Below are 56158 nucleotides of genomic sequence, written 5' to 3' on the forward strand. Positions count from 1 at the left end.
GACCCCCATGAACCCGCCGATCATCAACGAGGCGCCGTCGGGAATCTTCGCGACGACCTCCTCGATGGCGGTAACCTTGGACATGTCACATCCCTTTCCTAAAGACTTCGAGCGCGTGAACACGTCACTTGATCTGCGGCTCCGGCCATCCAATGCCACCCGGCGTCATGCGGCGCAGACGATGGCCCCCGTGGACGAACCGCGAGATGGTGCAACCCTGGCGAAGCCGGGATATCCGGGATTATCGAAACGACGACCCGATGGCAGGGCACTGCCCTTCCAGCGAGCCGCTCCTGCGAGATAACGCATTCCCATGATGAGAACTGTGTAGAATTGCTCACGGCCACGCCGCCAGGCGCGGCCCCGGCCGCAGCGACACGGTGCGAATGTCGGTCGCGCGGCTCGCGCACGGCTTGACCTTCGCGCTCAAAGGTTTTTGCCTGCTGCGCGTAGGCGATGGAATGGTGGACGAGGGCCGCCCAGATTGTTTCCGCGATCTTCCCAAACGCGCGCCTTCTTTCCCGACGTTCGGCAGGGCATTGATATGCGGATAGTCGTGCAGATCGCCGCGCGGAGTAATCCCTAAAAGGGCACAAGCTCGGCGGGCAGCGTCGGATGATCGTCCACGGGGCAACCGACCAAGCGCCACCTCGGACTCCGCACCGCCATGCAGTTCCGCCTATCGTGCGAATGCCGCCCGACCAAGGCCCCCGCGATCGTCAAGCGCGGGATCGAGCGCCGAAAACCTCAACGCAGGGCGATTCGTGCCTGTCACCGTGGAGATAAACCTTACGGGGAAATCCGATCCGACCCCCACGAGCGATTAGTTGTTGGTCCATTTCGTTGGCGCTGCGTCGCGGCGGCCAAATGGCCCTAACTGGACTCAAAGAGACGGCATTCGACCGCTGCTATAGTGACCGGAATTCAAAACACTTTTAAGTGGCTCTGTGAGCAATTCGGCACAGTCAAGGGCTTTCTTAGAGCACATGCCTTCAATTTCGACGGGTGAAATTCCGTTCTATTCGATGGGTGAATGTTCGCGCTGTCTGTCCCAGAGGGCCCCACTTTGCCGAGCCGCCACAGGGCCCGACAGACCCTCTACCGATGGGGAGGAAGAGAACATGCCTGGTTACATGCTCCTGATCATGGGCGTCAATGCCACGGCCGGCGCGTTCATTCTGTTTCTTGTCGCACACCTCCTTGTTCGTGAGAACGGATCGGGCGACAAAGTGAGAAAGAAACAACAGCACTGGTAGCAGCTTGGTCGTTGGGGTCAGCGGGCGGATGGATCTGGAAGGCCACACAGCGATTCCGGCGCACTTTTTGGTGTGTCTGAATTTCGGCCGGTCTTGAGTGGCTGCGACGTTCCGCGTCGGTTCAAGCCGTCGCGGAAGGGATCCGGACCTTTCGAGACTTGTGCAGCATGAACTGAGAGAGAAGGCGCCGATCGCGGCGCCTCAAATCCGGGACAGCTATGACCACCGCGACGCCGTTCGAAATGCCCGCCGATATGCGAAAGATGATACCTTCGCATTCTGGAGGGAGTGGAAGCCCCCCATCTCGTGTTGGCGCCGGCAGGTCGCAGACGGCCATGAGGTCCGAGTGGGCGCCGCCCTTATTATGCCGCTGCAGATAACACGTCACGATCCTGACACTCCCCGCCGGACGAGATGCGACGGGCGATCGGGCGGCGGCCCCCGGCAGCATTGGTGCGGTGGGCGGAACACAGGTCCCGAACTGCGTCGCTTTGGGACCTATTTGGAACCTTTTGAATGCAGAAATCCTGTGTGGCGCCCACCCTCTACCAGGCTAACTTATTGTTTTTGCGTGGTGCCCCTGGCCGGACTCGAACCAGCACGGTCTTGCAACCACCTGATTTTGAGTCAGGCGCGTCTACCATTCCGCCACAGGGGCCCGGGCAGAATATAGGGGCCCGGCGGCGCCGAGGGAATCGGATTTTGCGGCGCGCGGGACGGAACCGCGGGGCGCCGGCGGACGGCCTCGGCGGCGGGGGGCCGGCTGAAGGAACGCCAGACACGCAATGCTGGCGCCCCGACGGGCCGTCGCGGCCCGACGCCGCCCGCGACCGCCGTCCCAGCCCGCGCTATCATCGGGCACGGTCGCCGTCCCGGCAGCCCACCCCGAGGCCGTCCCATGAAACCTGTCGCCAAGTCGGATTTTCCGGTGACGGATGTCCGCCGCTTCCTCGAGCCCGGGCCGATCGTGCTCGTCTCCTCAGCCTGGCAGGGCGAGACCAACATCATGACCATGGGCTGGCACATGGTTATGGGGTTCGAGCCCTCGCTGGTCGGCTGCTACATCTGGAGCGAGCACCACTCCCAGGCGCTGATCCGCAAGAGCAAGGCCTGCGTCATCAACGTGCCGACCGTCGATCTCGCCGACATCGTCGTCGACATCGGCAACTGCTCGGGCCGCGACGTCGACAAGTTCGAACGCTTCGGCCTGACGCCGCAGCCCGGCACCATGGTGTCGGCGCCGCTGATCGCCGAATGCTGGGCCTCGTTCGAATGCCGGCTCGCCGACGCGAGCCTGATCAAGAAATACAACCTGTTCGTCTTCGAGGTCGTCAAGGGCCATGCCGCCAAGGCCAAGCGCGCCCCGCGCACGCTGCACTATCGCGGCGACGGCGAGTTCATGATCGCCGGCGAGACGACGCGGCGCTGGCGCCGCCGGTTCCGGCCCGACATGCTGTGAGAACGAAAGCCGCGCGAGACCGCCCCGCCGTAATCGCGCTCAGCGCCGCTTCAGCGTGTAGATGACGTCGTCATACGCGAACAGCGCGGTGTTGCGATCGCGGAAGTGGTAGGTGAAATGGCCGCCGGCGCAGTCGACGTCGACGCTCGGTACGTCGGCGCGGTTGAGCCCGAACTCGCGGGCGATGCGATCCTGGCTGCCGTCGGGCAGCGAGCCGCGGAACAGCGCGTCGGTCGGGTAGGTTCCGGTCTGGTAGAGGGCACGCTTGCAGGCGAGGCCCTGGTGCTTGGAGACGATGGCGCCGTCCTCGAAGGTGATCTCGGTCTCGACCAGCTTGCGGCCCTGCTCGGTGAGGCCGTTGCGCTCCTTCGACCGCACCCACGGGCCCGGCACCGCCTCGGTGATGTGCCACTTGCCGATCAGCCCGTTCTCGGCCGCCCCGGCCGGGCCGATCGTCACCGGACCGACCGCGAACAATGCGACCGCCACCAGCGCCAGCCTCCCGTTTGCCGTCATGCGCCTCGGTTCCCCTTCTCGAACGCCCCGGCCCCGGAAAGAAAACGGAAGCACGGCAAAATTACGAACGGTCGCCGCCGCGCCCTCGGCGGGGCGCCCGGCCCCATCGGCGGGCGCCGCCCCGGAAGCCGGCGTTAACCGTTCCTTAAGACGATGCCTCGCCTTTGCCCAGAGTGGGTCGAACGCCTGCCCGGATCTTTTGGCAGAAAGACCGCGAACCACACGACGGCAACCGATGACACGCTCGATCACAGAACCCTGCGGCTTCACCATCCACCGCGAGCCCCGTATCCGGCGCCGGCGCACCGCCGTGCTGGCCCAACTGGTCGCGACCGTGGCGCTGGTTCTGTCGATCGCCATCCTGATCGCCGCCGTGACCCTGCAGATCGCCGAAGCGGCGCCCCTCGGGCCTCCCGCCGCATCGGGCGGCGGCCTGCCGATCGCCGGCGCGGTCAGCCTCGGGCTCGTCGTCCTCGGCGGCCTGACGGTGCTGATCACCGGCATCGGCGCCCAGGTGCGCCCGCGCGACTGAGGCGCTACAGATACGGCGGTAGCGCTGCGGCCAGGAGCGCCCTCCACGAGGTTCGCCATGCCCCTGTCGACGAGACCCGTCCGGTTCGGCTTTCTGGCGGCTGTGCTGTCGATGGCCTCGCTGTCGTTGGTGGCGACCGCGGCCGAAGCCGGCTGGTCGGCCCGCAAGGGCGGCGGTCTCGGCACGCTCGTCTCGACGACGACGCCGGCGGGCGACGAGTTCTTCCTGTTCTGCAGCAAGACGGGGCTCGGCCTCGGCCTGGTGGCGCGGGTCTCGACGCGGCCCGGCGGCCCGAGCGACCTCACCCAGTTGCCGGTCACGGTGGCGCTCGACGACAAGCCCGCCGTCGCCCTGACGGTCGAGGGATTCGACGGTGCCTGGGTCGGCACCGATGCGACGGCGACTGCGGTCGCCCGCGACATCCCGGCCGCCACCGCCGTGACGGTGACGATCGCGCCGAGCCATGCCGAGGGCTTCGAAGCCGCCCGCCAGGTCTTCGTGCCGGGCGGCGGCCTCGCCGCGGCCACCGCAAAGGCCGGCTTTCCGGCGCGCTGCCGGGTGAAGTGACGTCGACGCCGACCTCGCTCGGCAACGACCACCAGCCGATCCCGCCCGCCGGCCGCCCGATATCGAAACGGGCCCGGCACCGTTGGTCGGCGCCGGGCCCGCGACATGGACCGAGACAGCGATCCCGCGCCTACCGCTCCAGGACCGAACGCTCCGGATCGATCAGGAACGCCCAGATGATCGCCGCGGCGACCAGCACGCCGGAGGTGATGTAGAACGGGGCGATCCAGTAGCCGTTCTGGGCCAGCGCACCGAACACGATCGGGGACAGCGAGCCGCCGCCCTGCCCCACCATGTTCATGACCCCCGACACCGTCCCGCTGAACCCGCCCGAGATGTCCATGGCGACCGCCCAGGCCGGGGCGAGAACGAAGGTCAGGAAGAAGATCGAGAGCGCGAGGAACAGGACGACCACGGCCGGCTGATCGCTCAGGCCGGCCGGGATCATGAACACGGCCGCGCCCAGCATGGCCATGATGCAGACGGCGCGCCGCGACCATTTCAGGTTCTTGGTGCGCCGATAGACCGTGTCGGTCAGGACGCCGCCCATCAACGAGCCGATCGCCCCCGCCGCCAGCGGCAGCGACGCCATGACGCCCATCGCCTTGAGCGAGATATGATGATGCTCGATCAGATAGGTCGGCATCCAGTAGTAGAAGAAGTAGCTCGTGTAGTTGAAGGCGATGTAGGAGGCGGCGAGGCACCACATGTTCCGCGACGTGAGGATCTTCGCCCACGGCACCGCCGGGACAGCCGGGACCGCCGACGCCGCTGCGGTTTCAGGCGTCGCATCGTGGTGGATGTGAGCGAGCTCGGCCTCGTTCACGCGTCCGTGCCGCTCGGGCCTGTCGCGATACAGGAACCACCAGGCGACGGCCCACACGATGCCGAACACGCCGAAGATGTGGAAGATCGATCGCCAGCCGAAGGCGTCCATGATGGCGACGCCGACCAGCGGCACCACCGAGGTCGCGAGCAGCGCGGCGCTGTGGGTCGCGCCGTTGACGAAGCCGCGTTCCGACTTGGGGTACCAGTGCTGCATGCCGCGCGTCGCGGTGGGCCAGGCACCGGCCTCGCCCAGTCCGAACACGAACCGGATGGCCACCAGCGAGACGAATCCGACGGCGTGCGCCGTCGCCATGGTCATGATGGACCAGAACAGCACCATCAGGGTCAGCATCAGGCGCGGCCCGTAGCGGTCTCCCAGCCAGCCGCCCGGAATGTTGCCCAGCGCGTACGCCCAGGCGAAGGCGCTGAAGACCAATCCCATCTCGGTCTTGCTCAGCCCGAACTCCTTGATGATCGCCGGGGCCGCGATGGAGATGTTGGTGCGATCCATGAAGATGATCAGCGACATCAGGCAGATCAGAAAGCAGACGACCCAGCGATAGCGGCTCCGCTCGAGAGCGCCCGTGCCGGCGACGATGCCGGCTTTCGATTCGATCGTATCGGCCATGCCCATGACTGTGCCTCGTTCCGCACGTTTCGAGTCTCGGCCGCTCCGGCGACGCGGTGGCGAAGCCGGGGCGGCAAGACCGGTGACGCGACCTCGGCGGTCGCCTCACCAGGGATTTTTCTCCTTGTAGGCATCGGTCATTTCGTCGAAGCGGGCGTGGTGCTGCTCCCACGCCTCCTTCGAACCGGGCGCCCAGCTATGGTCGAACACGCTGTGGCCGGGGACCCGGACCTTGAACTGGTAGATCGCCCCGTCACCCTCGACGATCATCTCGTGCATGAGATAGGCGGGGATGTGATAGACGTCGCCCGGCTTCAGCACGCACCATTCGCCGCCTTCCTCGCGCATCCGGAAGGTTCCCTCGGTGACGATCAGGAACTGCTCCTCGGGATGATTGTGCATCCGGGCGCCGTTCTTTCCATCGCCGCGGTCGCCGCGATAATCGATCTTCTGCAGGAGGATCTGGTTTCCTGTGATGGTCCTGCCCCTCGCCGTCGAGTGGCTGGGCGTGATCATCGTCTCGGCGATCTTGTCCCATTCATAGTGCGGCATGTCGTTCGTCCTGAATCGGCACGGCCACGGATCGACCCGCGTGAAAACGACGGCGCCGACCCGGACCTGGTGAGGTCGTCGGGTTTCTGGTGGACAGCTTTCTGGCAGTGACGGCGCGGGGAGGTGCCGATCCATGGCTCGGCGGCTCGCCCGCTGCAACGATCCGCATCTCGAATCGAGGCGCGTGACCCAGCGGACGACGGCGACATGGACCGACCAGCACCGACATCGAGACGTCCGCAGAGTGCGACCGGGAGCTATATTGTCCAATCATATTGGAGGATACCGCCCATAAGGCGGGACAATGTCCGCTGTTTCCCCAAGTCCGCGGCTTCACGCGCGAGCGTCGTCGCGCCGGCCGCCGGTTGCGGAACCCGCCCGGTCCGGTGGCGGGCTCCACGACCGATCGGTGCCCGGCGCCGCCGCAACCCTGGCAAAGCGTCCGTGCGCATGTCCTTTCAGGCGTGCCTGCCCTAGGCTCGCGCCGTGCCGTTGCTGCGGGGGCAATCGTGGACTCGATCGATCTCAAGCAGATTCGCTGCTTCGTCGCGGCCTACGAGGAGGGCAGCTTCAGCAAAGCCGCGGCACGGGAGCACTGCACCCAGCCAGGCCTCAGCCTGCACATGCAGCGGCTCGAGGCGACGCTGTCGCAGCAGTTGTTTCACCGAACGGCGCGGGGCGTGACACCGACGGTCGCGGGCCGCCAGTTCTATGCCTCGTGCACCGAGGTGCTGGACTCCATCAAGTCGGCGAAGCAGCGCATGATGGATCTGTCCGGCAGCATTGCCGGCTCCATCCGGATCGGGCTGCCGCCCGCCCTGTTCAAGGGCGCGTTGTCCTGGATGCTGCCGGGCTACATGCAGACGCATCCTTACGTGAATGTCGCCTTGTTCGAGGGAATCGTCGGCGGCTCCTTTCCGCAGCGGGTGGTCACCGGGGACATCGAAGCCGCCGTCGTCACCACCATCCCGAGCCATCTCGGGCTGAAGACCAGCCACTTCTTCTCCGATCAGCTCGTGCTGGTCACCAACCCTGGTCGCGGGCCAGGCCAGAAACGCAAGCAGCGGTCGCCGGTTCCGGTGCTCGCCCGCGATCTCGCCAAACGCAAGCTCGTCCTGCCATCCAAGCAGCATACGCTGCGGCAGATCATGGACGGAGTCGTTCGCCTCGGCGAAGGAGGCTCCGGGCGGATCGTCGAGATCGACGGCGTGCTGGGAAAGCTCGATCTCGTCCGCCACACCGACTGGGCCACCATCCTGCCCAGCATTGCGGTGGCCGACGAAGCGAGGCAGCAGACCCTCTATGCCGATCCGATCTGCGAGCCGGACCTCTGGCTCGAATACTTCCTGATCTATCCGACGCACGCGGTGCTTTCGACGGCCTGCCGCGATTTCCTGCGACAACTGAAGGAGACCCTCGAGCACAACCGCCCGGCGCCGGCGCCGCGCACGGCGGCGCCCGACGGCTCCGCCGAGACGGTCGCTCCGAAACGCGCCGCGGCGGCGCGGCCGCAGCGGCGACGCACCACAGACCCTCACCACCGGTGAAAGACGAAGAACGCCCCCAGCGCCACGAAGGCGAAGCCGATCGCGTGGTTCCAGGCGAGCGGCTGGTTCAGATAGAGCCAGGAGAACGCCGCGAACACCAGGAGCGTGACCACCTCCTGGATGGTCTCGAGCTGCGCCGGCGCGTAGACGGTCGCGCCCCAGCGGTTGGCCGGCACGGCGAGGCAATACTCGACGAAGGCGAGGCCCCAACTGATCAGCACCACTTGCCAGAGCGTCACCTCCTTGAAGCGCAGGTGCCAGTACCAGGCCGTCGTCATGAATACGTTGGAGGCGACCAGCAGGACGACCGGAAGGACATGGGGCGAGGTGAAAAAGGACGGCATCGGCAGCCTCGGCTTCGAGATCGGAGACCCGGCGAATCGCCCGGGCGCCCCCATCTAACCCGGAACATTTCAGATCGCTCCGGCCCGACGGACGAGGCCGCTCACGGGCCCGTTCCGGCCGCAACCGGGTCGCAATTCCTGCCTAGAGAGTCGTGGTCGATTCGACCGATCGTCGCCGCTTCCGGAGCCGCCGCATGCGTCGCAATCCTCCGATCCTGATCTCCTCGGCCGCGGCGCTCGTCGCGGCGGTTCTCGGGCTGTCGCCCGCGATGGCGCAGCCCGCACCTGCCAAGCCTCAGCAACCGGCCAAAGCGACACAGCCGGCTCCGCCTCCCGGTCCCGGCCCGCAGGCCCCCCAGCCGGCGCCGCCGCGCCCCTACAAGGCGATCGCCGTGACGCCGGCGACGCCGCTCGCCGATCCGAGCTTCGAGGCGTTCCGCAAGCAGCTCGGCGAGATCGTCGGCCGCAAGGATCGCACCGCCCTCGCCGGACTGCTCGCCCAAAACTTCTTCTGGATGGCATCCCAGGGCGAGAAGGCCGACCGCAAGAAGAAGCCGATCGACAATTTCGCCACCGCGGTCGACCTCGATGCGGGCGATGGCTCCGGCTGGGAGGTGCTCGCCGCGGCGGCGGGCGAAGCAACCCTGCAGCCGCTGCCGCAGCGCAAGGGCGTGCTGTGCGCCCCGGCGCCGCCCGCCTTCGACGCCAAGGCCTTCGACCAGCTCCTCAAGGCGAGCCGCACCGACGTGCTCGAATGGGCCTACGCGACCAAGCCGAGCCTCGAGGTGCGCGCCGGCGCGGCGGCCGATGCGCCCGTCGCCGAGACGCTCGGCGCCATCCTGGTGCGGGTGATGCCCGAGCCGCCGCCCCCCGGCGCGCCCCAGGGCGGCCCGCCTTCGGGCGGTCCGCCGCCATCTGCCTCGCCGCCCGGACAGGCCGCCACCACACCGGTGCCGCCGGCCCCGCCCACCGTCCTGCGGATCGTGACGCCGGCCGGCAAGACCGGCTGGATCGCCGCCGACAGCGTGCAACCGCTGGTGTTCGAGCAGATCTGCTATGCCAAGGACGCCGGCGGCTGGAAGATCGCGGGCTATCTCGGCGGCGAATGAGCGGACGAAGCGTGCTCGCGGCGCAACGACCCGCCGCGAATAGCGGGCCTGCAGGGAAAATCGCGCTAACCCGAATTGCCAAGGCGGCCTGATCGCGGTGTCTCTTGAGCATCTCGTCTCGGAGACCGTCCGTGCGCGCACCCATGCTGCCTCGTCATCCGCGTGCCCGGGCTCCGGGCCCGCCTCCACGCTCCGCCTCGATGGCCGCCGTCTCGGCGGCCGCGCTCGTCGCTGCAGCCGGATGGGCGCCGACCGCTGCGTTCGCCCAATCGGCGGCACCGGCCAGCACCGTGACGCTCGACGAGCTGGTGGTCGAGGCGCCACGCGAGCGCGCACCGGCACGCCCCGGCGCCGGAACCGGCGCAAGCGGCCCGCCGGGACCGAGTGCGCCCGCCGCCCCCACCGAATCGACGGCCGAGGCGGAGGCGCGGCGCCGGCTGGCGGCGACACCGGGCGGCACCGCCGTGGTCGACCAGCGCCAGCTCGCCGGCCGGGCGGACGTGTCGATCGCCGACTCGCTCAACATCGTGCCGGGCGTGATCGCCACCAGCTTTTTGGGCGGCAACGACCAGCCGAAGATCCACATCCGCGGCTCCGGCCTGCAGTCGAACCCGACCGAGCGCGGCATCCTGATCCTGCAGGACGGCCTGCCGCTCAACCGCGCCGACGGCTCCTACATCGTCGGGCTGATCGATCCGCGCATGGCGGACTTCTTCGAGGTCTATCGCGGCTACACGGCGAACCGCCTCGGCGCCACCGTGCTGGGCGGCGCCATCAACTTCGTGTCGCCGACCGGCTCCGGCTCGCCCGGCGTCGAGACGAGTGTCGAGGGCGGCAGCTTCGGCTATGTGCGCACCCAGGTGCAGGGCGGCGCCCGCAAGGACAATCTCGACGCCTTCGTGCAGTACTCCTACGGCCAGCGCGACGGCTACCGTGCCTGGGACGGCTCGGACCGCATCATCTTCAACGCCAATGCGGGCGCCAAGATCAACGAGAACATCTCGACCCGCGTGTTCGTCGGCTATACGGATCTGGGCTTCGAGGTCCCCGGCCCGCTGTCCTGGGCCCGCATGAAGGCGTTCCCGACCCAGGCCGCGCCGGGGCCGATCGTCGTCAACGGGGTCGCCACCGAGGCGGGCCCGAACGCGGTGCGCGACAAGCCGCGGCGCGACACCGAGCAGGCCCGCCTCGGCTCGCGCACCACCGCGACCTTTGGGGCGAACGTGCTCGACCTCGCGGTCGGCTTCACCCACACCGATGACACCTTCCGGTTCCCGGTCGGGTCGGGCTACCGCATCACCGACGGCGGCGACTTCACCACCTCGCTGCGCTACGCTTACCGGCCGGACGCCGCCGCAGCCCTGCCGCTGTTCGAGACCACCGCCATGTACGTGGTCGGCAGCGCGGAGCGCACCTACGCCAACAATCTGCGCGGCTGGCGCACGACCAATTTCGGGTCCAACACGCTCGACGCCGACACGCTCTCGGTATGGTCTGGCTTCAACGTGCCGGTCGACGCCTTCACGATCTCGCCGGCGATCTCCTACATGCGGGCGACGCGCGACAATCTCGACACCTGGGGCAACGCATTGCGGCCGACCGTCAACGCCGTGACGGGAGCGACCGGGGCGGTCGCCGCGACCAACACCAGCTTTTCGCGCTCCTACGACGCCTGGAACCCGAGCCTCGCGCTGCTCTACACTTTCGCTCCCGGCAACGTCGCCTTCGCGGCGGTCAGCCGCACCTACGAGGCACCGACCTTCGACGATCTGATCGAGGCGTCGGGCGGCACGCCCAACACCAGCCCGACCGGCTTTTTGACGCCGAACCTGAAGGGCCAGAGCGCCGTGACGGCCGAGACCGGCTTCCGCGGCAGCCACGACCGCTTCACCTGGGACGTGGTGACCTACTATTCGTGGCTGACCAACGAGCTGATCAGGACCACCAACATCGCCGGCGCGCTCTCCACCACCAATGCGGACCGCACGACACATTTCGGCATCGAGCTCGGCGGCAGCGTCAGGATCGCGGACGACCTGACGGCGCGCCTCACCTGGACGTATCAGAACTTCCGCTTCGCGAACGACGCGCTCTACGGCGACAACCGCATCGCCGGCGCGCCGCAGCACTTCGTCAACGCGGCGCTGCGCTACACCGTGAACCCGAAGCTGTGGGTCGAGGGCGAGGTCCAGTGGGTGCCGGACGGCGTGCCGGTCGACAATGCCAATACGCTGTTCACCCAGGGCTTCGCCGTCGTGAACCTGCGCTCGCATTACAAATATGACGCGACATGGAGCGGCTTTGCCGAGGTGCGCAATCTGTTCAACGAGAACTACGCGGTGTCGTCGCTGACGATCGGCCGCGCGGTGCGCAGCGACCAGGCCGTGTTCCTGCCCGGCGACGGCCGCGGCCTCTACGCCGGCGTGAAAGCGAGGTTCTGAGACCGCCTCGCACCCGGGCGCCGCACGACACCGTCGCGCTGCGACGGGCCGTCAGGCCCGCCGGGCCACGGCCTTCGTGCGGTTGGCGCGGGCGGCGTGATGCCGGCAGAGCGCGGCGCTGCGCGAGGAGATCCGCTCGAGCCGCCGGTGGTTCTCGGGCGTGAAGGGATTTTCCCCCACCGCCTTGAAGAACCGCACCAGCGCTTGATGATACAGGATCTGTGCGTTGGCGAGCTCGTCGGTCGTCAACTCGGTCCAGTGCTTTTCGATGAAGGTCTTGTGCATGGGGGTGACGTCGAGAGGTGGAACGACGGAGAGAGGTCGAAGAGCGAGCGGATGCACGCGGCGAAGTCCCCGGGGCTGGCCCCTCGGACCTTCAAATCATTGCCGCCAAACAAATGAGAAGGCGTTACTCTTGCGCGATCTAATGATTTAAATTTCCGGTCGCGCCGGCGGGAAGTTGTTATCCATTCGGCGGCGGATCGGCGCTGCGGATAGCCCAGCGCGACAGGTATGGATCGTCCGATTAGCTCGGACGGTGCAGACGACGGCGCAGCACCCCGCCTTTCGTCGTAGCCTGAGCAACGCATGCCTTCGACAAAAGGCGAAGCCGCGCGTCGCCGCCCCTCGCGGCGCGCAGACCTGGGGCGCGAAAAGATCTACTCCGCCACCTCGAGCGCCGCGGCGGCCCGCTCCATCTTGACGTGGCGCGGCTGCGCGGCGACTCGCTTCAGCCAGGCGCGGATCGCCGGATAGCCGGCGAGATCGAAGTCCGCCCGCTCGGCGATGTGCGTGTAGGCGTAGAGCGCGATGTCGGCGATGGTGTAGCGGTCGGCGGCGAAGAAGCGGTTCTGTTCGAGATGCTCCTCCATGACGCCGAGCGTCGCATAGCCGGACTCCGTCCAGCTCTCGATCTCGTGCATCTTGAGGTCGCGGCCGCCGCGCACCAGCGTCAGCCAGAAATAGGCGGCGCCGATGCTGGGCTCCATGCTGTTCTGCTCGAAGAACATCCAGCGCAGCGCCTCGGCGCGCTCGAACCGATCCTCCGGCGCCAGCGGCGTGCCGCCGGCGATGTACCACAGGATCGCGTTCGACTCGGGCAGCCAGCGTCCGGCCGCCACCTCGAGCAGCGGCACCCGGCCGCTCGGATTCCTGGCGCGGAACTCGGGCGTGCGGTTCTCGCCCTTGAGCACGTCGATCTCGATCAGTCGATGGGGAATGCGAAGCTGCGCGAGCGCGAGCCGCACCTTGTAGCAATTCCCCGACCGCTGCATCGAATAGAGCGTGTACATGCGACTCCCTGACCGCATTCGTCTCGCGGGAGCGGCTGCTCCGTCGGATCCGTTGGCGTGAACGCGTCGTTATTTGCTGGCGATGAGCGACCGCATGGTCACTGTCAGGATTGCACGCCGGAAATGCGACTTCAATTAGGACACGACCGGAGTTTGGAGCGACTCTCGACGGCTTGATGCCGCAGGCCGACTCTGCGCGCGAGCGACTTTGATGCACCGCCGCATGATCGTGACCAGCAGGGCGAGCGCCGCGATCGTGCCGAGGGGAAGAAGCCCGTGCTCGGCGACCACGCGGGTGAAAAGCGGCATCACGAAGACGACAGCGAAGAGAGTTTTTTCGCTCTGGTCAAATCCATGCCGCATTGCGTCGGTCACCAGGAACGCCATCGCAGGTGCGAGAAGCATCAGATCGTAATCGTGACTGTGCGGTGCAACCACCAGGGTTCCGACCAGCAGGGCGGCGGCCCGCAGGGCCGGCCGCACCGGCGCCCACCAGGCCCACGCGACCGCAATGGCGGCCGGCACGGCGACGGCGGCGTGCAGCGCATAGGCGAGGCCGACAGAGCCGCCCCACATCCGCGTCCAGGCGAACACACCGTGCAGCTTGTGCCAGCCGGCGCTGCCCGATTCGAGCACCTGGGTGCGCATCGCCCCGGACTCGGCCAGAAAAGCCCGCCACGGCTCCGGCCCGAACAGCACCTGGGTGACGCCGGCGAAGGCGACGACCGTGACGGTCGCGGCCATTGCGGTGCGCCAGCGGCCGCCCGCGACGAGCGCGAGCGGGATCAGCAGCCCGAACTGCGGCTTGTAGACCAGGAGGCCGAGCAGCACCCCGGCGAGAATCGGCCGGCGATCGACGACGGCGAGGGCGCCGCCGAGCAGCGCCGCGGTGAGAAAGCCGTTCTGCCCGTGGCCGATGGTGACGAAGACGGCCGGAAAGGCGAGCGCCAGCAGCAGCCACAGCGGATCGGGCGCCGGCGCGCCCGGCCCTGCCCCGGCAGCCGAGGCGGTGCGAAGAATCGCCCGGATCGAGACGAGATACAAAAGGATCGTCACGGCGAGCCACGAGGCCAGCGCGACCGGATACGGCATCGCCGCGAGAAGCCCTGCGACCAGCAGGAAGAACGGCGGATAGAGCCAGCCGTAGAACGGAGTCTCGGGGCCGAAGGTGGCGATCTGCAGCGCATGCAGCGCCGGCGGGTCGAAGGCGAGCGCGGGCTTCCCCTCGAGCACGAACTGCCCGGCCGTCCAGAAGCAGGAGAAGTCGGTGGCGAGCGGCCGGCCCTGATAGTCGGTCCAGCCGTCGGAGGTCGCGGCGACCACCAGCAGCGCCAGGGTCGAGAAGCCGAGCAGCGCGGCCGCCCACAGGCGGATGCGCGCGCGGGTCAGCCAGTCGCCGCTCTGCACATGATCGACCAGCCGCATCGCCGCCCCCGCATGACAGGAGCGTCGAGCTTAGCGGTTCGCGGCTAATGCTTGGTATCCGCGGCCGCCTGCGCCGCGATCTGTCCGGCCCGCCGCCCCGACGCGAAGGCCCAGGCGAGATGGTGGCCGTGGCCCTTCAGCAGCAGCCCGCCCTGCCCGGTCGCGCCGGCCGCCCAGAGGCCTGGAATCGGCCGGTCGTCAGGGCCGAGCACCCGGTGCTCGCCGTCGACCGCGAGGCCGCCCTCGTTGTGGATGAACACGGCCCGCACCGGGCCGAGCGCGACGAACGGCCCGTCGGCGAGCGGTGGCCGGGTGCCGCACGAGGCGTTGTGGGCCGCGACGGTCCGCGCCAGCGCCCCCGGCGGCATGCCCAGCCGGCCCGACAGCGCGTCCAGTGTCGGCGCCGTGGTGAAAATATCCGGCCGGTTGCGGCGGTAATCGTCCACATAGGCGTAGGCGACCCCCGGGGCGGTCGAGACGAAGTGCGGCCAGGCCGAGAACAGCCCGGCGATCCGGGCGTCGAGCAGGATCCAGCCGGCCCGCTCGGGCTGATCCGCCAGCGCGTAGGCGGGCGCGGCGGATTCGTCGGCGAATCGCTCGCCGCGCCGGTTGATCAGGATCGCGCCTTCGGCGAACAGGCTCGGCGACGGCGCCAGCGTGGTGGTGACGAAGCTCATCACGAAGGGCCGCAGCAGCGCGGCCGGCAGGTGGCCCATCGACCACACCATGAAATGGGCCAGCAGACGCCACGGCGGCAGCCGCGCCGTCAGCGTCTTCTGCCGCGGCGCGACAAAGCGGATTTCGGGCCCGAGCGCGAGGTCGCCGTTGAGGATGCGGCCGCCGACCGCCAAGCCGAGCTTCTGGCCGTCCCCCGTTGCGGTCTCGTTGACGCCCTCGATGCGGGCCTCGCGCTCCCCCATGAAGCGGCGTTTCAGCTCCGGATCGTTGGTGAAGTCGCCGGTCGCCAGCACGACGCCGCGGCGGGCGCCGATCCGCCGCGGCCCGGCCGGCCCGTCGCAGTCGACGGCGACCACGCGCCCGCCGTCCTGCACCAGCCTGACCACGCGGGTCTGCGGCTGCACGACGACGCCGAGCCGGCGCGCCGCCCGCTCGAGATGGACGATGTAGGCGCGGGCGTTCGGCAGCACGTTGTGCATGCGCGGCTTGGTATGGGGCGGCTCCGGCATCGGCCCGAAGAAGCAGATGCCGTGGTCGACCAGCCAGCGGATGGTCTCGGGCATCGCCTCGGCCAGCACCCGGCGCAGCTCCGGATTGTCGCGCGGGTCGAGGTCGCCGTTGAAGGCCGCCATGTCGCGCCAGTGCGACATGGCGTCGTCGACGATCCCGGCGCGGGCCTGGTGCGGCGTGCCGGAGGCCGTGATCGAGCCGACCGACCAGGCGGTCGAGCCGCCCAGCAGCGCGTTCTTCTCGATCAGCACCACCTCGGCCCCGGCGCTACGCGCCTCGATGGCGGCGGCCAGCCCGGCGCCGCCACCTCCGACCACGACGACATCGTAGACCTGCTCCGCGGTGTCCATGGCGGCTGCTCCACTGCGGCCCGCCCGGTCCCGGCGACCGGCAGGCCGTTCCGGCCTATACGTCGCGGTCGCGCCCCCGACCAGCACCATGCGGGCCGGGCAAGGCCGCCGCGCACGCATGGCGTGCATGGCGGGCAGGCCACCGGGAACAAGCCCTGCCCGAAAAGCCTATTCGGCCTTGCCGGCGGCGCCTTCGGCCTTTAGGACACTCGGCGCCTAATATCAGGAGCTTCCCATGGCCTTCCTCGCCGACTCGCTCGCCCGCATCAAGCCATCCGCCACCATCGCGGTGGCCGACAAGGCGCGCGCCCTCAAAGCAGCCGGCCGGGACGTCATCGGGCTGGGCTCGGGCGAGCCCGACTTCGACACGCCCGACAACATCAAGGAAGCCGCCATCAAGGCGATCCGCGACGGCAAGACCAAGTACACGAATGTCGACGGCATTCCCGAGCTGAAGGCGGCGATCGCGGGCAAGTTCAAGCGCGAGAACGGGCTGACCTACAAGCCGTCGCAGATCTCGGTCGGCACCGGCGGCAAGCAGGTGCTCTACAACGCCTTCATCGCCACGCTGAACCCGGGCGACGAGGTGATCATCCCGGCGCCCTATTGGGTGAGCTATCCGGAGATGGTGCTGCTCGCCGGCGGCACGCCCGTCGAGGTGCCGACCACGCAGGCCTCCGGCTTCAAGCTGAGCGCGGCGACGCTGGAGCGCGCCATCGGGCCGAAGACCAAGTGGCTGCTGCTGAACTCGCCGTCGAACCCGACCGGCGCCGCCTATACGCGCGACGACCTGAAGGCGCTCACCGACGTGCTGCTGCGTCACCCGCATGTGTGGGTGATGACCGACGACATGTACGAGCACCTCGTCTACGACGACTTCGTGTTCACGACGCCGGCCCAGATCGAGCCGGCGCTCTACGACCGCACCCTGACGGTCAACGGCGTGTCCAAGGCCTATTGCATGACCGGCTGGCGAATCGGTTTTGCGGGCGGGCCGGAGGCGCTGATCCAGGCGATGTCGACCGTGCAGTCGCAGTCGACCTCGAACCCCAACTCGATCGCCCAGTGGGCCTCGGTCGAGGCGCTCAACGGGCCGAAGGATTTCATCCCGGCGCACAACAAGGTGTTCAAGGAGCGCCGAGACCTCGTCGTCTCCATGCTCAACCAGGCCAACGGGCTCGACTGCCCGGTGCCGGAGGGGGCGTTCTACGTGTTCCCGTCCTGCGCCGGGACGATCGGCAAGGTGTCGCCGACCGGCAAGACGATCGAGAACGACCAGGACTTCGTCACCGAGCTTCTGGAGGCCGAGGGGGTCGCGGTGGTGCAGGGCTCGGCCTTCGGCCACGGCCCCAACTTCCGCATTTCCTACGCCACCGCCACGAGCGCCCTGCAGACCGCCTGCGAGCGCATCCAGCGCTTCTGCGGGAACCTGAAATAACGGCGTATCCAGGGGTTTTCCCGGCAGAGCTGCGGCGAAATACGCCCGCGACTCGGCGCTGTTTCTAACCTAAGATGAAACTCTGCGGCCGCAACGGCCGCGGAGGGCAGACGGCTTGCGGGCCCGCCAGGGCGTCCCGGCCGCGCCATGCGTGCTCAACGAGGGGGAACTCTATGCGCAACGTCTTTGCGGGCTCGGCCGCCGCTCTGGCCGCCGTCCTGCTGGCCACCGCGGCGCCTGCTCAAGATCGTGTCCAGGCGGGCAATCTGTCCTGCGACGTGTCGGCCGGCCTCGGCCTGATCATCGGCTCGCAGCGGCAGGTCTACTGCACGTTCACGCCCTCGGTGAACGGCCCGGTCGAGACCTATACGGGCAGCATCACCCGGATCGGGCTCGACCTCGGCGCCACCGCCGGCGGCGTGATGGTGTGGGCGGTGTGGTCGCCGACCTCGCGGCCGACCGGCGCGCTCGCCGGGGCCTATGCGGGCGCCAGCGCAGAGGCCTCCCTCGTGGCCGGGCTCGGGGCCAATGTGCTGCTCGGCGGCAACGACCGGAGTGTTGCGCTTCAACCCGTTTCGGTCCAGGGTCAGGCAGGCGTGAACATCGCCGCCGGCGTCGCCGGCCTCGAGCTACGGTTCGTGCGCTGACGCGTTTCTTGCGCCGGCGCGTGTCGATCCGATCTCCCGCGGCGTCGAGCCGGGGGTGTTGCGCGAGCCGCCCGGCCGCGCACCGAGCTCGACCGCGGCGGCTTTCGGCAGACGTCACGCCGGAGCCGTTTGCGGGGCGCCTTCAGCGCCTTCGCTGGATCCGTAAATTCGCCGGGAACGGCATTGCAGTGCCGGTCCCCAGGCATAGACCCGGCTGTCTCGGCGCCCGCATGGGGCCGAGCTGACCTCGACGGAGGCAAGATATGGGAGACAATGGAGGCGGCCCCACAGGCCCACGGTGCATAGCGATCGTCGGACCGTTTCAGAGCGGCAAGACGACCCTCCTGGAGGCCATCCTCGCCCGCACGGGCGCGGTCAGCCGGCAGGGCACCGTGGACGCGGGAACCTCGGTCGGCGACGCCAGCAAAGAGGCGCGCGACCACAAGATGAGCGTCGAGATCTCGGTCGCGACCACGACCTTCATGGGCGACGCCTACACGTTCATCGACTGCCCCGGCTCGGTCGAATTCGTGCACGACATGCGCGCGGCGCTGCCCGCAGTCGACGCGGCGATCGTGGTGTGCGAGGCGGACGAGAAGAAGGTGCCGCAGCTCCAGCTCATATTGCGTGAGCTCGAGGAGCTGAACGTTCCTCATTTCCTGTTCCTCAACAAGATCGACAAGGCCGATACGCGGCTGAGCGAAGCGCTGCGGATGTTGCAGCCGGCGTCGCGCGTGCCGCTGCTGCTGCGCCAGATTCCGACCTGGAGCGGCGAGACCGTCAACGGCTTCGTCGACCTCGCGCTCGAGCGCGCCTTCGTCTATCGCGAGAACCAGGCGTCCGAGATCATCCCGCTCGAGGGCGAGGTGCTCGACATGGAGAAGCAGGCGCGCTTCTCCATGCTGGAGACGCTCGCCGACCACGACGACGCGCTGATGGAGCAACTGCTCGAGGACATCACGCCGCCGCGCGACCGCATCTTCGACGATCTGCGCAAGGAGCTGCGCGATCGTCTGGTCTGCCCGATGCTGATGGGCGTCGCCAGCCGCACCAACGGCATCCTGCGGCTCCTGAAGGCGCTGCGTCACGAGGCGCCCGGCCCGGCCGAGACGGCCGAGCGGCTCGGCGTCAAGGCCGGCAACGAAGCCGTCGGCTACGTGATGAAGACCTTCCACACGGCGCATGGCGGCAAGCTGTCGATCACCCGTGTGCTCGCCGGCCAGATCTCCGACTCGACCGTGCTGCAGTCTCCGACCGACGAGGTCGGGCGCGTCGCCGGCGTGTTCAAGATGCTCGGCCAGACCCAGGAAAAGCGCGGCGCGGCGGGGGCCGGCGAGACGGTCGCGCTCGCCAAGCTCGACGGCGCCGAGACGGGCGACACCATCTCGACCGGCAAGCAGCCCCACAAGGCGCTCGTCGAGGTAAAGACCAGTCCGCCGGTGCTCAACATTGCGGTGTCGGCGCGCGAGCGCAAGGACGACGTCAAGCTCGGCCAGGCGCTCTCCAAACTGCTGGACGAGGATCCCTCGATCACCGTGATCCAGAACCAGGAGACCCACGAGGTCGTCCTGTGGGGCCAGGGCGAGATGCATCTGCGGGTCGCCACCGAGCGGCTCGCCGACCGCTTCGGCGTCGCCATCGAGCGGCACCGGCCGAGCGTCGGCTACCGCGAGACCATCCGCAAGACCGTCACCCAGCGCGGCCGCCACAAGAAGCAGTCGGGCGGCCACGGCCAGTTCGGCGATGTCGTGCTGGAGATCAAGCCGCTGCCGCGCAGCTCGGGCTTCGAGTTCAGCGAGCGCATCACCGGCGGCGTGGTGCCGCGCAACTACATCCCGTCGGTCGAGGAAGGCGTCGTCGACGCCCTCAAGGAGGGGCCGCTCGGCTTCCCGGTGGTCGACATCGCGGTGGCGCTGATCGACGGCTCGTACCACACGGTCGACAGCTCCGACATGGCGTTCCGCACCGCCGGCCGTATCGGCATCGTCGAGGCGCTGCCGCAATGCGGGCCGGTGCTGCTGGAGCCGATCCACGAGGTCGAGATCGTCTGCCCGAACGAGGCGACCGCCAAGATCAACGCCATCCTGTCCGGACGGCGCGGCCAGATCCTCGGCTTCGACACCCGCGAGGGCTGGCCCGGCTGGGACACGGTGCGGGCCCAGATGCCGGAGTCGGAGATCGGCGACCTGATCATCGAGGTCCGCTCGGCCACGGCCGGCGTCGGCACCTTCACGTTCAAGTTCGACCACATGGCCGAGCTGACCGGCAAGACCGCCGACCAGATCGTCGCGGCCCGCAAGGCGGCCGAGTAGGCCCGTCTCTCGGAAAGCTGCGAGCCGGCCCAAACCCGCGCCTCCTGCGTTCCCTCCCCCCTTGTGGGGGAGGGACAGGGAGGGGGGTACGGCGCTGGCGTTCTGCCGAGGGGCCACCCCCTCTCCACCTCTCCCCCACAAGGGGGGAGAGAGCCGGACGTGCCGCGCGGCACGCCCGCTGATCCGATTGCATCGCCCGACGGCTCCAGCACCGGGTCGGGTCGTGCCGCCCCTCAAAAGCCCCAGCGCGCCGGGCGGCGGACGAAGACGAAGCGGTCGTCGGCGCGCCAGAAGACGTCGGCATGGCCGTCATGGACGTCGAGCCACAGGCCGTCGTCGTCGTGGTCGAGCGAGAACACCAGCGGATCGTCGGGATCGCCCACCGTCTGCATGGCGACGACGAGCCGTTCGCCATGGGGCTGGTCCCGATAGGCGAGCCGCAGCGCCGGACCGGCCTCGGCCGGGCAGAGGCCGAGCCGCAGCGCCTTGACGCCCGAGCGGATCTCGCTCCAACGGGCGCCCTTGGTGAAGCCGAGCTCGGCGACCGAAACGATCACCAGGTCGACCACCCGCTTGCGCTCGCTCCAGCGGAACTCCGGCCTGCCGAGAAGACGGTCGGCGTCGGCGCTGACATGGATGCCGGCCTGACCGAGCGCCGCCCGACAGGCGGCGGCGTGCTTCTGCCGTCCGAGCAACGCGGTGCGCCACACCGGCGGCCGGCGCCCGGTGCCGGCTTGCAGCCACCGGCCGACCGAGCCCCAATTGAGTATATCCAGCATCCCCCACTCCGACCGCGCGCCTGGCGGACGACCTCCCACCAAACCATGACGCGTGACTTGCCTGCCAAGGTGAATCGCCCATGCGGGCGCAAAACGCAACGCCGTCGGTTCGTCCGGCTCGCCGGGCGGCGCGGCATCGCGGCGGCTCGAATTGCCGTCGCCGGCGACACCGTCCCCTAACCATTTCGAACAAGGACTTGGCCTCGCTACTGAAAATCAATGACCCATGGGCCATGATCGAAGCGACAGCCGACTGAAGATCGGCCGAAGAGGCGCGGCGTCCGCGAAAGCCCCCATGTTTAAGCAAATCCGCTCCTTCCTGTCGCGCGACGACGACGAACGCGACGCGTCCGGCAAGCCGACCGTGACGCTGAAGAAGGCCTTGGCGCGCGGCTGGCTCGAAGTCTGGTACCAGCCCAAGATCAACCTGCAGACCCGCCGGATCATCGGCGCCGAGGGGCTGATCCGGGTGCGCCATCCCGAGCTCGGCGTGCTGCCGCCCGCCGCCTTCCTGCCCGGCGCCGGCGAGGAGGAGATGCTGGCGATGACCGAGCGGGTCATCGCCGCGGCGTTGCGCGACTGGGAAGACTGCGCCGATGTCGGCGCCGAGACCGTCAAGCTCGCCGTCAACGTGCCGGCCAATGCCTTCGTCAAGCTGCCGATCGTGCAGATCATCCGCGAGAACCGCTCGCGCCGTTCGGACTGGCCGGGCCTGATCCTCGAGGTCACCGAGGACCAGGTGATGCACGACCTCGAGGTCGCCAACGAGGTCGCCGGCGCGCTGCGCGACCAGAACTGCGGCCTGGCGGTCGACGATTTCGGCGCCGGCTACTCGTCGCTCGCACGGCTGCGCCAGCTTCCCTTCACGGAGCTGAAGATCGACCGCGCCTATGTCACCGACTGCGACACCGACAAGACCAATGCCGGCATGCTGGAGACGATCGTCGAGCTCGCCCACCGGTTCGACCTGAAGACCGTCGCCGAAGGCATCGAGACGCCGCACGAGAGCCACAAGCTGCAGGGGCTCGGCTGCAGCGTCGGCCAGGGCTATCTGTTCGCAAAGCCGATGAGCAAGGACGAGTTCCTGGCCAAGCTGCAGCGCTATACCGGCAAGCGCGCTCCCGAGCGCAGCCGGTGGAATCCGTTCGCGCCGGCGCCGCGGCTGCGCAGCTCGATCTGACGGAAAACACCCGCACGCATCGTCCAGATCCGACGCCAAGCCGTTCGCCGGCCTCCCGGATCTGTGACTTGCCGGCGACCGCGACGGTCCCCACTGTCGCAACGGCGCCGGACCACGGCCGCGACCTGCAGCCGCACGCGAAACAATCGGCGCCCCACGCTCGTATCTCCTCGTGCGGCGATCTGCGCCGCGCGAAAAAGAGACCCCCGGGAGTTCGCCATGCACGTCATCCATCGCCGCCCCTGGGCGCTGCCGGACAGCGCCGCCACCCCCGAAGCCCTGGTGATGAACCGCCGCGGACTGCTCGCCGGCGCGGGCGCGCTGGCGGCCGGTGCCCTGGCGGGCGGCATCGTGCTGCCGGGGCGCGCGCAGGCGCAGCGCGTCGGCGACCAGCCGGATCCGTCAGCCTCGCTCTATCCGGCCAAGCGCAACGAGGCCTTCACGCTCGACCGGCCCGTCACGGACGAGGCCGTCAACACGACCTACAACAATTTCTACGAGTTCGGCTCGTCCAAGTCGGTCGCCCGCGCCGCGCAGGCGTTGCCCATCCGGCCCTGGACCGTGACGATCGACGGCATGGTCGAGAAGCCGATCACCATCGGGATCGACGATCTCGTGAAGCAGATGCCGCTCGAGGAGCGCCTCTACCGGCACCGCTGCGTCGAGGCGTGGTCGATGGCGATCCCCTGGACCGGCTTCCCGCTCGCCAAGCTGGTGGCGCTGGCGCAGCCGCTCGGCTCGGCCAAATACGTGCGGATGGAGACCTTCAAGGATCCGTCGATCGCGCCGGGGCAGCGCCAGACCTGGTTCCCCTGGCCCTATGTGGAGGGGCTGACCGTCGCCGAGGCGACCAACGATCTCGCCTTCCTGGTCACCGGCGCCTACGGCAAGCCGTTGGCGAAGCAGATGGGCGCACCGCTGCGGCTCGCGGTGCCGTGGAAGTACGGCTTCAAGGCGATCAAGTCGATCGTGCGCTTCACCTTCACGGACCAGCGGCCGAAGAGCTACTGGGAGGCCCTGCAGGCGAGCGAGTACGGGTTCTGGGCCAACGTCAATCCGGCGGTCGCCCATCCGCGCTGGAGCCAGGCGAGCGAGCGGCTGATCGGCAACGACGAGCGGCGTCCCACCCTGCTGTTCAACGGCTATGCCGAGCAGGTCGCCCACCTCTACACCGGGCTCGAGAGCGAGCGCCTGTGGACGTGACGACGCGCGCATAAAAAACGCCGGGTCTTGCGACCCGGCGTAGTTTCGTCGGCGGTGAGGCCGACAACACCTTCCAGAGGGACAGCTGGCGGCAAACGGACGTAATGTGGGAGGAAGCCGTCGCCAACAGCTTGAAACAGGATGAGCGTGATAAACCCAACGCACAACGACGGTTATTTCATGCCACCCCTGCCAAGCCCGCAGGGCTGTTCGCGATATGCGAACAGTGGGCAAATTTCGGCCCACTGGTTGCGCCGCATACCAGTCTTCACAAGCTCCGGCTCGTCATGCGCGGGCGAGACCCGCGCATCCATCGCCTAAAGAAGAGCTTCTTTCCAAGATCGATGGATTGCCGGGTCGAGCCCGGCAATGACGATGAAGGTCGAGGACAACGAAGACGGGTATCAGTAGTTCCAGCGCTGCGCCTTGCTGACCAGGAAGTCGCGGAACGCCTGCACCCGGGCGACCGACTTCAGCTCCTCGGGATAGACGAAGAAGGCGTCGAGCGAGACCGCCTCGTCGTCGCTGAACAGGGTCACCAGGCCCTGGTCGTCCTCCAGGATGTAGTCCGGCAGCATGGCGATGCCGATGCCGCGCTGGCAGGCGCGCAGCACCCCGGCGATGTTGGTGATGATCAGGTGCGGCGAGCGCAGATCCTTGCCTTCGCGGCCGGCCGTCAGCAGCCAGCGGGCGCTCTGCAGATTGATCGGCACCACGGTGCCGCCGAGCACGATCAGGCGGTGCTTGTCGAGGTCCTCGATCGAGCGCGGCGTGCCGAAGCGCTTGAGATAATCCGGCGACGCATAGGCGTGATAGTGCACCGAGAACAGCTTGCGCTGGATCAGGTCGGGCTGGGTCGGCTGCCGCAGCCGGATCGCCACGTCGGCCTCGCGCATGGCGAGATCGAGCTCCTCCTCGGTGGTGATCAGGGTGAGCCGGATGTCCGGATAGAGGTCGATGAACTCGCCCAGCCGGGGCGTCAGCCAGTGCACCCCCATGCCGATCGTGGTGGTGACGCGCAGGTCGCCGTGCGGACGCTCCCGACTGTCGGTCAGCTTCACGCGGACCGATTCGAGCTTCATGAAGACGTCGTGCGCGGTGCGGTAGAGAAGCTCGCCCTGCTCGGTCAGGATGAGGCCGCGGGCATGGCGATGGAACAGCGCGACGCTGAGCTCCTGCTCCAGCGCGCTGACCTGTCGCGATACCGCGGACTGCGACAGCCCGAGCTGCTCGCCCGCATGCGTGAAGCTGCCCGCCTCGGCGGCAGCGTGGAAAACCTTCAGCTTGTCCCAATCCATGGTCGTTCGCGGGCGCCGCCCGTTCCCATCCCGGCTCGCGGTTGCGCGCGAGCGCCGCCTGGACCGCCGACGGCCCAAGCTTGTCCTTGTCTGGCACGATTCGGGGACGCGGATCCGGCCGCTCTGCAACTCCCCGGACCGAAACCGGATGTCATGGTTGAATTACTCCGAACTTTCACTCGGCAGCGGCGCGGGTTTCGGCATGCGCGGCGAGGAAGCGCTCCGCCTCGAGCGCCGCCATGCAGCCCATGCCGGCCGCCGTGACGGCCTGACGATAGACATCGTCGGCGACATCGCCCGCCGCGAACACGCCGGGCACCGAGGTCGCGGTCGAGAACGGCGCGACCTTGACGTAGCCGGAGGATTTCAGCTCGAGCTGACCTGCCACCAACTCGGTCGCCGGCGCGTGACCGATGGCGACGAACACGCCGTCGGCGGCGAGATCCGTGGTCGCGCCGGTCTGGACGTTGCGCAGCCGCGCGCCCGTGACCTTCAGCGGGCTCCGGGTGCCCAAAATCTCGTCGACGGCGCTGTTCCAGATCACCTCGACCTTCGGATTGCGGAACAGCCGCTCCTGCAGGATGCGCTCGGCCCGGAAGCCGTCGCGCCGGTGCACGACCGTCACCTTGGCGGCGAAATTGGTGAGGAACAGCGCCTCCTCGACGGCCGAGTTGCCGCCGCCCACCACGATCACGCGCTTGTTGCGGTAGAAGAAGCCGTCGCAGGTGGCGCAGGCCGAGACGCCATAGCCCTTGAAGGTCTCCTCGGACGCCAGGCCGAGCCAGCGCGCCTGGGCGCCTGTCGCGACGATCAGAACGTCGGCCACATAGACGTCGCCCGAATCGCAGACCAGCCTGAACGGACGCTGTCCGAGATCGACGGCATTGACGTGATCGGTGACGATGCGGGTGCCGACATGCTCTGCCTGTTTCTGCATCTGCTCCATCAGCCAGGGGCCCTGGATCGGCTCGGCGAAGCCCGGATAGTTCTCGACGTCGGTCGTGATGGTGAGCTGGCCGCCCGGCTGGATGCCCTGGATCAGCACCGGCTCCAGCATGGCCCGCGCCGCGTAGACGGCGGCCGTGTATCCGGCCGGGCCGGATCCGATGATCACCACGCGGGCATGGGTGGTCTCGGCCATGCGGAGCCTCGTCGAATGGGTATGCGGAGAGTCCCGACCCGATCGGGAGACGGGCGGCCGCGCCAATGTAGTCAATCCGCCTAGGCATGCAAGCCACGCATAACCCCGGATGTGCATTTCAGTTGTTGACGATCGACGGATTTGTTTCGCGCAATATTATTTCCGATGGCACATCTCTTGCGATAATGCTGTCCCGAGTCGTGCCACAACGACCCCTGGAGAGCCCCGTGCCTTACCGCCTCGATGCGATCGACCACCGAATTCTGAAAGAGCTCCAGGACGACGGGCGGATGACCAATGTCGAGCTCGCCCGCCGGGTCGGCATCTCGCCGCCCCCCTGCCTGCGGCGGGTGCGGGCGCTGGAAGAGGCCGGCTTCATCACCGGGTACCGGGCGCTGCTCGACGAGAAGCGGCTCGGCTACGAGGTCACGGCCTTCGCCATGGTGCATCTGTCGAGCCAGGCCGAGGCCGACCTGACGGCCTTCGAGGCCTATGTGCGCTCGAAGCCGCTGGTACGGGAATGCTGGATGCTGTCCGGCGAGATCGATTTCCTGCTCAAATGCGTCGCACCGAACCTGTCGACCTTCCAGGCCCTGGTCGCCGAGCTGACCGGAGCCCCGAACGTGCGCAACGTGAAGACCACCCTGACGCTGCGCAACTCCAAGAGCGACCCCATCGTGCCGCTGGAGCTCGACCGGCTCGCCGGCTGAGGGGCTCGATGCCGTCCCTCCCCGCGGGACAGCCGGTCCGGCCGGAGGGCTGCGGGACGCGGCGAGGGCAATTTTGGCCCTCTTTCCTTGTCAATCCGGGCATCGCTGCGCTATAAGCCCGCGTTCTGCGGCTTGCAGCCCCCCTGGAGGCTGGCCGTGGCGCCGCGCGAGCGGCATTTCCATCCGCGAATCGACCAGGAAGGCCGCGCAAGCGGCCGTTTTCTCGTCGGAAAGAAGGACTAGACCAATGACGATCGTCAAGGAGCTGAAGGCGACGTCGCGTCCGCGGGCCGGCAAGGGGGCCGCCCGGGCCGTGCGTCGTGAAGGCCGCGTGCCGGGCGTGATCTACGGCGACAAGCAACCCCCGCTCACCATCTCGGTCGACGAGGCGGAGCTGCACCAGCGCATCTTCGCGGGGCACTTCCTGACCAGCATCTACGAGATCGACATCGAGGGGGCGAAGCATCGCGTGATCCCGCGCGACTACCAGCTCGAGCCGATCCGCGACCGGCCCGTGCATGTCGATTTCATGCGGCTGGGCGAAGGCGCCACCATCCGGGTGCGGGTGCCGGTGCGCACCAAGAACGCCGAGGCGGCGCCGGGCATCAAGCGCGGCGGCACGGTCAGCATCGTCACCCACTCGGTGGAGCTGCGCTGCCCGGCCGACGCCATCCCGGAGGCCATCGAGGTCGATCTGGCCGGCCTCGACATCAACTATTCGCGCCATCTCAGCGATGTCACGCTGCCGCCCAACGTCAAGTCGGCCGGCAAGATCGACCCGACCCTGGTCACCATCGTGCCGCCCTCGGGCTACGCCGAAGAGATCAAGGCGGCCAAGGAGGCGGCTGCGGCTGCCGCCACGGCTCCGGCGGCGGGAGCGGCTCCGGCGGCCGGTGCGGCAGCTCCGGCGGCGGCCGGCGGCGACAAGAAGGCGGCGGCCGGCGGCGATAAGAAAGCGGCGGCCGGCGGCGACAAGAAGCCTGCCGACAAGAAGCCCGCCGACAAGAAGTGAGGGAGCGGTCGGTCCGGGGCGGCGCCCGCCGCCTCCGGTCGACCGTGAGGCACCGCCATGCGGCTCCTGGTCGGGCTCGGCAATCCGGGCCCCCGCTATGCGGGCAACCGCCACAATATCGGCTTCATGGCTGTCGACGCGATCGCGCGCCGCCACGGGTTTGCTCCGTGGCGGCGGCGCTTTCACGGTGTCGCGACCGAAGGGCCGCTCGGCGGCGAGCGGGTCATGCTGCTCCTCCCCGAGACCTATATGAACGAGTCCGGCCGTGCCGTGCTCGAAGCGGCCCAGTTCTACAAGGTCGGTCTCGACGACATCGTGGTGCTGCACGACGAGCTCGACCTGCCGCCCGGCAAGGTGCGCCTGAAGACCGGCGGCGGCGCCGCCGGCCACAATGGGTTGCGCTCGATCGGGGCCCATCTCGGCAACGACTTCCGCCGGGTGCGCATCGGTATCGGCCACCCGGGCCTCAAGGAGCTGGTGCACAACTACGTGCTTCAGGATTTCGCCAAGGCCGAGCGCGACTGGGTCACGACCCTGTGCGACACCATCGCGGACAATGCCGGCCTGCTCGCCAAGGGCCAGGACTCGACTTTTCAGAACAAGGTCCACTTGGCCATGCAGGCGAAGGGATTTTTGGGGCCCGACAAGCCGGAAAAGGAGAAAGGTCCGGACACCTCGAAACAACCAGGCCCGGCTTGACCGGGATTCGCGGGGCCGCGACATCGGCCGGGACATCGAGAGGGCAGCGCATGAAGAGCGTCACGATCTCTCTGCCGGACAGCGTGTATGACGACGCCGAGGCTGCAGCGGAGCCGCAAGGAATCACGTTGGCGCAGCTCGTCGCCGATCTGGTGGAGAAGCATTGGCCCGCTGCCGAGGATCAGGCAGCGGCAGCGAAAGCGTTGGAGACGTTCTTTCGTGGTCCCGGCTTCCCCGGCATCAGCAAGAATCTGCCGACCCGCGAGGAGCTCTATGCCGAGCGCGACGACGAGTTGGCTCGCCGTCGGGGAGATCGCGATGCCTGACCTCGTTCCACAATCGAAGCCGTCTCTTTCCGCCCTCACCCTGAGGTGCCCCGCGAAGCGCCGCAGCAGGCACGAACCGTTCATCACGCATTCAGGCGTCATGCGCGGGCTCGACCCGCGCATCCATCGTCTTCGCAAAGAGCTTTCTTTCGCAGAGAGATGGACCGCCGGGTCGAGCCCGGCGATGACGCCGATGAAACCCGGCGAAGCCCCGCCCCCCGATTTCCTGTTCTGACGAGAGCATCATGGGATTCAAATGCGGCATCGTCGGCCTGCCGAATGTCGGCAAGTCGACCCTCTTCAACGCGCTCACCGCCACGGCGGCCGCGCAGGCGGCGAACTATCCGTTCTGCACCATCGAGCCGAATGTCGGCGAGGTGGCGGTTCCGGATCCGCGGCTCGACGTGCTGGCCGGCATCGCCAAATCCGGCGAGATCATCCCGACCCGGCTCGCCTTCGTCGACATCGCCGGCCTGGTGCGCGGCGCCTCGCAGGGCGAGGGGCTCGGCAACCAGTTCCTCGCCAATATCCGCGAGGTCGACGCCATCGTGCATGTGGTGCGCTGCTTCGACGACGGCGACGTCACCCATGTCGAGGGACGGATCGATCCGGTCGCCGACATCGAGACCATCGAGACCGAGCTGATGCTCGCCGATCTCGACAGCCTGGAGCGCCGCGTCGATCAGCTCGAGAAGAAGGCCAAGGGCGGCGACAAGGAGTCGAAGGAGACGCTCGAGCTGGTCAACCGCGCGCTCGTGCTGCTGCGCGAGGGCAAGCCGGCCCGGCTCGTCCAGCTCCGGCCCGAGGACGAGAAGCCGTTCCGCATGCTCGGGCTGTTGTCCTCGAAGCCCGTCCTCTACGTGTGCAACGTCGACGAGGGCTCGGCCGCCACCGGGAACGCCTACGCCAAGGCGGTCGAGGCGCGAGCCTCCGAGGAGGGCGAGGGCTCGGTGGTCATCTCGGCCCAGATCGAGGCGGAGATCGCCATCCTGCCGACCGAGGAGCGCGCCGACTATCTCGCCGCCATCGGGCTCGAGGAGCCCGGCCTCAACCGGCTGATCCGGGCCGGCTACGCGCTCCTGGATCTCGTCACCTTCTTCACGGTCGGCCCGAAGGAGGCGCGCGCCTGGACGGTGACGCGCGGCACCCGCGCGCCGCAGGCGGCCGGCGTGATCCACACCGATTTCGAGCGCGGCTTCATCCGCTCCGAGACCATCGCCTACGACGACTACGTCACCTATGGCGGCGAGGCGGGCGCCCGCGACGTCGGCCGGCTGCGGCTCGAGGGCAAGGAGTATGTGGTCGTCGACGGCGACGTGCTGCACTTCCGCTTTGCCACGTGAGCGCCGTCCTCTCGACCGCTCGTCCCCGCGAAGGCGGGGACCCAGAAGCCCCGCACAGTGCCGCCCCTGGATGCCCGCTTCCGCGGGCATGAGCGGAGCGTGAGCGGCACGCGCCGCAGCTACATCGGCCCGCGATTGCGGATGGCGCCGAGGTGCTCGTTGATCCGGAACACGATCAGCACGAACTCGGCCGAGATGCGCGCCACGATGATGCCGACGAACGCGCCGAGCAGGCTGCCGACCATCGCCACCAGGCCGGCGAAGAAGCTCTCCGCCATCAGGGCGATCGAGGAGACGAGGCCGGACAGGCCGAACAGCACCGAGAGCCCCACGGCCAGCCAGTAGAACACCTTGATGATCGACGGGGTGATGAAGCGATCCCACTGGAAAAGGTCGCCGAACGAAAACATGAAGCCTCTCCTCTGGCGGGCCGTGCCGCGCGGCGGCCCTCGTCGCCCACGTCGCGGGTGTGCCGTGTGATGCCGGCCCCCCGGAGTCCGCCCCTGCTCCGCCGGCCGTTCTGCCCTGGAATTGTGGTGTGCTCGCGTCGACGCGAGTCGGCAGCCGGCCGCACCCACGCCCCGCCGCCGTCCATCCCCGGCTGGTTGCCGGCATGGTGAACGAGTCGTTGCCTCGACCGGAGAGGCCGGCTTCAATCGCGCGCCGGGGCGACTCGGACCGTCCCCCGGCACCTCGCGGCGTCAAATCCCTTCCGCCCTGGAGCACCGACCGTGCCGCATCCCCACGCGCAGGACGTCGCGCCTGCCGTCCGCCGCGCCGAGGAGCGCCGAGCCCTGGCAGTCGCCGGCGGCGCCCACATGCTGCACGACGGCTATACCGACATGGTCTATGTGCTGCTGCCGGTTTGGCAGGCCGAGTTCGGCCTCACCTATGCGGCGGTCGGCCTGCTGCGCAGCCTCTATGCCGGCGTCATGGCGGGCCTGCAGATCCCGGCCGGATTGCTGGCCGAGCGGCTCGGCGCCGGTCCGGTCCTGGCGCTCGGCACCGCGCTCGCCGGCCTCGGCTATGTGCTGGCCGGCGCCAGCACCGGCCTCCTGGTGCTCGGCCTCGCTCTGGCTTCGAGCGGCCTCGGCTCCAGCACCCAGCACCCGCTCGCCTCGTCCCTGGTGGCGCAGGCGTTCGAGGGGCCGCGCTCCCTGAAGGCGATCGGCACCTACAATTTCACCGGCGACCTCGGCAAGATGGCGCTGCCGCTGGTCGCCGCCCTGCTGCTCACCGTGACCACCTGGCGGGCCACCGTGGTGATCCTCGGCGCCTTCGGGGTCTTGGCGGCGATCGCCATCCTGGTTTTCGCGCCGCGCCCGACGGCCCCGACCGCCTGCCCGGCCGGCGCCGCCGCCCCCGGCTCGGACCGGCCGGTGGCCGGGCCGGCCGGTTTCCGGCTGCTGGTCTGCATTGCGCTGGTCGACAGTGCGACCCGGATGGCCTTCCTCACCTTCCTGCCGTTCCTGCTGACTGCCAAGCAAGCCGATGTCGCCACGATCGGCTTCGCGTTTTCGCTGGTGTTCGCCGGCGGCGCCGCCGGCAAGCTGGTCTGCGCCTTCGTCGGCGCCCGCATCGGCGTCTTCGCCACCGTGCTGGCGACCGAAATCCTGACCACCGCGACGATCCTGCTGCTGCTGCCGCTGCCGCTCGCGGCCGGGCTGGTCCTGCTGCCGCTGATCGGGGTGGCCCTCAACGGCACCTCCTCGGTGCTGTACGGGTCGGTTCCCGTTCTGGTCGCGCCGGCGCGGCGGGCCCGGGCCTTCGGCCTGTTCTACACGGCGACCATCGGGTCGGGCGCCGCCTCCCCGGTGCTGTTCGGGGTGATCGGCGACGCCATCGGGCTACGCCCCGTGCTCGTGCTGATCGCCGGCTTCGCGCTGCTGACGGTGCCGCTCGCCGTGGCCCTGCGGCCGGCCCTCCCGGCCCCGGTCGAATGAACGATTCGGAACGCAATCGAGGCTTGTGCACGGCGGTTCGGTTTCCTAACTACGGCTGAGCAGGAGCCGCCGTCATGGATCAACTCAAGCTCGTCGCCCTCGACCAGGACGATCTCGAGATCGTCGCCACCCATCTCCAGGACTCCCATGTGAAAGTGGGCGACATCCATTGGCGACCGCAGGAGAAGCGGCTGGTGATGGGCCTCGACCGCTTCGACTGGGAGTGCGCCGTCTGCGGCGAGCCGCATTTCCGGCGACGTCGCACCGCGCTGCGCTTCGACCGGGTGCTCGCCTGCAAGTGCCGCAACGTGCAGTCCCAGGCCAAGGACGTCGTCCTCAACCTGCTCACCATCGAGTTCGTGCAAGCCGGCGCGCCCGGCGGCAGCGTCGTACTGATCTTCTCGGGCGGCGGCGAGATGCGGCTCGACGTGGAGTGCCTGGAGGTGGAGCTTGCCGACCTCGGACCGGTATGGGATACGACCTGCTGTCCGGCGCACGAGGACCAGGTGAGCCCGGCCTGACGGCCGCGGTCCGCCTCACTTTTTCGGCTCACCCAACGGCCGGGAAAACCAGGAGATCCCCGTCGCGCCTGCCGCGTCCCTGACTGCAGCCGGGCGGCAGCAGGATCTGAGCGCACCGGCTCGCCAGTGCGCCGCCTCCCACGCCCGGGGGTCCTGCCATGCCTGTCCGTCTCGACACGAGCGATCCCGATTTCAAGAGCCGTTTCGCCGCTCTCCTGGGCAGCAAGCGCGAGACGGCGCCCGATGTCGAGGCGGCGGTCCGCGCCATCGTCGACGACGTGCGGGCGCGCGGCGACGCGGCCCTGATCGAGCTGTCCAAAACATTCGACGGGATCGACCTCGCCGCCACGGGCCTCAGGGTTTCGCGCGACGAGATCGCGGCAGCGGTTTCTGTCTGCGATCCAAAGGACATCGCGGCGCTGACGCTCGCGCGCGACCGCATCGAGGCCTATCACCGCCGCCAGCTCCCCGCCGACGAGCGCTTCACCGACGCGCTCGGGGTCGAGCTCGGCTACCGCTGGACCCCGGTCGAGGCCGCCGGCCTGTACGTGCCGGGCGGCACCGCCGCCTATCCGTCCTCGGTGCTGATGAACGCCGTGCCGGCCAAGGTGGCCGGCGTCGCCCGCCTCGTGATGGTCGTCCCGTCGCCGGGCGGAAAACTCTCGCCGCTGGTGCTGACGGCGGCCGACCTCGCCGGGGTCGACGAGATTTATCGGGTCGGCGGCGCCCAGGCCGTGGCGGCGCTCGCCTGGGGCACCGCGACCATCGCGCCGGTCGACAAGATCGTCGGCCCGGGCAATGCCTATGTGGCGGCCGCCAAGCGCATCGTCTTCGGCAAGGTCGGCATCGACATGATCGCCGGCCCGTCCGAGGTGCTGATCGTGGCCGACCGCAGCGCCGACCCGGACTGGATCGCCGCCGATCTCCTGGCCCAGGCCGAGCACGACCCCGCCGCGCAGTCGATCCTGATCACCGACAATGCGATTCTCGCCGACGCCGTCGAGGCCGCCCTGGCGGCTCAACTGGTGACGCTGCCGCGTGAAAAGATCGCCGGCGCGTCGTGGCGCGACCACGGCGCCGTCATCCTGGTGGGGAGCCTGGACGAGGCGGTCGGCCTCGCCGACGCGATCGCGCCCGAGCATCTCGAGCTCGCGGTCGAGAACCCCGAGCCGCTCGCCGCAGCCGTACGCCATGCCGGGGCGATCTTCGTCGGCACCCACACGCCGGAGGCGATCGGCGACTATGTGGCGGGCTCGAACCATGTGCTGCCGACAGCGCGCTCGGCGCGCTTCTCGTCCGGGCTCGGCGTGCTCGACTTCATGAAGCGCACCTCGATCCTGCGCTGCGGGCCGGCCCAGCTCGCCGCGCTCGGCCCGGCCGCCGTCACGCTGGCGCAGGCCGAAGGCCTGGACGCGCATGCGCGCTCGGTCGCGCTCCGGCTGGGGGCGCGATGACGCACGCCCGCGACGATGACCGGTCGGCCCGCCGCCTGGTCGAGGTGACGCTCGACCACGACACCATCGGGCCCGGCAATCGCGACATCGAGCACGAGCGGTCGGTCGCCATCTACGACCTGCTCGAGGACAATCTGTTCGCCCCGCTCGGCCACGAGGGCGGCCCCTATTGCCTGCGGCTGCTGCTGGTCAACGACCGGCTGGTGTTCGACGTCCGCCAGCGCGACGGTGCGCCCGTGGTGGCGCATTATCTGTCGCTCACGCCGTTCCGGCGCATCGTGAAGGACTACTTCCTGATGTGCGAAAGCTACCACACCGCCATCCGCACCGCCTCGCCGAGCCAGATCGAGGCGATCGACGTCGGCCGGCGCGGCCTGCACAACGAGGGCTCCGAGCTGCTCACCGAGCGGCTGAAGGACAAGATCGAGATCGACTTCGACACGGCGCGTCGGCTGTTCACGCTGATCTCCGTGCTGCACTGGAAGGGGTGATGGCCATGGCCCCGCCGGTCCCCCCGCCGGGGCGTGCCGGGCCGCCGGGCGCCGTGCTGTTCGTCTGCGCCTACAACTCCGTGCGCTCGCCCATGGCAGCCGCCATGTTCCGCCAGTATTTCGGCCATCGCAGCTATGTCGGCTCGGCCGGCGTGCGCCGGGGCGACCCCGATCCGTTCGCCACCGCCGTGATGGAGGAGATCGGCCTCGATCTCAGCGGCCACAAGCCGATGACCTTCGAGGAGCTCGAGGATCTCGAGGGTCTCAATTTCGATCTGATCATCACGTTGTCGCCGGAGGCGCATCACCGCGCCCTCGAGGTCACCCGCACGCTCGCCATCGATGTCGAGTACTGGCCGACCCACGATCCGGGCGCCGTCGAGGAGGGCAGCCGGGCGCAGCGGCTGGACGCCTATCGCGAGATCCGCGACCAGCTCCTCGCCCGCATCGAGCAGCGGTTCGGAAGCGGCGGCTTCGGGAGCTGAGAGAAGTCACGCGGTCATTCCGGGGCGCGGGCTGAAAGCCCGCGAGCCCGGAATCCATAAACACAGACCGGGGTTATGGATTCCGGGCTCGCCGCTGCGCGGCGCCCCGGAATGACAGAGATCGTTCGCTCACTTCACCCGGCGAAGCCGAACAGCTTTCGCGACGTCTCGGCGACTGCGGCCTGCTCGGCGGGCGTGAGCCACGTCCGCAGTTCCGTGATCCCGTCCTCGTAGCGACGGGTCGCCTCGAACTCGGTGAACGGCCAGTCGCTTCCCCACAAGAGGCGCCCCGGTCCGAGCGCGTCGAGAAGCGCGCCGGCATAGGGCGCCGCGTCGGCGCCACCGCAGCGATAGCTCCCCGAGATTTTCACATGGAGAGGCCCGTCCGGCCCGGCGGCCAGCAGTCTTCGGAATCCGGGATCGTCGATGCCGAGCGCCGGATCGGGCCGGCCAAAATGGTCGATCACGAGAGGCGCGCCGAGCGGCGCAAGACCGTCGATAAGCACAGGCAGATCGCGGCCCTGCGCCTGGATCTCGATTTGCCAGCCGCGCGCCGCGATGCGTTTCAACATCGCCGTCCAGTCCGGTGCCAGCACGTCGCGAACATCCTTGCCGAGCAGATTGAGCCGGATGCCGACCACGCCGGCGCGCGCGAACGCATCGAGCTGCGCGTCCGCGACGGAGGGGTCGACCACCACGATGCCGCGCAGCTTTTCGGGAGCGAGCGCCAGCGTCTCGACGAGATAGGCGTTGTCGGTGCCGAGGAACGAGGGCTGCACCAGCACGATGCGGTCGATGCCGTGCCGGCCCGCCACGGCGAACAGGTCGGCGGGCGGAAAATCGCCGCTCGGGCTGTGGCGGCGCCCCGCCGCCAGCGGCAAAGCGCGGGTGAAGACATGGACGTGCGTATCGATGATCGGCGTGTCGGTCGGGAGAATCGCAGGATTGGTCATCGCGGTCGTTGCCAGAGGGGCCCTCCACGTCCTATACTCCTCTAGAGGACTAGCTGACCAGAGCCTTCGAGGCCCCAGCCGCCATGCAATCCGTCCCCGACGCCCGCACCGACGAGCGCCTGCCGATCTACCAGCGCCTCAAGGACGCGCTCGCCGAGCGCATCCAGGACGGCGCCTGGAAGCCGGGCGATGCGATCCCGGCCGAATCCGACCTCGCCGCCGAGTTCGGGGTCGCGCTCGGCACCATGCGCAAGGCGATCGAGGGCCTGGTGGTGCAGGGCCTGCTGGAGCGCCGGCAGGGCCGCGGCACCTTCGTACGTCGGGCCGATCTCGGCAACACGCTGTTCCGCTTCTTCCGCCACACAGGCAAGGGCGGCCGCCCGCTCGCGCCGACCCAGCGGCTGGTCGCTCGGCGCACCGGGCCGGCCGGCCGCGCCGCGGCGGCGGCGCTCGGCCTCGCTCCGGAGGATCCGGTGCTGTGGCTCAAGCGCCTGCGCCTCGTCGACGACGAGCCGCTGGTGATCGACGAGATCGCCCTGCCGCTGCCGCGATTCGAAAAGCTCGCGACGGTGCCGGCCGCCGATTTCGACGAGCTCCTCTATCCGCTCTACGAGCGTGTGCTCGGCGTCACCATCGCGCGCGCCACCGACCGCATCGCCTTTGCGCGCGCCACCGCGGCGGTGGCGCGACCGCTCGCGATCGCGACCGGCGATCCCGTCGTGGTGATCGAGCGCACCGCCTTCGGTCACGACGGCGAGCCGCTGGAATGGCGGCGCTCGCACGGCCCCGCCGAACGCTTCAGCTACGACGTCGAGATCAGATGATCAGGGAGACAACAATGTCCAACCGCCTCCGCTGCGCGTTCGCGGCTCCGCTGGTGGCCGCCGTGCTGCTCGCCGGCACCGCCTCGGCGCAGGAGTACCCGACCCGTCCGATCACGCTGATCGTCCCTGCCCCGCCCGGCGGCGGCACCGACGTGTTCGCCCGCCAGATCGCCGAGGCGGTCGAGCCTTTCCTCAAGCAGAAGGTGATCGTCGACAACCGCGCCGGCGGCGGCGGCACGGTCGGCACCACGGTGATCACGGCGGCGCAGCCGGACGGCTACACGCTCGGCTTCATCTGGAACTCGCCGCTCACCACGAGCCCGCACAGCCTCGCGGTTTCCTACACGCCGGACTCCTATGCCAGCGTGATGTCGATCGGCTACTCGTCCTATGTCTTATGCACGGCGCCGAGCTTTCCGGCGTCGACCGCGCAGGAGCTCGTCGATCAGATCAAGGCCAATCCCGGAAAATTCACCTACGGCAACGACGGGCTGGGCGGCACCATGCAGCTCGCCGCCGAGCGCGTCTTCGCCAAGCTCGGCGCAAAAGTGCGGCCGGTGCCGTTCGGCGGCGCCGGCGAGACGGCGCGCAATTTCCTCGGCGGCCACGTCACCTTCTACGGCGGCTCGCTGCCGCCGATCCTGCCGCATGCGGCAGCCGGCAAGGCGAAGTGCCTGCTGCTCACCTCGGCGGGCAAGAATCCGGCGCTGCCGCAGGCCGCCGGCCTCGACGACATCGGCCTCGGCGCGGAAGAGACCGTACTGTGGTGGGGCCTGATCGCCCCGGCCAAGACGCCGCCCGCAATCCTGGCCAAGCTGGAGAAGGCCTTCATGGAGGCCGCCTCGACCGAGAAGTTCAAGGAGGCGATGGACAAGCAGGGCGCGACGCAGCGCGTGCTCGGCGCCAAGGAAACCGGCGCGCTGATCCGCTCAGAGCTCGCTGCGCTCGGCGCCGTGGCAAAATCGATCGGCATCGAGAGGAAGGGGCAGTGAGCATGGGCGCGGCGGTCCAATCGTCGCTCGTTCTGGTTCGAAGTGTCATGCGCGGGCTCGACCCGCGCATCCATCAAACGAAGAGAAGCATCTTTGCGTCAGATGGATGGATCTCCGGGTCAAGCCCGGCGATGACGCCAAGCGAACAGCGCCCACCCAAAACTCTGCTCATTCCCGCGCAAGCGGGAATCCAGGGCGGCACGACGTGCCGTGCGGCTCCTGGGTCCCCGCTTTCGCGGGGACGAGCGGATGGCGGGCGCGCGTCCGGGAGGCTGCCATGACCGGCCTCGGCGTTTCGCACCGGGCGGGCGACGCCGCCGTGGGGCTGGCGCTCGCGGCCGGCGGCATCGCGCTCGCGATCTTGGCTTGGCCGATCCCGCGCGGCGAGATCGGCAATCCGGGGCCGGGCTTCATGCCCTTCGTGCTCGGGCTGCTGCTGATCGGGCTCGGCCTCGTCTGCGCCATACGCGCCCTTCGCGAGCACGACACCACCATGGTCGTGCTGGCCAATCGCAAGTCCGCCGTGTGCTTGGTCGCACTCGCCGCCGCGGCGCTCGCCTTCATACCCGTAGGCTTCGTGCCGACCGTCGCGGTGTTCCTCACGGTGCTGTTCGGCGTGCTGGCCGAGAAGCCGTGGTGGCGCGCCGCGATCTACGGCTGCGGCGCCAGCGTCGCCCTGTTCGTCGTGTTCGAGCAGTTGCTCGGTCTCGGCCTGCCGGCCGGCATCTGGCCGTTCTGACGATTGAATGATCTCTGGTCATTTCGGGGCGCACCGAAGGTGCGAACCCGGAATCCAGACAGACACTCCGAAGCCTGCCGCTGGATTCCGGGTTCGCGTGCTTCGCCCGCGCCCCGGAATGACGGAGGCGGGAACAACCAGATCCGCATGGGAGCAGCGTCGTGGACTCGCTCGGATACCTGATGGACGGGTTCGCGGTCGCGCTCACTTGGCGCAACCTGCTCTTGTGCTTCGTCGGCTGCCTGTGGGGCACGGCGGTCGGCGTGCTCCCCGGGCTCGGCCCGCTCGCCGGCATGGCGCTCCTCTTGCCGCTCACCTTCAAGCTCGACCCGACCGGCGCCGTGATCATGCTGGCCGGCATCTTCAACGGCGCCATGTATGGCGGCTCGACCACCTCGATCCTGATGCGCATCCCGGGCGAGGCGGCCTCGGTGGTCACCTGCATCGACGGCTACGAGATGGCAAAACGCGGCCGCGCCGGCGCGGCCCTCACCATCGCGGCGGTCGGCAGCTTCGTCGGCGGCACCATCTCGATCATCGGCCTGATGGCGGTCGGCCCGCTGCTCGCCGACGCCATGCTGTCGGTCGGCCCCGCCGCCGAGTTCGTGCTGATGCTGACCGCGCTGCTGGTGGTCAGTGCGGTATCCAGCTCGCCGCCCGTAAAGACGCTCGCCATGATCGTGCTCGGGCTGGCGCTCGGCACCGTCGGGCTCGACCAGCTCACCGCCTGGCCGCGCTTCACGTTCGGCTCGCTCGACCTCACCGACGGCCTCAACTTCGTCGCCCTGTCGATCGGTCTGTTCGGCGTCTCCGAGATCCTGCTCAATCTCGACGAGGCGACGCCCGTGGTGCCGAAGGCCCCGCGCCTGCGCGACATGCTGCCGACGGCCGAGGAAATCCGCGAGGCGGCGCCGGCGGTGCTGCGCGGCTCCGGCATCGGCTTCCTGTTCGGCCTGGTGCCCGGGGTGAGCCACATCATATCGACCTTCGTGTCCTATGCGGTCGAGAAGAAGATCTCGAAGACGCCGGAAAGGTTCGGCCATGGCGCGGTGGCCGGCGTCGCCGGCCCGGAGACCGCCAACAACGCGACCACGGGCGCCTCGATGATCCCTCTGCTGGTGCTCGGCATCCCGGCGATTCCGGCGACCGCGATCCTCTTGTCGGCGCTGCTGATTCATGGCGTGCAGCCTGGCCCGCTCCTGATGAGCGAGCACCCACAGGTCTTTTGGGGCCTGATCGCCAGTCTGTATCTCGGCAACGCCATCCTGGTGGTGCTGAACCTGCCGCTGGTCGGCATCTTCGTGTCGCTGCTGCGCACCCCGATGGGTGTGCTGGCGCCGCTCGTGCTGGTGATCTGCCTGATCGGCGTCTACTCGCTCAAGGCCTCCTCGCTCGATCTGATGATCCTGGTCGCCGCCGGCGTGGTCGGTTATCTGCTGCGCAAGTTCTCCTACGACGTCGCGCCGCTGCTGCTCGCCTTCGTGCTCGGCGATCGCATGGAGCTGTCGTTCCGCCGCGCCCTCACCATCTCGGACGGCGATTACTGGGTGTTCGTGCAGGGGCCGGCGGCGCGCGTGTTCATCGCCGTGCTCCTCCTGATCGGCACCCTCCAGCTCGCCGCCATGCTGCTCGGCTGGCGCCGGACAGGCGCCGCCGCGCCCTGACGCGGGCGGATCAGTGCGGAGCGAGTCGTCCTGATCTCGCGCCACACACCGCTCATTCCCGCGTACGCGGGAATCCAGGGTTTTTTTGGCCGTGTCGCTCCTGGGTCCCCGCCTTCGCGAGGACGAGCGGAGATCGGCTGGTTGTCGTCGCAGCCCGTTTCCGCTAGGGTCCGCGCCCATCCTGAGGCTCTCGTGTCGACCTCAGCTCGTCGCCTCGCGGAAGCGCAACAGAACCTCACCTCATGATGGGCCGTCCCAAGCTCGTGCTCGCCTCCGGTTCGCCCCGGCGGCTCACCCTCTTCAACCAGGCCGGGCTCGATCCCGATGCGCTGCGCCCCGCCGAGGTCGACGAGACGCCGAAGCGCGGCGAGCTGCCACGCGCCTGTGCCAACCGCCTCGCCCGCGAGAAGGCCGAGGTGGCGCTCGCCGCCCTCAAGCTCGACGACGACCTGCGCGGATCGTTCATCGTCGCGGCCGACACCGTGGTGTCGGTCGGCCGCCGCATCCTGCCCAAGGCGGAGCTTCTCGACGAGGCGGGGCAGTGCCTGCGCCTGCTGTCGGGCCGCAATCACCGGGTCTACACCGCCGTCTGCCTGGTCACCCCGAAGGAGGCCTTCCGCCAACGCCTGGTGGAGACGCGGGTGCGGTTCAAGCGGCTGTCCTCGGAGGACATCGACGCCTACCTCGCCTCCGGCGAGTGGCGCGGCAAGGCCGGCGGCTATGCCGTGCAGGGGCTCGCCGGCAGCTTCGTGGTCAAGCTGGTCGGCTCCTATACGGGCGTCGTCGGCCTGCCCCTCTACGAGACCGTCTCCCTGCTGGCCGGCGAGGGTTTTCCGATCCACCACGGCTGGCTGAACCCGACCAACCCGATGCCGGGGTGAGGTGCGGCAGGCCCCCTTTCTTCACCTCCCCCTGGAGGGGGGAGGTCGGACCGCGCAGCGGTCCGGGAGGGGGTAACAGCGGTGCTGTGCGGGGGGCTTCACCCCACTCCGCTCGCCTGTGGCGAGCGCCCCTCCCCCTCCAGGGGAGGGTGGGGGCCGGGCCGGCGCGGGCTCGCCTTTGTGCTGTCAGATGCCTATTTATGGCCCATGTCTGCTGACCATCTCGTCGCCACCGGAAGACCCTGCACCACCTGCGGCAAGCCGGCCGTGGAGAAATTCCGGCCGTTCTGCTCGCAACGGTGCAAGAACGTCGATCTCCACCGCTGGCTGTCCGGCATCTATGCGATCCCGGCCGTCGAGGCCGAGGAGGACGAGCTCGGTCTGCCGGAGCCCGAAGAGGCGCCGCCGCCGCGCCGTCGCGGTCCGCTGGACGGGCTCTGACAGAACCAGCCGAGGATCTCCCGTCATTCCGGGGCGCGGGCCGGAGGCTCGCGAACCCGGAATCCAGCCGCGAGTTCCGAGTATGCTGCTGGATTCCGGGTTCGCTGCTTCGCAGCGCCCCGGAATGACGGAGCGGAGGCCCCGGCCCGGCGCTCTTCCATCCCCGGCGATTCTGGGCTAAGGGTCGCCCGCCCCGGCGGACCGCCACGGGCAGGCGACAAACCGGTCGAGTTCGCAAAGGCGGCGCGTCCACGACGCCTTTTTTTGTGCCCAGACCAGACCGCGAAGACCCCTGATGCCCAAACGCACCGACATCTCCTCGATCCTGATCATCGGCGCGGGACCGATCGTGATCGGCCAGGCGTGCGAGTTCGACTATTCCGGCACCCAGGCCTGCAAGGCGCTGCGCGAGGAAGGCTACCGGGTGGTGCTGGTCAACTCCAATCCGGCCACCATCATGACAGACCCGGAGATGGCCGACGCCACCTATGTCGAGCCGATCACGCCGGAGATCGTCGCAAAGATCATCGAGAAGGAGCGGCCCGACGCGCTCTTGCCGACCATGGGCGGCCAGACCGCGCTGAACACGGCGCTGTCGCTGCGCAAGATGGGCGTGCTCGACAAGTTCGGCGTCAAGATGATCGGCGCCACGGCGGAAGCGATCGACAAGGCCGAGGACCGCGAGCTTTTTCGCGAGGCGATGAAGAAGATCGGGCTCGACATCCCGAAGTCGTTCCTGGCCAACGCCTCGGAGCTCAAGCAGGCGGACCGCCAAAAATATCTCGACGAGCTCGCCCGCATCGACGGCTCCGACGACCGCCCGAGCGAGAAGACGGCCAAGCGCGGAAAATTCCAGCACGACTGGGCGGCCGGCGAGGAGGAGCGGCGCAAGCGCTACGTCCACGGCGCGCTCGGCGAGGCGCTGATCGCGCTGGCCGAGATCGGGCTGCCGGCGATCATCCGGCCGAGCTTCACGCTCGCCGGCACGGGTGGCGGCATCGCCTACGATCTCGACGAGTTCATCGAGATCGTGCGGGGCGGTCTGGACGCGTCGCCGACCAACGAGGTCCTCGTCGAGGAGAGCGTCCTCGGCTGGAAAGAGTACGAGATGGAGGTCGTTCGCGACAAGAACGACAACTGCATCATCGTCTGCTCGATCGAAAACCTCGACCCGATGGGCGTCCACACCGGTGACTCGATCACCATCGCGCCGGCCCTGACGCTCACCGACAAAGAGTATCAGGCGATGCGCGACGCCTCGATCGCGGTGTTGCGCGAGATCGGCGTCGAGACCGGCGGCTCCAACGTGCAGTTCGCCGTCAATCCGGACGACGGGCGCCTCGTCGTCATCGAGATGAACCCGCGCGTCTCGCGCTCCTCGGCGCTAGCCTCGAAAGCGACCGGCTTCCCGATCGCCAAGGTGGCCGCCAAGCTCGCGGTCGGCTACACGCTCGACGAGATCGCCAACGACATCACGGGCGGCGCCACGCCGGCCTCGTTCGAGCCAACCATCGACTACATCGTCACCAAGATTCCCCGCTTCGCCTTCGAGAAGTTCCCGGGCGCCGAGCCGCTGCTCACCACCTCGATGAAGTCGGTGGGCGAGGCCATGGCGATCGGCCGCAGCTTCCAGGAGTCGCTGCAGAAGGCGCTGCGCTCGCTGGAGACCGGGCTCACCGGGCTCGACGAGATCGAGATCGAGGGCATCGGCGAGGGCGACGACAAGAACGCCATCCGGGCTGCGCTCGGCCGGCCGACGCCCGACCGGCTCCTGAAGGTCGCGCAGGCCATGCGGCTGGGCACCTCCGACGAAGACATTTTCCGCTCCTGCCAGATCGACCCGTGGTTCCTGGCCGAGATCCGCGGCATCGTCGAGACCGAGGCCGAGGTGAGGGCCAAGGGCCTGCCGGCGACCGCGGGTGCGCTGCGCCACCTCAAGGCGATGGGCTTTTCGGACGCGCGACTGGGCGCCCTCACCGGCCTGTCGGCCGACGACGTCACCCGACGGCGCCAGGCGCTCGGCGTGCGGCCGGTGTTCAAGCGCATCGACACCTGCGCGGCCGAGTTCGACGCGCCGACCGCCTACATGTACTCGACCTACGAGGCGCCCTTCGCCGGCCAGCCGGCCGACGAGGCGAAGCCGTCGGACCGAAAGAAGGTCGTGATTCTCGGCGGCGGCCCCAACCGGATCGGCCAGGGCATCGAGTTCGACTACTGCTGCTGCCACGCCTGCTTCGCCCTCGAGGACGCCGGCTTCGAGACCATCATGGTCAACTGCAATCCGGAGACCGTGTCGACCGACTACGACACCTCGGATCGCCTCTATTTCGAGCCGCTCACGGCCGAGGACGTGCTGGAGATCATCGCCACCGAGCAGACCAACGGCACGCTGCACGGCGTCATCGTGCAGTTCGGCGGGCAGACGCCGCTGAAGCTCGCGGCGGCGCTGGAGGCCGCGAACGTGCCGATCCTCGGCACCTCGCCGGACGCCATCGATCTCGCCGAGGACCGCGACCGCTTCAAGCGGCTGCTCGACAAGCTGCACCTGCGCCAGCCGAAGAACGGCATCGCCTACTCGGTCGAGCAGAGCCGGCTGATCGCGGCCGAGCTCGGCCTGCCCTTCGTGGTGCGCCCCTCCTACGTGCTGGGCGGCCGCGCCATGGCGATCATCCGCAATCAGGAGCAGTTCGACGACTATCTGCTCGGCACCCTGCCGAGCCTGGTGCCGTCCGACGTCAAGGCGCGCTACCCGAACGACAAGACCGGCCAGATCAACACCGTGCTGGGCAAGAACCCGCTGCTGTTCGATCGCTATCTGTCGGACGCCATCGAGATCGACGTCGATTGTCTCGCCGACGGCAAGGACACCTTCATCGCCGGGATCATGCAGCACATCGAGGAGGCCGGCGTTCACTCCGGCGATTCCGCCTGCTCGCTGCCGCCGCACTCGCTGCCGCCCGAGATCATCGCCGAGCTGGAGCGGCAGACCCGCGCGATGGCGCTGGCGCTCAAGGTCGGCGGCCTGATGAACGTGCAGTATGCCCTCAAGGACGGCGACATCTACGTGCTCGAGGTCAACCCGCGCGCCTCCCGCACGGTGCCGTTCGTCGCCAAGGTGATCGGCATCCCGGTCGCCAAGATCGCCGCCCGGGTGATGGCCGGCGAGTCGCTGGCGAGCTTCGGGCTGACGCCGCCGGCACTCCATCATGTCGGCGTCAAGGAGGCGGTTTTCCCCTTCGCACGGTTCCCGGGGGTCGACACCCTGCTCGGTCCGGAGATGCGCTCGACCGGCGAGGTGATGGGAATCGACCGCTCCTTCGAGATCGCCTTCGCCAAGAGCCAGATCGGCAGCGGCACCCGGCTGCCGCGCGCCGGGACCGTCTTTGTGGCAGTGCGGGACACCGACAAGCCGCGCATCCTGGAATCCGTCAAGCTGTTGGTGGATCTCGGATTCAAGGTGATCGCCACGTCCGGCACCCAGCGCTTCTTCCACGACAACGGGGTGCCGGCCGAGAAGGTCAACAAGGTGCTGGAAGGCCGGCCTCACATCGTCGACGCGATCAAGAACGGCGAGGTCCAGCTCGTCTTCAACACAACCAGCGGGAACCGTGCCATCTCGGACTCGCGCTCCTTGCGGCGCGCGGCCCTCTTGCATAAGGTCCCGTACTACACCACTCTTTCCGGAGCCGTCGCGGCGGCGCTCGGCATCAAGGCCTATCTCGCGGGCGACCTCGAGGTGCGCACGCTGCAGAGCTATTTCTCCGAACGCGCCCATTGAGGGCCAGGCCGGAGAACATAGGCCACGGGCTGGACATACTTCCGAACGGTTGCGTGCCGGGCTGACGCCGGCACGCGATCGAGTTTTTTTCTGTCGGAGAGGAACCGATGGACAAGATACCGATGACGGCTGCCGGCTATACCGCGCTCGAGCACGAGCTGCGCCATTGCCAGCAGGTCGAGCGACCACGCATCATCCAGCAGATCACCGAGGCGCGTTCGCACGGCGACCTGTCGGAGAATGCCGAGTATCACGCCGCCAAGGAATCCCAGTCGCTCAACGAGGGCCGCATCTCGGATCTCGAGGACAAGCTGGCGCGCGCCGAGGTGATCGACGTCTCCAAGCTGTCGGGCGACACCGTGAAGTTCGGTGCGACCGTCACGCTGATCGACGAGGACACCGAGAAGAAGCATGTCTGGCAGATCGTCGGCGAGCCGGAGGCGGACGCGAAGAACGGCCGCATCTCGATCGCATCGCCGCTCGCCCGTGCTTTGGTGGGGAAGAAGAAGGGCAGCCAGGTCGAGGTGGTGACGCCGGGCGGCGCCAAGGCCTACGAGGTCCTCGCCGTCGAGTGGCGTTGAGCCGACCAGGCCACGGCCCGGCCTCCCCGGCCGGTTGCTTCGCGTGTGTCTTCTCCCGGCGATCCCGCGAGCCTACAACGGCTGCCCGGCGCGCATCGCCGGCATGAACCCGTTCGCGCTCCCCTGCGTCAAAGGGACGGGCCGTGAGGCCTGTCGTGGGGGAGCAACGGGATGCGAGGCATCCGCGCCGGTCTGATCGCGGTTCTGGCCGGCGTCGCCGCCGGCCTGGCCGGCATCGCCCATCCCGCACTCGCCGCCGACGACCGGCCGGTCTGCTGGGGCCGCACCACCGATCCCGACAGCCGCATCGCCGCGTGCACGCGTCTGCTCGCAGGCGGATCGCTGCGCGGACAGGTGCTCGCCGACACCTATGCGTGGCGGGCACAGGGCTGGAAGCAGAAAGCCCAGCTCGACCGCGCCCTCGCCGATTACGACCAGGCCGTCCGGCTCGCCCCCGCGGATCCCGACATGCTGATCGGCCGCGGCTATGTCCAGCTCGCCAGGAACGACAACGAGCGCGCCCGCGGCGATCTCGACGCGGCCCTCCAGCACGATCCCAAGAAGGTGCGGGCCTGGCTCGGCCACGGCACCGCCGAGCTCGGTCTCGGCCGCTTCGAGCGCGCCATCGCCGACCTCACTGAAGCAATCCGGCTCGATCCGACCCTCTCCGACGCCTGGAACAATCGCGGCTACGCGCTGCTGCGCAACGGCCAGGCGGAGCGCGCCCTCGCCGACTTCGAGAAGACCATCGCGCTGAAGCCCGACGCCGCCCCACCGTACGGCAATATCGGGCTGATCCATTATCAGAAGGGCGACCTCGACCGGGCGCTCGCCGCCTACGACCGCGCCCTGCAGCTCGATCCGCGGAACACCGGCGTGCTGATCAACCGCGGCGCCGCGCGGCGCGACAAGGGTGATCTCGACCAGGCGCTCGCCGACTACCAGGCGGCGCTGGCGCTCGATCCCGGCATGGCCAACGCCTTCTTCGGCCGGGGCCAGATCTTCCGCATCCGTGGTGATCTCGATGCCGCCTTGACCGAGTTCGGCCGAGCCGTCGCGATCGATCCGAAATACACTGACGCCTACGCCCAGCGTGGCCTCGTCCACGAGGGCCGCGGCGATTTTTCACGCGCGAAGATCGACTATCGCGCGGCGCTCGATCTTCCGGCCAAATATCTCCTGTCGCCGCGGTCGCAGGAGATGGCCCGCGCCCGCCTCGCGCTGCTCGCCGACGACCGCACGCCGCCGCAACCCGGTCCGTCGGCGCCGCCTGATCCGGGTCGGCGCATCGCGCTCGTCGTCGGCAACGGCGCCTATGCGGCAGCAAGCCCGCTGACCAATCCGGCGAACGACGCGCGTGCCGTCTCGGCGCGGCTGCGCGCCTTGGGCTTTGCGGTCGCCGAGGGGCTCGACGCCGACAGGGCGACGCTGCGGACGCTGATCGACGGCTTTCTGCGCGATGCCGCGACCGCCAGGCTGGCGCTCTTGTTCTATGCCGGGCACGGCGTGCAGATCGACGGCCGCAACTATCTGATCCCGGTCGATGCGCATCTCGCTGCCGGCGCCGATCCGACCGCCGAGATGATCCTGGTCGACACCATTCTGGCCGGGCTCGACGACCAGGTGCGCACCAACATTGTCGTTCTGGACGCCTGCCGCGACAATCCGCTGGCCAAGACCGCCAACACGACCGCCACGATCGACGCGGGCGGCCGCTCCGTCTCGGTGCGGGCCGGGCTCGCCGCGCCGGCCGGTCTAGGCGCCGGCGTCACGGTCGGGGCCGGCACGCTGATCGCGTTCGCCACCGCGCCGGGCCAGGTCGCCCTCGACGGCGACGGCGACAACAGCCCGTTCTCGGCCTCGCTGGTACGTCACATCGGCACTGCCGGCATCGAGATCCAGCAGATGCTCACGCGGGTGCGCTCCGACGTGGTCGGCGCCACCAAGGGCAAGCAGGTGCCGTGGTCCAACTCCTCGCTGCTCGGCGAGGTCTTTCTGGCCGGCGCGCGACCGTGAGAGCGACTGATACCAGCCTCCAGAAGCTCCGACCCGTCATGCGCGGGCTCGACCCGCGCATCCATCGCTTGAAAGAAGAGATTCTTTCGAAGTTCGATGGATTGCCGGGTCAAGCCCGGCAATGACCGTGAAGGTCGAGGACAACGAAGGCTGGTATGACTTCTTGCGGGGAATTTTCATGCGAGGGATTGTGGTTGCCGCGTCGGCCGTTCTGATCGGCCTGTTCATCACCCTGCCGGCGGCGCAGGCGGCCGACGACGGCACGGTCTGCACCAGCGAGACGACGCCGCCCGACCAGGCGATCGCCGCCTGCGGCCGGCTGATCGCCTCCCGCCGCGTCTCCGGAAAATCGCTCGCCAGCGTCCATTTCTGGCGCGCCGTCGCGTTCAATCGCAAAGGCGACTACGCCCGCGAGATCGCCGATCTCGACGAGGCACTGAAGCTCGATCCCGCGTCGGTCGCGGCCTGGAACCTGCGCGGCTCCGCCCTTTACGATACCGACCAGACCGATCGCGCCATCGCCGATTTCAACGAGGCGCTGCGGCGCCTGCCCAACAACGGCTCGATCCTGCACAATCGCGCCAATGCGTTTCTGCAGAAGAAAGACTATGCCCGCGCGCTGGCCGACTACGACGAGGCGGTCCGCCAGTTGCCGCGCGAGCCGCTGGTCTGGAAGAACCGCGGCCATACCCGGCAGGCGATGGGCGATCTCTCCGGGGCGCTCGCCGACATGAACATGGCGGTGCGGCTCGGGCCGCGGGGGCCGTTCAGCTTCCTGGGTCGCGGGCTGATCTACCGGGCGACGGGCGAGCCCGACCGCGCCGTCGCCGACTTCGACGAAGTCATCCGCCTGACGAATGGCGACGGCGTCATCCCGACCCTGACGACGCCCGGCTATCTGCTGGTCGCCGCGCACACCCATCGCGGCCTCGCCTTCGAGGCCAAGGGCGACCGCAATCGCGCCGAGGCCGACTACCGGGCGGTCGCCGCCGTCGCGGTCGCGGCCGGCGACAGCAGCAGCAACGCCCTGAAGGCGACCGCGCGGGCACGTCTCGCCCTGCTCGGCTCCGACGACCGTCCGCTGGTGCCGGCCGCGACAGGAGGCCCCGGGCGGCGGATCGCGCTGGTCGTCGGCAATGGCGGCTACACGGCCGTGACGCCACTGGCGAACCCCGGCCGCGACGCCCGCGCGGTGGCGAAAAGCCTGCGGGCGATCGGCTTCGACGTGGTCGAGGGAATCGACCTCGACCGCGCCGGCATGCAGGCGCGCCTCGCCGACTTCATGCGCGCGGCGACCGGCGCCCGCACGGCGCTGCTGTTCTATGCCGGCCACGGCATGCAGATCGACGGCCGCAACTATCTGGCGCCGGTCGACGTCACCGCCGCGAGCGCCGCCGGCCTCACCGCCTCGACGCTCGATCTCGACACCATTTTGGCCGGGCTGGACGACCAGATCCGCACCAATGTCGTCATCCTCGACGCCTGCCGGGACAATCCCTTCGCCGGCCGCACGGCCGATGGCGAGGCGGGCCGCGGCCTCACGCTGGCCCCGGGGCTGGCGCCGCCCGGCGCGCTCGGCGGCGCCGCGACGCTCGGGGCCGGCACCCTGATCGCGTTCGCCACCGCCCCGGGCCAGGTCGCGCTCGACGGCGAGGGCGACAACAGCCCGTTCTCGGCCGCCCTGGTGCGCCACATCGGCACCCCTGGCCTCGACCTGCAGCAGATGCTCACAAGGGTACGGGCCGAGGTGGTGTCGGTGACCAAGCGCCGGCAGGTGCCGTGGTCGAACTCCTCGCTGCTCGGCGAGGTCTTTCTGGTGGCGGAGAGGCCGTGAATCCAAGGCTGGTCATTCCGGGGCGTGGGCCGAAGGCCCACGAGCCCGGAATCCATATGCCCAGTGCTGATTTCTTATCGAAACACAGGGGTTATGGGTTCCGGGCTCGGCGCTTCGCGCCGCCCCGGAACGACGGTCGTGATGTTCTGCGCATGCTGCCGGATGCCGGTATCAGCGTGACGGCTGCGCCAACAGCCGCTCGACCGCTGAAAAGGCGGCGTCGACCGGGATGTCCTCCATGGTGGTGCCGCCGAACTCCTTCGCGCTCACCACGATGCCGCGGCGGGTGAACGGCGCCCAACGGGCCACCTCGGTCGGGCCGAACAGGCTGACCAGCGGGGTCTCGGTGGCGGCGAGCAGATGGCCCATGCCGCTGTCGTTGGCGACCGCGGCGGCGAGCCGCCCGGCGACCGCGACCGCGAGCTCGAGCCGGGGGGTCTCCGGAAAGATCGCCGACGGCGCAGCGCGCAGCAGCTCCTCGCGCACCGCCTTTTCCTGCGGCCCGATGAACACCACCGGGATGCGGCCGCTGGCGGCGAGCTTCTCGGCGAGCGCGGCGAAGCGCGGCAGCGGCCAGTTCTTGCGCGCCTCGCGGCTGCCTGGCGCGAGCCCCACATAGGTCCGCCCGTCCGGCAGGCAGGCGGCCGCGAAGGCGCGCGCCTCGTCGGAGAGCGCGAGCCCGCCCTCCCAGTCGGCCGTTCCGCCGATCGCCGCCTCGGCGAGACTGAGCATGCGGGCCGCGATGCCGCGCGGCCGGGCGAAGCGCCCCGGCGGACGGCGCGACGAGAAGAGATATCCGGGCAGGCAGCAGTAGAAGCCGCGATGCGACAGGAACAGCCGGGCCAGCAGCACGGTGAGGCCGCGCGTCCGAGAGTCGAACACCAGCTCGAACGGCGGCAGCTTTCGCAATCGGCCGATCACCGGAATCGGCGGACGGGTGAGCGCCGCGTGCTCGATCACCTCGGCGATCAGCGGTCGCACGAACGGCGCCAGCTCGTGCGCCATCGCGGTCTGGTGACTGGCGATCCACCAGATCGGCCGGCCCGGCCAAGCCCGTGCGATCGCCCGCAGGAACGGCATCTTGAGCAGCGAGTCGCCGAGCCCCTCGCGGTCGACCAGCACGGCGATGGGCCGCGCGGTCGGGTCGGGCCCGGACACGGGCGATGTCGAGGGAGCGGGATCAGCCATGGAACCGTGAATTGACGCGCGCCACGCTCCGGCATCTCCGATCGCCGGCGGCAACGCAAGGCCTTCGTCGGCCGGCCCGCCCCGCGCCGGGCGCGGCACGCCGCGCGCCCGGCAGGACGGTCGGCGACCGATCAGGCCGCCGGGCCGGCGGCGAGCTTCGCCTCGAGAGCGACGATCCGGGCCATCAAGGCCTCGTTCTCCTCGCGGGCGAGGCGCGCCATCTCCTTGACGGCCTCGAACTCCTCACGCTGGACCACGTCCATGTCGCGCATGATGCGCTCGGCCTGCGTCTTGATCAGCGTCTCCGCCTCGCGGCGCACGCCCTGGGCGACGCCGGCGGCGTCGTTCATCAGGCGGGCCATCTCGTCGAAGAACCGGCTCGTCGTCTGGGCCATCGTGATGTCGTCTCCGGAATGCATTGTCGGCAATGGGTTTCGAGTCGGGGCAGACAATGGCGATCGAGACGCGGCGGCGCAAGGCCCGCCCGACCCCGCACGAAACGCCGATCGGCGGCCTCCCGCCCGGTGGCCGATCGCCCCGCGGTTGTCGCCGGGCGGCTTGACCTGCGGCCGGCGGCGCCCCATCACCCGGAACACCTCCCCGCGGGCCCGCCGTTCGAGAGATGGCGCCCGAAAGACCGCGACCGAGAGACCACCATGCCGCTCGCCGTCCTGCCCTTCCCACGGATCGACCCGGTGCTGGTGAGCATCGGCCCGTTCGCGATCCGCTGGTACGCCCTCGCCTATATCGTCGGCATCCTGCTCGGCTGGCTCTATGCGCGCGCCCTGATCCGCGACGAGCGGCTGTGGGGCGGCCCGGCGCCGCTGACGCCGCTGGATTTCGACGACTTCATCGTCTGGGTGACGCTCGGCATCATCCTGGGCGGCCGCACCGGCTACGTGCTGTTCTACAATTTCGACCATTTCCTCGCCGACCCGCTGGAAATCCTGCAGCTCTGGAAGGGCGGCATGTCGTTCCACGGCGGCTTTCTCGGCTGCGTTGCCGCCGTGGTGCTGTTCGCCCGCTGGCGCGGCGTGCCGTTTCTGACGGTCGGCGATCTCACTTGCGCGGTCGCGCCGATCGGCCTCCTCCTCGGGCGCCTCGCCAACTTCATCAATGGCGAACTGTGGGGCCGCCCGGCCGACGTGGACGCGGTCCCTTGGGCCATGGTGTTCCCGGGAGGGGGGCCATGGCCGCGGCATCCGAGCCAGCTCTACGAGGCGGGGCTCGAAGGGCTCGCGCTGTTCGTCCTGCTCGCCCTGGTGGTGCGGGCCGGCGCGCTGAAGCGGCCCGGCCTGGTGATCGGCCTGTTCGCCTGCTTCTATGCGGTGGCGCGGTCGTCCTGCGAGTTCTTCCGCGAGCCCGACCCGCAGCTCGGCTTCCTGTGGGGCGGCCTGACCATGGGGATGCTGCTGTCGATCCCGCTGTTCCTGGCCGGCCTCGGCTTCATCGCGACGGCGCTGCGGCGCCCGGCGCTCGCGCCTGCGCCGGCCGACGCCAGGTGACGGACCCGACCGTGCCGACCTGCTCGACAAGCCCGCTCGCCGAAGAGTTGCGCCGAAAAATCCGCGACCGCGGCCCCCTGCCGGTCGCCGACTGGATGGCGCTCTGCCTCGGCCACCCGCAGCACGGCTACTACACCACCCGCGACCCGTTCGGAGCGGCCGGCGACTTCACCACGGCACCCGAGATCAGCCAGATGTTCGGCGAGCTTTTGGGGCTGTGGGCCGCCGCCGCCTGGCAGTTGATGGGCGCGCCCGTTCCGGTGCGCCTCGTCGAGCTCGGGCCCGGCCGCGGTACCATGATGGCCGACGTCTTGCGCGCCGCTCGGGTGCTCCCCGCCTTCCGGGCCGCCATGACGGTGCACCTGGTCGAGACCAGCCCGGTGCTGGAGCGCCGCCAGCGCGAAACGCTCGCCGCCGCCGGCGTGCCGATCGCCTGGCACCACGACCTCGCTGCCGTGCCGGACGGCGCCACCATCGTGCTGGCCAACGAGTTTTTCGACTCCCTGCCGGTCCACCAGGCGGTGAAGTCCGTCGCCGGCTGGCACGCCCGCACGGTCGGGCTCGCCCCGGACGGCCGCTTCGTCTTCGATGTCGGCCCGGAGGACCCGGCGGTCGCGGCGCAGGTGCCGGAGTTCTGGCGCTCCGCCCCGGCGGGGGCGATCTTCGAATGGCGCGACGACGCCGTCGTCCAGGCGATCGCCGCCCGGGTGGCGCGCCAGGGCGCCGCCCTCGTCGTCGACTACGGCCATGTCGATCAGGACCTCGGCGAGACGCTGCAGGCGGTTCGGGCGCACGACTTCGTCGACCCGCTGCAAAACCCCGGCGAGGCCGATCTCACCGCCCATGTGGATTTTTGCGCGCTGGCCCGCGCCGCCGCGGCCGCAGGCGCCCGGGTGGACGGGCCGGTGACCCAGGGCGGTTTCCTGCGCCAGCTCGGCATCGCCACCCGGGCCGACACCTTGAAGGCCGCCGCGCCGCAAAAGGCGGCCGAGATCGATGCCGCCCTCGCCCGCCTGCTCGATCCCGCAAAGACCGGGATGGGGAGCCTGTTCAAGGCGCTGGGCCTCGCCCACCCGTCGCTCCTGCCGCTGCCCGGACTGGACCCCGCCCCATGATGCTGCACGCCCGCTCGCTCAACACCCTCCCCGGCATCCGCCATGCCTTCTTCACCCGCGAGGGCGGCGTCTCGCAGGGCATCTATGCCAGCCTCAATGCCGGGATCGGCTCCAACGACGACCAGGCGCATGTCGCCGAGAACCGGGCTCGCATGGCCGCGGCGGTCGGGGTGGCACCCGAGAACCTGTTGAGCGCCAACCAGGTGCATTCGGCCGACGTGATCGTCGCCGAAAAGCCCTGGCCGATGACGGCGCGGCCGCGCCTCGACGCCATCGTCACGCGGACGCCCGGCCTCGCCGTCTGCGCCTCGACGGCCGACTGCGGCCCGGTGCTGCTCGCCGATCCGCAGGCCCGGGTGGTCGGCGCCGCGCATGCCGGCTGGCGCGGCGCGCTCGCCGGCGTCACCGACGCAACGATCGAGGCGATGGAGCGGCTCGGCGCCGCGCGGAAAAACATCGTCGCGGCGATCGGGCCGATGATCCGCCAGCCGAACTACGAGGTCGGCCCCGAGGTGAAGACCCTGTTCGTCGCCCAGGACCCGGCGCACGCGCGGTTTTTCGCTCCGGGCGACGGCGACCGCCAAATGCTCGACCTGGCCGGCTATGTGGCGGCCCGGCTGGCGGCAGCGGGCTTGACGGCCATCGAGGATCTCGGCCTCTGCACCTATGCGGACGCGGCGCGGTTCTACAGCTTCCGTCGCGCGACGCACCGGGGCGAACCGGATTACGGCCGCCATGTCAATGCGATAGCCCTGGTTCCCTGACCCCGGCGGGCGCGTCGCGCCACCGGGATTTCGGATGGGCCGCCGCTACCGGGAGGTTTCGGCCTCGGATCGCAGCAGCGCGGCGATCCGGTCCGCGTCCGCCGGTGTCGCCGGATTGTAGACCACCAAGCCGAGATCGGGCCGGCAGTCGACTGTGAAACCCGAGTATTCAAGGGCAATCGGACCGGCGATCGGATGCCGCACCTGCTTCGGGGTCTCACCGTAGGCGCCGCGGACATCGTTGTCGCGCCACATCGCCTCGAAGTCGGGGCTCAGCCGGCACAGCTCGTCGACCAACGGCTTGACCGCATCCGTCATTCCGGCGCGAGCCGTGTCGGCCCGGAACGCCGCCACCACGAACCGGGCGTCCGTCTCCCAGTTCGGCATCGCGGCTCGCACGCGCGGATTGCAGAAGACAAGGCGCAGGGCATTGCGCTGCTCGGCCGCGAGAGCGCCGTAGTCGACCAGCACGGCTGCGGCGGCCCGGTTCCAGGCGATGATGTCCCAGGTCGAGGTCTTCACATAAGCGGGGCTGAGCGTGAACGCGTCGAGCAAGCGCTGAAGGCGCGGCGTGACGCCCTCGGCGGGCCGTCGGCGGACCTCCGGTGGCCGGCCCAGAGCGAGCAGGAAGAGATGCTCGCGCTCGACCTCGGTCAGCATCAGGGCGCGGGCGATCCGGTCGAGCACGTCGGCCGAGGGGGCGCCGCCCCGCCCCTGCTCGAGCCACGTGTACCAAGTCGCGCTGACATGGGCGCGCTGCGCCACCTCCTCGCGCCGCAGCCCGGGCGTACGCCGCCGGTCGAGCGGGAGACCGAAGGCGACGGGATCGAGCTTGGCGCGGCGAGCCTTCAGATAGCTCCCAAACGGATTCTCGGGGGGCGCCGACATGGTGGTCCTGTTAGTTATTATACCCGTATATAGTCACTACTTTACCCGGATATTCTGCGCCCCGACAGTGTCCTTCGTCAACGTCCGGAGGAACTTTCTCATGCGTGTCTTCGTCACCGGCGCGACCGGCTTCGTCGGCTCCGCCATCGTCTCGGACCTGCTGTCCGCAGGGCATTCCGTCCTCGGCCTCGCCCGCTCGGACGCGGCGGCCGCGTCGCTGGCCGCGGCGGGAGCCGAGGTGCATCGCGGCTCGCTCGACGATCTCGCCGGCCTGAGCGACGGGGCGGCGGCTGCGGACGCCGTGATCCATACAGCCTTCATCCACGACTTCTCGAACCTGAAGGACAGTTGCGAGATCGACAGGCGCACGATCGACGCGCTCGGCGACGCGCTCGCCGGCTCCGACCGTCCCTTGATCGTCACCTCGGCGACTGGGCTTCTTCCGCAGCGCCGTCTCGTGACCGAGGACGACAGCCCGGCATCGCCAATTCCGCGCGTCGCGTCCGAAGAGGCCGCCGCCGCGGTCGCGGCGCGCGGCGTGCACGTGGCGGTGGTGCGCCTGCCGCCATCGGTCCATGGCGACGGCGATCACGGCTTCGTTCCGATGCTCACCGGGTTCGCGCGGGACAAGGGCGTTTCCGCCTATGTGGGCGACGGGCTCAACCGCTGGCCCGCCGTGCACCGGCTCGATGCGGCCCGTCTCTACCGGCTGGTGCTCGAGACCGGGGCCACAGAAGCCCGATATCACGCCGTCGCCGAAGAGGGCGTGCCGTTCCGCGAGATCGCCGGCGTGATCGGCCGGCGCCTGAACGTGCCGGTGGTCGGCATGACCCGCGAGGAGGCCGCCGGCCATTTCGGCTGGTTCGCGCATTTCGCCGCGCTCGACAACCCGGCATCGAGCGCGCGAACCCGTGACCTTCTGGGGTGGCAGCCGACCGGGCCGGCGCTCATCCCGGACATCGACCGGGCGTGCTATTTC

General features: G+C 69.1%; 51 protein-coding genes and 1 tRNA gene (1 of these 52 cut by a window edge). 35 read left to right on the plus strand and 17 right to left on the minus strand.

Annotation, left to right across the window (positions count from 1 at the left end; translation table 11 throughout):
- Positions 1 to 1828: 1828 nt before the first annotated feature.
- Positions 1829 to 1914 (minus strand) — tRNA-Leu (locus tag HXX10_RS22210).
- Positions 1915 to 2154: 240 nt separating this feature from the next.
- Between HXX10_RS22210 and HXX10_RS22215 the strand changes: the two genes are divergently transcribed.
- Positions 2155 to 2715: a flavin reductase family protein gene (locus HXX10_RS22215; RefSeq protein ID WP_296525333.1), complete on the plus strand. Its 561-nt coding sequence runs from the start codon at positions 2155 to 2157 to the stop codon at positions 2713 to 2715.
- A 39-nt stretch (positions 2716 to 2754) separates the two neighbouring features.
- Here the strand turns inward: HXX10_RS22215 and HXX10_RS22220 are convergent, their stop codons facing one another.
- A complete protein-coding gene (locus HXX10_RS22220; RefSeq protein ID WP_296525335.1) occupies positions 2755 to 3231 on the minus strand; it encodes a hypothetical protein in 477 nt (158 codons plus the stop codon).
- Between the two features lie 235 nt (positions 3232 to 3466).
- On the opposite strand from HXX10_RS22220, the gene HXX10_RS22225 reads away from it, so the two are divergent.
- Complete coding sequence (locus tag HXX10_RS22225; RefSeq protein ID WP_296525336.1) at positions 3467 to 3763, plus strand: hypothetical protein; 297 nt, start codon at positions 3467 to 3469, stop codon at positions 3761 to 3763.
- A 57-nt stretch (positions 3764 to 3820) separates the two neighbouring features.
- Entirely contained in the window at positions 3821 to 4330 is a 510-nt protein-coding gene (locus HXX10_RS22230; protein ID WP_296525337.1) for a hypothetical protein, read from the plus strand.
- Positions 4331 to 4460: 130 nt separating this feature from the next.
- Here HXX10_RS22230 and HXX10_RS22235 read toward each other — a convergent pair whose 3' ends face one another.
- Together HXX10_RS22235 and HXX10_RS22240 are read right to left on the minus strand one after the other, a co-directional pair.
- Positions 4461 to 5792 (minus strand): MFS transporter, encoded by a 1332-nt coding sequence (locus HXX10_RS22235; RefSeq protein WP_296525338.1) that lies wholly within the window; start codon positions 5790 to 5792, stop codon positions 4461 to 4463.
- A 99-nt stretch (positions 5793 to 5891) separates the two neighbouring features.
- Positions 5892 to 6338, minus strand: coding sequence for a cupin domain-containing protein (locus HXX10_RS22240; protein WP_296525340.1), 447 nt, complete (start codon positions 6336 to 6338; stop codon positions 5892 to 5894).
- Between the two features lie 386 nt (positions 6339 to 6724).
- Here HXX10_RS22240 and HXX10_RS22245 point away from each other — a divergent pair, with 386 nt between their 5' ends.
- Entirely contained in the window at positions 6725 to 7885 is a 1161-nt protein-coding gene (locus HXX10_RS22245; RefSeq protein WP_296525342.1) for a LysR family transcriptional regulator, read from the plus strand.
- On the opposite strand, the gene HXX10_RS22250 is transcribed toward HXX10_RS22245, so the two are convergent.
- Positions 7873 to 8229 carry a DMT family protein gene (locus HXX10_RS22250; RefSeq protein ID WP_296525344.1) on the minus strand — a complete coding sequence of 119 codons (357 nt, stop codon included), beginning with the start codon at positions 8227 to 8229 and terminating at the stop codon, positions 7873 to 7875. The genes HXX10_RS22245 and HXX10_RS22250 overlap by 13 nt on opposite strands.
- 194 nt (positions 8230 to 8423) lie before the next feature.
- Between HXX10_RS22250 and HXX10_RS22255 the strand changes: the two genes are divergently transcribed.
- Complete coding sequence (locus HXX10_RS22255) at positions 8424 to 9338, plus strand: hypothetical protein (protein WP_296525345.1); 915 nt, start codon at positions 8424 to 8426, stop codon at positions 9336 to 9338.
- 200 nt (positions 9339 to 9538) lie between these two features.
- On the plus strand, positions 9539 to 11779 hold the full coding sequence (locus HXX10_RS22260) for a TonB-dependent receptor (protein WP_296525347.1): 2241 nt from the start codon (positions 9539 to 9541) through the stop codon (positions 11777 to 11779).
- 51 nt (positions 11780 to 11830) lie between these two features.
- Here the strand turns inward: HXX10_RS22260 and HXX10_RS22265 are convergent, their stop codons facing one another.
- From HXX10_RS22265 to HXX10_RS22280, 4 genes are all read right to left on the minus strand, one after another.
- Entirely contained in the window at positions 11831 to 12064 is a 234-nt protein-coding gene (locus tag HXX10_RS22265) for a hypothetical protein (RefSeq protein ID WP_296525349.1), read from the minus strand.
- Between the two features lie 374 nt (positions 12065 to 12438).
- A complete protein-coding gene (locus HXX10_RS22270) occupies positions 12439 to 13071 on the minus strand; it encodes a glutathione S-transferase family protein (protein WP_296525351.1) in 633 nt (210 codons plus the stop codon).
- A gap of 135 nt (positions 13072 to 13206) precedes the next feature.
- On the minus strand, positions 13207 to 14496 hold the full coding sequence (locus tag HXX10_RS22275; RefSeq protein WP_296525353.1) for a glycosyltransferase family 87 protein: 1290 nt from the start codon (positions 14494 to 14496) through the stop codon (positions 13207 to 13209).
- 44 nt (positions 14497 to 14540) lie between these two features.
- The gene (locus HXX10_RS22280) at positions 14541 to 16034 is read right to left on the minus strand and encodes an FAD-dependent oxidoreductase (RefSeq protein WP_296525354.1); all 1494 of its coding nucleotides are present in this window, start codon (positions 16032 to 16034) and stop codon (positions 14541 to 14543) included.
- A gap of 235 nt (positions 16035 to 16269) precedes the next feature.
- On the opposite strand from HXX10_RS22280, the gene HXX10_RS22285 reads away from it, so the two are divergent.
- From HXX10_RS22285 to HXX10_RS22295, 3 genes are all read left to right on the plus strand, one after another.
- Entirely contained in the window at positions 16270 to 17472 is a 1203-nt protein-coding gene (locus HXX10_RS22285; protein WP_296525357.1) for a pyridoxal phosphate-dependent aminotransferase, read from the plus strand.
- A gap of 173 nt (positions 17473 to 17645) precedes the next feature.
- Positions 17646 to 18119 carry a DUF992 domain-containing protein gene (locus HXX10_RS22290; protein ID WP_296525358.1) on the plus strand — a complete coding sequence of 158 codons (474 nt, stop codon included), beginning with the start codon at positions 17646 to 17648 and terminating at the stop codon, positions 18117 to 18119.
- A gap of 263 nt (positions 18120 to 18382) precedes the next feature.
- Complete coding sequence (locus HXX10_RS22295; protein WP_296525361.1) at positions 18383 to 20431, plus strand: elongation factor G; 2049 nt, start codon at positions 18383 to 18385, stop codon at positions 20429 to 20431.
- A gap of 233 nt (positions 20432 to 20664) precedes the next feature.
- Here HXX10_RS22295 and HXX10_RS22300 read toward each other — a convergent pair whose 3' ends face one another.
- Positions 20665 to 21210, minus strand: a complete 546-nt coding sequence (locus tag HXX10_RS22300) for a hypothetical protein (RefSeq protein ID WP_296525364.1) — start codon at positions 21208 to 21210, stop codon at positions 20665 to 20667.
- 295 nt (positions 21211 to 21505) lie between these two features.
- On the opposite strand from HXX10_RS22300, the gene HXX10_RS22305 reads away from it, so the two are divergent.
- On the plus strand, positions 21506 to 22390 hold the full coding sequence (locus tag HXX10_RS22305; RefSeq protein WP_296525366.1) for an EAL domain-containing protein: 885 nt from the start codon (positions 21506 to 21508) through the stop codon (positions 22388 to 22390).
- A 219-nt stretch (positions 22391 to 22609) separates the two neighbouring features.
- Positions 22610 to 23593, plus strand: coding sequence for a protein-methionine-sulfoxide reductase catalytic subunit MsrP (gene msrP, locus HXX10_RS22310; protein WP_296525368.1), 984 nt, complete (start codon positions 22610 to 22612; stop codon positions 23591 to 23593).
- Positions 23594 to 23997: 404 nt separating this feature from the next.
- Here msrP and HXX10_RS22315 read toward each other — a convergent pair whose 3' ends face one another.
- Together HXX10_RS22315 and trxB are read right to left on the minus strand one after the other, a co-directional pair.
- The gene (locus HXX10_RS22315; protein ID WP_296525370.1) at positions 23998 to 24891 is read right to left on the minus strand and encodes a LysR family transcriptional regulator; all 894 of its coding nucleotides are present in this window, start codon (positions 24889 to 24891) and stop codon (positions 23998 to 24000) included.
- A 175-nt stretch (positions 24892 to 25066) separates the two neighbouring features.
- A complete protein-coding gene (gene trxB / locus HXX10_RS22320; protein ID WP_296525373.1) occupies positions 25067 to 26032 on the minus strand; it encodes a thioredoxin-disulfide reductase in 966 nt (321 codons plus the stop codon).
- A gap of 227 nt (positions 26033 to 26259) precedes the next feature.
- Between trxB and HXX10_RS22325 the strand changes: the two genes are divergently transcribed.
- From HXX10_RS22325 to ychF, 5 genes are all read left to right on the plus strand, one after another.
- The gene (locus HXX10_RS22325) at positions 26260 to 26742 is read left to right on the plus strand and encodes an Lrp/AsnC family transcriptional regulator (RefSeq protein WP_296525376.1); all 483 of its coding nucleotides are present in this window, start codon (positions 26260 to 26262) and stop codon (positions 26740 to 26742) included.
- A gap of 247 nt (positions 26743 to 26989) precedes the next feature.
- Entirely contained in the window at positions 26990 to 27754 is a 765-nt protein-coding gene (locus HXX10_RS22330) for a 50S ribosomal protein L25/general stress protein Ctc (RefSeq protein ID WP_296525379.1), read from the plus strand.
- Between the two features lie 57 nt (positions 27755 to 27811).
- The gene (gene pth / locus HXX10_RS22335; protein WP_296525384.1) at positions 27812 to 28453 is read left to right on the plus strand and encodes an aminoacyl-tRNA hydrolase; all 642 of its coding nucleotides are present in this window, start codon (positions 27812 to 27814) and stop codon (positions 28451 to 28453) included.
- Between the two features lie 50 nt (positions 28454 to 28503).
- Positions 28504 to 28779 carry a hypothetical protein gene (locus tag HXX10_RS22340; RefSeq protein WP_296525387.1) on the plus strand — a complete coding sequence of 92 codons (276 nt, stop codon included), beginning with the start codon at positions 28504 to 28506 and terminating at the stop codon, positions 28777 to 28779.
- 245 nt (positions 28780 to 29024) lie between these two features.
- Entirely contained in the window at positions 29025 to 30122 is a 1098-nt protein-coding gene (ychF, locus tag HXX10_RS22345; protein WP_296525390.1) for a redox-regulated ATPase YchF, read from the plus strand.
- 119 nt (positions 30123 to 30241) lie between these two features.
- On the opposite strand, the gene HXX10_RS22350 is transcribed toward ychF, so the two are convergent.
- Positions 30242 to 30532, minus strand: coding sequence for a DUF4282 domain-containing protein (locus tag HXX10_RS22350; protein WP_296525392.1), 291 nt, complete (start codon positions 30530 to 30532; stop codon positions 30242 to 30244).
- 321 nt (positions 30533 to 30853) lie between these two features.
- Between HXX10_RS22350 and HXX10_RS22355 the strand changes: the two genes are divergently transcribed.
- The 5 genes from HXX10_RS22355 to HXX10_RS22375 all read left to right on the plus strand — a co-directional run bounded on the left by HXX10_RS22355 (position 30854) and on the right by HXX10_RS22375 (position 35016).
- Complete coding sequence (locus HXX10_RS22355) at positions 30854 to 32065, plus strand: MFS transporter (RefSeq protein ID WP_296525393.1); 1212 nt, start codon at positions 30854 to 30856, stop codon at positions 32063 to 32065.
- A gap of 74 nt (positions 32066 to 32139) precedes the next feature.
- The gene (locus HXX10_RS22360) at positions 32140 to 32586 is read left to right on the plus strand and encodes a DUF2948 family protein (protein ID WP_296525395.1); all 447 of its coding nucleotides are present in this window, start codon (positions 32140 to 32142) and stop codon (positions 32584 to 32586) included.
- Between the two features lie 158 nt (positions 32587 to 32744).
- Positions 32745 to 34040, plus strand: a complete 1296-nt coding sequence (gene hisD, locus HXX10_RS22365; protein ID WP_296525397.1) for a histidinol dehydrogenase — start codon at positions 32745 to 32747, stop codon at positions 34038 to 34040.
- On the plus strand, positions 34037 to 34531 hold the full coding sequence (locus HXX10_RS22370) for a UPF0262 family protein (protein WP_296525399.1): 495 nt from the start codon (positions 34037 to 34039) through the stop codon (positions 34529 to 34531). Before hisD ends, HXX10_RS22370 begins: the two co-directional genes overlap by 4 nt.
- Positions 34532 to 34536: 5 nt before the next feature.
- A complete protein-coding gene (locus HXX10_RS22375) occupies positions 34537 to 35016 on the plus strand; it encodes a low molecular weight phosphatase family protein (RefSeq protein WP_296525401.1) in 480 nt (159 codons plus the stop codon).
- 134 nt (positions 35017 to 35150) lie between these two features.
- On the opposite strand, the gene HXX10_RS22380 is transcribed toward HXX10_RS22375, so the two are convergent.
- Entirely contained in the window at positions 35151 to 35969 is an 819-nt protein-coding gene (locus HXX10_RS22380) for an amidohydrolase (protein WP_296525404.1), read from the minus strand.
- An 83-nt stretch (positions 35970 to 36052) separates the two neighbouring features.
- On the opposite strand from HXX10_RS22380, the gene HXX10_RS22385 reads away from it, so the two are divergent.
- From HXX10_RS22385 to HXX10_RS22430, 10 genes are all read left to right on the plus strand, one after another.
- Positions 36053 to 36793: a GntR family transcriptional regulator gene (locus HXX10_RS22385; RefSeq protein ID WP_296525407.1), complete on the plus strand. Its 741-nt coding sequence runs from the start codon at positions 36053 to 36055 to the stop codon at positions 36791 to 36793.
- 14 nt (positions 36794 to 36807) lie between these two features.
- The gene (locus HXX10_RS22390) at positions 36808 to 37785 is read left to right on the plus strand and encodes a tripartite tricarboxylate transporter substrate binding protein (RefSeq protein WP_296525408.1); all 978 of its coding nucleotides are present in this window, start codon (positions 36808 to 36810) and stop codon (positions 37783 to 37785) included.
- A gap of 277 nt (positions 37786 to 38062) precedes the next feature.
- Entirely contained in the window at positions 38063 to 38524 is a 462-nt protein-coding gene (locus HXX10_RS22395; RefSeq protein ID WP_296525411.1) for a tripartite tricarboxylate transporter TctB family protein, read from the plus strand.
- A gap of 161 nt (positions 38525 to 38685) precedes the next feature.
- On the plus strand, positions 38686 to 40188 hold the full coding sequence (locus HXX10_RS22400; protein ID WP_296525413.1) for a tripartite tricarboxylate transporter permease: 1503 nt from the start codon (positions 38686 to 38688) through the stop codon (positions 40186 to 40188).
- 242 nt (positions 40189 to 40430) lie between these two features.
- Positions 40431 to 41069 (plus strand): Maf-like protein, encoded by a 639-nt coding sequence (locus tag HXX10_RS22405; protein WP_296525415.1) that lies wholly within the window; start codon positions 40431 to 40433, stop codon positions 41067 to 41069.
- A 207-nt stretch (positions 41070 to 41276) separates the two neighbouring features.
- A complete protein-coding gene (gene yacG / locus HXX10_RS22410) occupies positions 41277 to 41510 on the plus strand; it encodes a DNA gyrase inhibitor YacG (protein ID WP_296525417.1) in 234 nt (77 codons plus the stop codon).
- A 295-nt stretch (positions 41511 to 41805) separates the two neighbouring features.
- Positions 41806 to 45288 (plus strand): carbamoyl-phosphate synthase large subunit, encoded by a 3483-nt coding sequence (carB, locus tag HXX10_RS22415; protein ID WP_296525420.1) that lies wholly within the window; start codon positions 41806 to 41808, stop codon positions 45286 to 45288.
- A 107-nt stretch (positions 45289 to 45395) separates the two neighbouring features.
- Positions 45396 to 45869 (plus strand): transcription elongation factor GreA, encoded by a 474-nt coding sequence (gene greA, locus HXX10_RS22420; protein ID WP_296525421.1) that lies wholly within the window; start codon positions 45396 to 45398, stop codon positions 45867 to 45869.
- A gap of 171 nt (positions 45870 to 46040) precedes the next feature.
- The gene (locus HXX10_RS22425; RefSeq protein WP_296525423.1) at positions 46041 to 47885 is read left to right on the plus strand and encodes a tetratricopeptide repeat protein; all 1845 of its coding nucleotides are present in this window, start codon (positions 46041 to 46043) and stop codon (positions 47883 to 47885) included.
- Positions 47886 to 48063: 178 nt separating this feature from the next.
- Entirely contained in the window at positions 48064 to 49719 is a 1656-nt protein-coding gene (locus HXX10_RS22430; RefSeq protein ID WP_296525425.1) for a caspase family protein, read from the plus strand.
- Positions 49720 to 49890: 171 nt separating this feature from the next.
- Here HXX10_RS22430 and HXX10_RS22435 read toward each other — a convergent pair whose 3' ends face one another.
- Positions 49891 to 50877, minus strand: coding sequence for a glycosyltransferase family 9 protein (locus HXX10_RS22435; protein WP_296525427.1), 987 nt, complete (start codon positions 50875 to 50877; stop codon positions 49891 to 49893).
- Between the two features lie 161 nt (positions 50878 to 51038).
- Positions 51039 to 51302 carry an accessory factor UbiK family protein gene (locus HXX10_RS22440; protein ID WP_296525430.1) on the minus strand — a complete coding sequence of 88 codons (264 nt, stop codon included), beginning with the start codon at positions 51300 to 51302 and terminating at the stop codon, positions 51039 to 51041.
- Between the two features lie 261 nt (positions 51303 to 51563).
- Between HXX10_RS22440 and lgt the strand changes: the two genes are divergently transcribed.
- The 3 genes from lgt to pgeF are packed head-to-tail and all read left to right on the plus strand — an operon-like array spanning position 51564 to position 54291.
- On the plus strand, positions 51564 to 52412 hold the full coding sequence (gene lgt, locus HXX10_RS22445) for a prolipoprotein diacylglyceryl transferase (RefSeq protein ID WP_296525431.1): 849 nt from the start codon (positions 51564 to 51566) through the stop codon (positions 52410 to 52412).
- Positions 52409 to 53527, plus strand: a complete 1119-nt coding sequence (locus tag HXX10_RS22450) for an SAM-dependent methyltransferase (RefSeq protein ID WP_296525434.1) — start codon at positions 52409 to 52411, stop codon at positions 53525 to 53527. The genes lgt and HXX10_RS22450 overlap by 4 nt, the downstream gene beginning before the upstream one ends.
- Positions 53524 to 54291: a peptidoglycan editing factor PgeF gene (gene pgeF / locus HXX10_RS22455; RefSeq protein WP_296525437.1), complete on the plus strand. Its 768-nt coding sequence runs from the start codon at positions 53524 to 53526 to the stop codon at positions 54289 to 54291. The genes HXX10_RS22450 and pgeF overlap by 4 nt, the downstream gene beginning before the upstream one ends.
- Positions 54292 to 54336: 45 nt before the next feature.
- Here pgeF and HXX10_RS22460 read toward each other — a convergent pair whose 3' ends face one another.
- On the minus strand, positions 54337 to 55179 hold the full coding sequence (locus tag HXX10_RS22460) for a helix-turn-helix transcriptional regulator (protein ID WP_296525438.1): 843 nt from the start codon (positions 55177 to 55179) through the stop codon (positions 54337 to 54339).
- Positions 55180 to 55279: 100 nt separating this feature from the next.
- Here HXX10_RS22460 and HXX10_RS22465 point away from each other — a divergent pair, with 100 nt between their 5' ends.
- On the plus strand, positions 55280 to 56158 hold the 5' portion of the coding sequence (locus HXX10_RS22465; RefSeq protein WP_296525439.1) for an SDR family oxidoreductase. The gene runs 9 nt beyond the window's last position; 879 of the gene's 888 nt are visible here — the first part of the coding sequence; it begins with the start codon at positions 55280 to 55282; the stop codon falls past the right edge of the window.

It is taken from the genome of Rhodoplanes sp. (assembly GCF_013377085.1).
Classification (GTDB): Bacteria; Pseudomonadota; Alphaproteobacteria; order Rhizobiales; family Xanthobacteraceae; genus Rhodoplanes.

Bases quoted from the DNA above. Each gene is read 5' to 3' on its own strand.
- HXX10_RS22215 (WP_296525333.1), top strand. From the start codon at position 2,155: ATGAAACCTGTCGCCAAGTCGGATTTTCCGGTGACGGATGTCCGCCGC.
- HXX10_RS22220 (WP_296525335.1), bottom strand. From the start codon at position 3,231: ATGACGGCAAACGGGAGGCTGGCGCTGGTGGCGGTCGCATTGTTCGCG.
- HXX10_RS22225 (WP_296525336.1), top strand. From the start codon at position 3,467: ATGACACGCTCGATCACAGAACCCTGCGGCTTCACCATCCACCGCGAG.
- HXX10_RS22230 (WP_296525337.1), top strand. From the start codon at position 3,821: ATGCCCCTGTCGACGAGACCCGTCCGGTTCGGCTTTCTGGCGGCTGTG.
- HXX10_RS22235 (WP_296525338.1), bottom strand. From the start codon at position 5,792: ATGGGCATGGCCGATACGATCGAATCGAAAGCCGGCATCGTCGCCGGC.
- HXX10_RS22240 (WP_296525340.1), bottom strand. From the start codon at position 6,338: ATGCCGCACTATGAATGGGACAAGATCGCCGAGACGATGATCACGCCC.
- HXX10_RS22250 (WP_296525344.1), bottom strand. From the start codon at position 8,229: ATGCCGTCCTTTTTCACCTCGCCCCATGTCCTTCCGGTCGTCCTGCTG.
- HXX10_RS22255 (WP_296525345.1), top strand. From the start codon at position 8,424: ATGCGTCGCAATCCTCCGATCCTGATCTCCTCGGCCGCGGCGCTCGTC.
- HXX10_RS22260 (WP_296525347.1), top strand. From the start codon at position 9,539: ATGGCCGCCGTCTCGGCGGCCGCGCTCGTCGCTGCAGCCGGATGGGCG.
- HXX10_RS22265 (WP_296525349.1), bottom strand. From the start codon at position 12,064: ATGCACAAGACCTTCATCGAAAAGCACTGGACCGAGTTGACGACCGAC.
- HXX10_RS22270 (WP_296525351.1), bottom strand. From the start codon at position 13,071: ATGTACACGCTCTATTCGATGCAGCGGTCGGGGAATTGCTACAAGGTG.
- HXX10_RS22275 (WP_296525353.1), bottom strand. From the start codon at position 14,496: ATGCGGCTGGTCGATCATGTGCAGAGCGGCGACTGGCTGACCCGCGCG.
- HXX10_RS22280 (WP_296525354.1), bottom strand. From the start codon at position 16,034: ATGGACACCGCGGAGCAGGTCTACGATGTCGTCGTGGTCGGAGGTGGC.
- HXX10_RS22285 (WP_296525357.1), top strand. From the start codon at position 16,270: ATGGCCTTCCTCGCCGACTCGCTCGCCCGCATCAAGCCATCCGCCACC.
- HXX10_RS22290 (WP_296525358.1), top strand. From the start codon at position 17,646: ATGCGCAACGTCTTTGCGGGCTCGGCCGCCGCTCTGGCCGCCGTCCTG.
- HXX10_RS22295 (WP_296525361.1), top strand. From the start codon at position 18,383: ATGGGAGACAATGGAGGCGGCCCCACAGGCCCACGGTGCATAGCGATC.
- HXX10_RS22300 (WP_296525364.1), bottom strand. From the start codon at position 21,210: ATGCTGGATATACTCAATTGGGGCTCGGTCGGCCGGTGGCTGCAAGCC.
- HXX10_RS22305 (WP_296525366.1), top strand. From the start codon at position 21,506: ATGTTTAAGCAAATCCGCTCCTTCCTGTCGCGCGACGACGACGAACGC.
- msrP (WP_296525368.1), top strand. From the start codon at position 22,610: ATGCACGTCATCCATCGCCGCCCCTGGGCGCTGCCGGACAGCGCCGCC.
- HXX10_RS22315 (WP_296525370.1), bottom strand. From the start codon at position 24,891: ATGGATTGGGACAAGCTGAAGGTTTTCCACGCTGCCGCCGAGGCGGGC.
- trxB (WP_296525373.1), bottom strand. From the start codon at position 26,032: ATGGCCGAGACCACCCATGCCCGCGTGGTGATCATCGGATCCGGCCCG.
- HXX10_RS22330 (WP_296525379.1), top strand. From the start codon at position 26,990: ATGACGATCGTCAAGGAGCTGAAGGCGACGTCGCGTCCGCGGGCCGGC.
- pth (WP_296525384.1), top strand. From the start codon at position 27,812: ATGCGGCTCCTGGTCGGGCTCGGCAATCCGGGCCCCCGCTATGCGGGC.
- HXX10_RS22340 (WP_296525387.1), top strand. From the start codon at position 28,504: ATGAAGAGCGTCACGATCTCTCTGCCGGACAGCGTGTATGACGACGCC.
- ychF (WP_296525390.1), top strand. From the start codon at position 29,025: ATGGGATTCAAATGCGGCATCGTCGGCCTGCCGAATGTCGGCAAGTCG.
- HXX10_RS22350 (WP_296525392.1), bottom strand. From the start codon at position 30,532: ATGTTTTCGTTCGGCGACCTTTTCCAGTGGGATCGCTTCATCACCCCG.
- HXX10_RS22360 (WP_296525395.1), top strand. From the start codon at position 32,140: ATGGATCAACTCAAGCTCGTCGCCCTCGACCAGGACGATCTCGAGATC.
- hisD (WP_296525397.1), top strand. From the start codon at position 32,745: ATGCCTGTCCGTCTCGACACGAGCGATCCCGATTTCAAGAGCCGTTTC.
- HXX10_RS22370 (WP_296525399.1), top strand. From the start codon at position 34,037: ATGACGCACGCCCGCGACGATGACCGGTCGGCCCGCCGCCTGGTCGAG.
- HXX10_RS22375 (WP_296525401.1), top strand. From the start codon at position 34,537: ATGGCCCCGCCGGTCCCCCCGCCGGGGCGTGCCGGGCCGCCGGGCGCC.
- HXX10_RS22380 (WP_296525404.1), bottom strand. From the start codon at position 35,969: ATGACCAATCCTGCGATTCTCCCGACCGACACGCCGATCATCGATACG.
- HXX10_RS22385 (WP_296525407.1), top strand. From the start codon at position 36,053: ATGCAATCCGTCCCCGACGCCCGCACCGACGAGCGCCTGCCGATCTAC.
- HXX10_RS22390 (WP_296525408.1), top strand. From the start codon at position 36,808: ATGTCCAACCGCCTCCGCTGCGCGTTCGCGGCTCCGCTGGTGGCCGCC.
- HXX10_RS22395 (WP_296525411.1), top strand. From the start codon at position 38,063: ATGACCGGCCTCGGCGTTTCGCACCGGGCGGGCGACGCCGCCGTGGGG.
- HXX10_RS22405 (WP_296525415.1), top strand. From the start codon at position 40,431: ATGATGGGCCGTCCCAAGCTCGTGCTCGCCTCCGGTTCGCCCCGGCGG.
- yacG (WP_296525417.1), top strand. From the start codon at position 41,277: ATGTCTGCTGACCATCTCGTCGCCACCGGAAGACCCTGCACCACCTGC.
- carB (WP_296525420.1), top strand. From the start codon at position 41,806: ATGCCCAAACGCACCGACATCTCCTCGATCCTGATCATCGGCGCGGGA.
- greA (WP_296525421.1), top strand. From the start codon at position 45,396: ATGGACAAGATACCGATGACGGCTGCCGGCTATACCGCGCTCGAGCAC.
- HXX10_RS22425 (WP_296525423.1), top strand. From the start codon at position 46,041: ATGCGAGGCATCCGCGCCGGTCTGATCGCGGTTCTGGCCGGCGTCGCC.
- HXX10_RS22430 (WP_296525425.1), top strand. From the start codon at position 48,064: ATGCGAGGGATTGTGGTTGCCGCGTCGGCCGTTCTGATCGGCCTGTTC.
- HXX10_RS22440 (WP_296525430.1), bottom strand. From the start codon at position 51,302: ATGGCCCAGACGACGAGCCGGTTCTTCGACGAGATGGCCCGCCTGATG.
- lgt (WP_296525431.1), top strand. From the start codon at position 51,564: ATGCCGCTCGCCGTCCTGCCCTTCCCACGGATCGACCCGGTGCTGGTG.
- pgeF (WP_296525437.1), top strand. From the start codon at position 53,524: ATGATGCTGCACGCCCGCTCGCTCAACACCCTCCCCGGCATCCGCCAT.
- HXX10_RS22460 (WP_296525438.1), bottom strand. From the start codon at position 55,179: ATGTCGGCGCCCCCCGAGAATCCGTTTGGGAGCTATCTGAAGGCTCGC.